Below are 56,675 nucleotides of genomic sequence, written 5' to 3'. Positions count from 1 at the left end.
TGACCGTTGGTGCACGTCTTGGCCAGCGCGGTGGTTGTGGTGCCGGTCGTGGTGTCGGTCAGGGTGGCGGTGGCCCAGTCGTACGTGACGGTGTCGGGGCAGGTGACGTTGTACCAGAACGACAGCTGGGTGGCGCCGGTCGGCGCGGTGAAGGTCTGGGCGATCGAGGAGTCGCCGTTGGTGGGTGAGGTGCCGCCGACGCGGGCGGCGTACGTACCGGTGTGGGCGCCGGAGCCGACCACGGACGTGGTCCCGGCGGAGGTCCAGCCGGTCAGGCTGCCGGATTCGAAGCCGCCGTTGGAGACGTCGGCCAGGGCCGGGTGAGATGCGAGAAGGAGGCCGCCTAAAGAGAGCAGGGCGGTGGTGGCGGTCGCCACGGATCTACGGACAGCAGTGCGCGACATGAGGAGACCCCTTGTCGTCGATGGGGGGGTGTGCCCTCAAGCGAGGGCGTTCGAGGTGGGGCGGACCACCGGCGCAGGTCCGCTGGTCCGCCCCGGGCACGACGTTTCAGGAACCGATCTCTGGCCCGACGCCGGTCAGGACAGGGTCACGTCGTCGTAGCGGGTGTAGGTGGCGTCACCCGTGTAGTTGTCGTCGTGGCTGATGAGCGTGAGCGTGTAGCTGTGCCCGGCCGTGACCGAGGCGGTCTTCTGGATCCAGCCGGAGGAGGACACACAGGTCTTGGCCAGAACGGTGGTCGTGGTGCCGGTGGTGTTGTCCTTGAGCGTGGCCGTGGCCCAGTCGTAGGTGAGCGTGTCCGGGCAGGTCACGTTGTAGTAGAAGCCGAGCTTGCTGGTCCCAGACGGGGCCGTGAACGTCTGGGCGATGGAGGAGTCGCCGTTGGTCGGCGACGTGCTGCCGACCCGGGCGGCGTAGGTGCCGCTGTGCGCCCCGGAACTGACCACGGACGTGGTCCCGGCCGAGGTCCAGCCGGACAGACTGCCAGTCTCGAAGCCGCCGTTGGTGATACCACCGCCGCCGCTGCCGGAGGTGACGGTCAGCGTGTAGGTCGCGGTGTGGGTGGCGGAGGCGCCGGTGCCGGTGACCGTGATGTTGTACGTCCCTGCCGGAGTCGACGACGACGTGGCCACCGTCAGCGTCGATGAACCGCCCGCGGTCACCGAGGTCGGGTTGAAGGTCGCGGTCGCCCCGCTCGGCAGCCCGGATGCCGACAGGCTCACCGACTGCGCCGAACCCGAAGTCACCGCGGTGGAGACCGTGGTGCTCGCCGACGAGCCGGCGGCGACAGTGGACGAGGCCGGGCTGACGCCGATGGAGAAGTCGTTGGTCGCGGTGGAGCCGCAGTTAGGCAGGGTGAACGAGGCAAGCCGGGTGTGCCAGTTGAAATTGCCGTTGGAGGGGATGTACTCGTTCGTGTACCAGAACGTGCAGTCGTCCGTCGGGTCCACGGACATCGAGGTGTAGTCGCCCCACCGGCTGTATGTCGTCTGGGAGCCGCCGCCGGTGATCGCGGTGACCTCGCCCTGCGTCATCGAGCCGAGCGTGTCCCCGGCCAGTCGGCCGGTGTAGCGGATCGACGGGTGCACCGAGGAGGAGGACTGGGAATAGCCGAGGGCGATGTTGCCCACCTTGTCCTCGGCGATCGAGCCCATCCACCGGTAGGTGGAGTCCGGGGCGTACGTCCCCTGCTGGTACACGGTCGGGTTGCCGCCGGACATGCGCAGCTCGTACCAGCGCACGCCCACGGAACTGCCTGCTGTCACTGCGTGATTGACCACGAGCGACTCGTGGTCGCCGAAGTTGCGGTAGGCCAGGCGGAACATCAGCCGGTCGGAGAGCGAGTCGAGTTGCTGGCTGGTCCCGGTCTGCGGGATGCAGGTGCCGGAGCTGCCGCAGGCGGTGGTGTACGACGCCACGGTCAGCGTCGACGGGCCGCTGAACGTCGAGTTGGAGGTCGTCGTCCAGTCGACGTGGAACTTCCAGTACGCCAGCGTCGTACTCGTCGTGCCCAGGCCCACCATCAGCTCCGGTTCCCCGGACGGAGGAGCGGTCGAGCCGTCCAGGTCCGCGCCGAGGAGGCCGCCGTAGGAGGACGAGGTGGTGAAGCACTGCTGGGCGGCGCTCGCGCCGGTGAGCATGGCCGACCGGTTCATGGCGCACGCCTCGGCGTTCAGGAAGCTGCCGGAGGCGGTGAACATGTTGTAGGTGACGTAGTACGCGTCCGGCCACACCGACAGCTTCGGGTAGTCCGGGAAGTTCGCGTACTGGAACGAGTAGCGGTAGTAGCTGCCCGTCGCGTCCGAACTGCTGGAGACGGCCACGCACTCGTAGTAGGGGCCGGAGGACGAGGACACGTTCGCGAACTGTGTCACCACCCAGCGACTGGCCAGGGTGTCCCAGCGGACCACCGCGTCACCGTCGTTGGTGGACTGACAGGATCCGCCGAAGCCGGACCACAGGGTGCTGGTGTCGGTCGGGGCGAGGACGGTGGCACCCGACTTGGAGTACACCGCGTAGGCGGTGTTCACGGTCTCGACGATCTGGCTGGAGCCGACGGCGGCGTTCGGGTCCGGCGGGACACCGGTGATCGAGTAGTTGCCGGCACCGATGCCCTCGAAGTTCGTACCCGTCGAGGGGGCGGACGGCCCGCCGGGGCTGGACTGGACGACCGGGTCGGGGATGTGGGACGCGGGCGGGTGCGGCAGGCGCGCCTCGCCGGGGTCGTCGTCCTGCTGCTTCTTGCCGTGGTGGCCGTGGTGAGCGTGGGCAGCCATGGAGCGCAGGGTGGGGGAGGTGTCGTGCCGGACGGCGGGACCGGTGTCGGCCGAGTGGCGGGCCGCCGGGGTGTGGGGTGCGGGGGCGGCCTGGGCCGCGGGGGCGGCGAGCCAGAGGGCAGGGACTGCGGTCAGGATCGCGGTGAGCGCGGCTATGCGGCCGCGTCTGCGTCTGGATCGGGACACGGAACATCCTTTCGGCCAGCCGGAGATCGCCCGGCATGCGGGGAGAAGAAGGACGTTCACGCCGATGGAGCGCGTGTTCGCAATCCGGGATGGTTGCACCGGACATGTCACGCAACAAGAGAGATGCAGCCTGCGTGGCGCGAAGCAACCGAGAATTTACAGACTTCAGTCAACTCACAGTAAAAACACAGGGTTTCCTCTGTGTCGGCACAAGGGATTTCCCTGTATCGCCCGTAGTTGGGAGCGCGAGTCCCCGCCGGATCACGGAACGGATCCAGCCTCAGCCGCGTCCCACCGTCGGACTGTCCCGACTCCACCTGGGGCCATCGTGAGACACCGCCGCACCGGCGCCCGTTCACTCGCCGTGCTCGCCCTCATTGTTTCAGCCGCCGCCTGCGCGTCCGGCACCGGGGCCACCGCGCCCGCCAAGAACAGCCCCTCGCCCCCCGCTTCGACCCGGTCGTCCCACGGGACCTCGGCCCCTGCAGGCTCGCCGGCCTCCGGCTCCACCCGACCGTGCCTCAGCGGCACCGTCACGGTCCTGTATCCGGCGGCCGACAATCCTCTGCGTACCGCCTGTCTGCAGGTCGGCACGACGATCCGTCTCACCCTCAAGTCGCCGGCCAACTACGGCTGGGCACCGGTCAGGAGTTCCAACCCGAACACCGTCACGTTGCTCGACGACCACACCGCATCCGACGGTACTCGGTCCGCCACCGCGCGCGCCGCCTCTGCGGGGACCGCGACGCTCAGCTCGGCCGACACCTACACGCCCGACCCGCACGGTCCGCCCTCGAGGGCCTGGCAACTGACCCTCACCGTGGTCCCGTGACAGTCGTACGCTACGCCGGTTCGACGTGGACCAGCAGCCGCCAGAGCCGCGTCTGCGGCCCGAACCGATCTCCGCGAAACGACGACGCCGATCGCAGCTCCGCCTCACCGACACCCACAGCCCTGACCGTGGCCCGTACGGTTCCGTCCGTTGTTTCCGCCGCGATCACCGCCAAGGGCCCTGTGACCACTTCGACCGACGTCCACCCATAGGCGGCCGATCCGTACAGGGTGATCGCGACCTCGTCGCCCACTTGTATATGCAGCGGCGGTGCCAGCGGATCCCCGGGACGGTGGACGACCTCCAGCTGCCTTGCCTCATCGTGCGCCACGTCCGAAACCTAGCGCGAAACCCCGTGACCTGACGGCGCCAGCCAGGAAGGCGCTCCGGCCCCGACGAAGCCCCGCAGGCACGGCCGGGTCACCCTGATCGCCGAACACCACCCCCGCGCCGTACGCCTCTCCATCCATCCCCAGCCCATCGACGCTCCGAAGTTCGGCATCCGCCTCCTCAACGCCCCCGACGCCTGGACGACTCCCTGGCACTCCGCCGCCTTGCGCCGTAGCGACGGTAGGTGGACTCTCATGCCCAGAGCCGAAGCCGCCCGGATGGGTCGACTGGTGCGGCAAGGCGGCAGAGACAGTCACTTCGACCAGAACTGGTCAGCTTGCCTGCCTGGAGCTCAGTGAGAGTGCACCAACGCGGTCCTGAAGAGGCGGGGCCCACCGCGTCCGAGTCCGTTCGTGCCGTGGTCGATGAAGGACTGCCGGTACGCAGGCCACAGGCTGTCCGCCAATTCCGGTCGCGAGGCAAGACTGGTTGCGTCCTGGGAAGTGGTGTACGGGTTCGACCTGATCCGGGGGTTTGCTCCCGCGTCGGGGTGACGCCCGCATAGATGAACGGCCACCGGCTGATCTTCGAGATGTCGAGTCACGAAGGAGATCAGCACGATGACCGCACCCGACAGTCTGCCCCTGCACGCCCTCGCGGAGGACAACCTCGCAGCGGCGAGTCCCGATCTGCTGCGCGCGATGGTCAAGACGTTCGCGGACGCGCTCATGTCCGCCGAGGCCGATGCCCTCTGCAATGCTGAATACGGGCAGGTCAGCGACGAGCGAGTCAACCATCGCAACGGGTATCGCCTTCGCGAGTGGGACACCCGCGCGGGCACCGTCGAACTCGCCGTTCCCAAGCTGCGTCAGGGCAGTTACTTCCCGCACTGGCTGCTGGAGCGTCGCCGCCGGGCTGAGCAGGCCCTCATCAGCGTGGTCGCCACCGCCTATCTGCTCGGCGTCTCCACCCGCCGAGTGGAGAAGCTCGCCGAGAGCCTGGGCGTCACCCAGCTGTCGAAGTCCCAGGTCAGCGCCATGGCCAAGCATCTCGACGAACAGGTCGCCGCGTTCCGCAACCGGCCCCTGGACGCCGGCCCCTACGCGTTCGTCTGGGTGGACGCGCTCACGCAGAAGGTTCGCGAGGGCGGCCGCATCATCAACGTCCACGCGCTGATCGCGGTCGGCGTCAACGCCGATGGGCACCGTGAGATTCTCGGCCTGGACGTGGCCACTGCCGAGGACGGCGCCGGCTGGCTGGCCTTCCTGCGCTCCCTGATCGCCCGCGGCCTATCGGGCGTCCAACTGGTCATCTCAGACGCGCACATGGGCCTGGTCAACGCGATCGGGGCCACCCTGCCCGGCGCGAGCTGGCAGCGATGTCGTACTCACTACGCCCGCGCGTTGCTGAGCCAGGTGCCCAAGTCGGCCCAGCCGTGGGTGGCCACGCTGCTGCGGACCGTCTTCGAACAACCCGACATCGATGCAGTCCAGTCCCAGATGCGGCACGTCCTGGACGCATTGGAGGCCAAGTTCCCCAAGGCGGCAGCCCACTTGGACGCCGCTCAGGGCGATGTGCTGGCGTTCACCGCGTTCCCGCGCGAGATCTGGCGGCAGATCTGGTCGAACAATCCGCAGGAACGGCTCAACAAGGAGATCCGCCGCCGCACCGACGTGGTCGGCATCTTCCCCGACCGCACCGCCCTGATCCGCCTGGTCGGCGCGGTGCTGGCCGAGCAGAACGACGAGTGGACCGAAGCCCGCCGCTACATGGGACTCGACCTGCTGGCCAAGGCCCGCCTCCACCCGATCGAGTCAGAAACCGACGACACAGTCATCCCGACGGAACTCACCGCATAGCCTCAAAGAAGAGATCACCGAGTGGCCGTCGATACACCACTCCCGCGGACGTGACCCGAAGACTCAACGCGTTGTCAGCCCGTCCAGGCCAGATTGAGCACCGGTTCGGACGAAGCCATCCGGCAGTGATCGAGTCATGCCGTTGCGCCGGGATCAATGGGACGGTTGCGCAGTGCTGTCCCGGACGCGGGTCTGACTCATGAGATCTATGACCGAAGTGTCCAGTCACAGGCGTGTCGACTGTCGTTGCGGGATGGCGCCTGCTGTCACCGAGCCACAGGGCGTGTCCCAATAGGGGCCTTGCCAACGATCAGGCGCCATCACGGTTCAGACCGCCCGAGCTGGCCGGTGCCACTCACCCAGTACGTCACCACGCGGGAGGCGGACCACCATGACGACCAGACAGCGCAGCACATACTCCAGTACCGATCCTCCCGTGCGGAGAGAGGTCGTACTGGGCGTGGACACGCACGGTGAGGTGCACGTCGCCGCCGTGGTGTCCCCGCTGGGCAAGATCCTGGGCACCGAGTCCTTTCCCGCGACGGTGGCCGGCTACCGGCGGCTGCTCATGTGGGCCCGCAAGCTGGGTACGGTGCGCCGTGCCGGTGTAGAGGGCACCGGCACCTTCGGCGCGGGCCTGTCCCGCTACCTGCTGGCACAGCAGATTCAGGTCTTCGAAGTGAACCGGCCCGACCGCTCGGCCCGCCGGCTGCTCGGGAAGTCGGACCCGCTCGACGCTCAGGCCGCCGCGCGAGCGGTGCTCAGCGGTCGCGCCCGGGCCCGGGCCAAGTCCGGCGACGGTCCGGTGCACAGCGCCCGGATCTTCAAGCTCGCCAAGGACTCCGCGGTCAAGGCCCGTACCCAGGCGATCAACCAGCTCAAAGCCGTCCTGGTCATCGCCGATCCCGCACTGCGGGAACGACTGTCCAGCCTGGGCAACCGCGAGCTGTTCCGCACCTGCGCACGCCTCGGGCCAGGCGACGGCGAGGACGGCGAGAACGCGGTGGCCCAGGCCACCCACATGACCCTGAGAATGCTCGCCGAGCGCATCGAACAGCTCACCGGGCAGATCGATGAGCTGAACCAACGCCTGACCCAGCTCGTCGAACACCACGCCCCGCAGCTACTCGTACCGGTGGGCATCGGCCCGGACAGCGCAGTCACCCTGCTGATCACCATGGGAGACAACCCCGAGCGACTGAACACTGAGGCGTCCTTTGCTGCCCTTTGCGGAGTCAGCCCCGTCGAGTACTCCTCTGGCCCTCGGAGCACGCGGCGGCTCAACCACGGCGGCGACCGACAGGCCAACGCCGCCCTGCACCGTATCGTCTTCACCCGGCTGCGCCACGACCCGCGCACCCAGGCGTACTTCGCACGCCGCACCCGGGAGGGCAAGACCCGACGCGAGATCATCCGATGCCTCAAGCGATATGCCGCCCGCGAGGTCTTCAACCTGGTCAGAACGGTACCCGGCGTTCCCCCGTCATAGGGGCGTCCGTGAGACGTGAGAGGGTCTGGGGCGTGAGTGAGACACCACCGAACACCCTGCAATACCGCTTTGACGGGCCAGAAGACGCTCCGGTCCTGATCTTGGGTCCCTCACTGGGTACCACATGGCACATGTGGGACCGGCAGGTGCCTGAGCTGAGCAAGCAGTGGCGGGTCTTCCGCTTCGATCTGCCCGGACACGGCGGCGCCCCCGCTCACCCGGCCGGTTCCGTCGCCGAGCTGGCCGGCCGGCTGCTGGCCACGCTGGACGCGGCCGGTGTACAGCGGTTCGGGTACGCGGGCTGCGCGCTGGGCGGGGCGATCGGGATCGAGCTGGCGCTGCGGCACCCGGAGCGGCTCGCCTCGCTGGCGCTGGTCGCGGCCTCGCCCCGGTTCGGGACCGCCGACGAGTTCCGCCAGCGCGGGGTGATCGTGCGGACCAACGGGCTCGACCCGATCGCCCGGACCTCCCCGGAGCGCTGGTTCACCGGCTCCTTCGCCGCCGCCCAGCCCGCGATCACCGAGTGGGCGGTGCAGATGGTGCGCACCACCGACCCCGGCTGCTACATCGCCGCCTGCGAGGCCCTCGCCGCCTTCGACGTACGCGCCGAGCTGGGCCGGGTCGGCGTACCGACGCTCGTGCTGGTCGGCTCCGACGACCAGGTCACCGGCCCCGCCGAGGCCCGCACCCTGGTGGCCGGCATACGGGACGCCCGGCTCGCGGTCGTCCCCGGCGCCTCCCACCTGGTGCCGGTCGAGCAGCCGGCCGCCGTCACCGACCTGCTGACCCATCACTTCGCGACCGCCTGGCAGCAGCCCTACGACACCGGCCAGACCGCCCTGCCGAGCCTGGCCGCCGTGCCGGTCCCGGTCCCGGCCGCGCCGCAGCCCGTGCCGGTCGCCGAGATCGCCCCGGCCGCCGTGCCGGCCGACGCTCCCGCGCCGGCCGACCGGTACGAGACCGGGCTGAAGATCCGCCGTGAGGTGCTCGGCGACGCGCACGTGGACCGGGCGCTGGCCGCGGCCGACGACTTCTCCGGGGACTTCCAGGACTTCCTCACCCGCTACGCCTGGGGCGAGATCTGGGACCGGCCGGGTCTGGACCGCCGTACCCGCAGCTGCATCACGCTGACCGCGCTGGTCGCCGGCGGCCATCTGCAGGAGCTGGCCTTCCACACCCGGGCGGCGCTGCGCAACGGTCTCACCCCGGACGAGATCAAGGAGGTGCTGCTGCAGGCGGCCGTGTACTGCGGGGTGCCGGCGGCGAACAGCGCTTTCCGGGTGGCCCAGGAGGTCATCCAGGAGGAGACCACGCCCGCCGAGTGAACACCGGGTGAGCGGGGTGGCAGCCGGGTGAGCCGGGGTGGCAGCGGGGTGCGGCTGGGTGAGCCGGGGTGCGGCTGGGTGAGCCGGGGTGCGGCTGGGCCAGGTGCGCTGCATGAGCCCGGTGAGCTCAATGGGCTGGGTGAGCCAGGTGGCGCCCCTCGGATTCCGGTGTGTCTCTCGGTGACTCCGGTGCCGCCGGGGTCGGCGGGGCCGGTGGGACTTCGGCAAGATGGGGCAGCATGAAGCTCACGAAGAAGTCCCACGCCTGCGTCCGCCTGGAGAAGGACGGGCGGACCCTCGTCATCGACCCCGGCGGCTTCAGCGAGCAGGACGCGGCCGTCGGCGCGGACGCGATCCTGGTCACGCACGAGCACCCGGACCACTTCGACGAGGGCCGGCTGCGGGCCGCCCTGGAGGCGAACCCGGGCGCCGCGGTCTGGACGCTGAAGTCCGTCGCCGAGCAGATCGCGGCCGCCTTCCCGGGGCGCGTGCACACCGTCGGCCACGGCGACACCTTCACCGCGGCCGGCTTCGACGTCCAGGTCCACGGCGAACTGCACGCCGTCATCCACCCGGACATCCCGCGCATCACCAACGTCGGCTACCTCGTCGACGGCGGCCGGGTCTTCCACCCCGGCGACGCCCTCACCGTCCCCGACCACCCCGTCGACACTCTGCTGCTCCCGGTCATGGCGCCCTGGAACAAGATCTCCGAGGTCATCGACTACGTCCGCGAGGTGCGCCCGCAGCGCGCCTACGACGTCCACGACGCCCTGCTCACCGACCTCGCCCGGCCGATCTACGACCGCCAGATCGGCGCCCTGGGCGGCACCGACCACCAGCGGCTGACCCCGGGAGCCTCCGCCGAGGTCTGAGCGGGGGCCGGTTTGTCACACCCTCCGGGTAGGTTGTGAGGCATGCGCATCGCCACCTGGAACGTGAACTCGATCACCGCCCGCCTCCCGAGGCTGCTGGCCTGGCTGGAGAGCAGCGGCACCGACGTGCTGTGCCTGCAGGAGGCCAAGGTCGCCGAGGAGCAGTTCCCGGTCGGGGAACTGCGCGAGCTGGGCTACGAGACGGCGGTCCACGCCACCGGCCGGTGGAACGGCGTGGCGGTGCTCTCCAGGGTGGGTCTTGAGGACGTGGTCAAGGGCCTGCCCGGCGACCCCGGCTACGACGGCGTGACCGAGCCGCGCGGCATCTCGGCGACCTGCGGCCCGGTCCGCGTCTGGTCGGTGTACGTCCCCAACGGCCGCGAGGTGGAGCACCCGCACTACGCCTACAAGCTCCAGTGGTTCGAGGCACTGAAGGCCGCCGTCGCCGGCGACGCGGGCGGCAGCCGCCCGTTCGCCGTGCTGGGGGACTACAACGTGGCGCCGACGGACGACGACGTCTACGACCCGGCCGTCTTCGAGGGCTCCACCCACGTCACCCCCGCCGAGCGCGCCGCCCTCGCCGCGCTGCGCGAGGCGGGCCTGAACGACGTCGTCCCCCGCCCCCTGAAGTACGACCACCCGTACACGTACTGGGACTACCGCCAGCTCTGCTTCCCGAAGAACCGAGGCATGCGCATCGACCTGGTGTACGGCAACGCGCCGTTCGCGAAGGCCGTCAAGGACGCCTACGTGGACCGCGAGGAGCGCAAGGGCAAGGGTGCCTCCGATCACGCGCCCGTGGTGGTCGACCTCGACGTGTGATGCCACGCTGGGTCCATGAACCTTCCGTTCCTGGGCCACGGGCACAAGAAGCACGGCGGCGCCGACCTCGCGGCCGACCCCGAGGCGGCCGCCGCGCTGCTGTCCGAGTGCGAGCTGCTGCGCGCGCAGGCGGCCGAGGAGGGCGTCCGGCTCGACGACACCCCGGCCTCCCTGGAGGCCCTGGACCAGCTCGTCCCGCGCTGGCGCGACGACGCCGAGACCCTGCCCTGGCTCGGCCATGACGCCGGGCTCTATCTGGGCACGGTCGTGGTGCGTACCGTGCCGGGTGCCGCCTGGCGGATCCGCTCCGACGGCGAGCCCGTCGTACTCCTCGCCTCCGGGCGGGAGTTCGAGGTCGCGGACGCCGGGCAGAGCTGGGCGGCGAGCGGTGTTCCCGAGCTGTCTCAGCTGTACGCGGAGATCGCCGAGCCCTGAACCCACCCCCGTAAACCCTGAACCCACCCCCGTAAATACGGCTAATGCCCGAAAAGTGCGTGTCGTCCGTCGACTCCACCGGTGTCTGGATAGGTTGCGGCAACCACGACACAGCTGAGAGTGGGTGGGGCTGCGTATGGCCGTCGATCCGCTGATCGAACTGCAGGGCGTCAACAAGTACTACGGGGAGCTGCATGTCCTCAGGGACATCGATCTCACCGTCGGCAAGGGGGAGGTGGTCGTGGTCATCGGCCCGTCGGGGTCGGGGAAGTCGACGCTGTGCAGGACGATCAACCGGCTGGAGACCGTCCAGTCCGGCACCATCACGCTCGACGGGCGGCCGCTGCCCGAGGAGGGCAGGGCCCTGGCCCGGCTCCGTGCCGAGGTCGGCATGGTCTTCCAGTCCTTCAACCTCTTCGCCCACAAGACGGTCCTGCAGAACGTCTCCCTCGCGCAGGTGAAGGTCCGCAGGCGCGGGAAGGACGACGCCGACCGCCGCTCCCGCGCCCTCCTCGACCGCGTCGGCCTGCTCGCCCAGGCGGACAAGTACCCGGCGCAGCTCTCCGGCGGCCAGCAGCAGCGCGTGGCCATCGCCCGCGCCCTCGCCATGGAACCCAAGGCGCTGCTCTTCGACGAGCCCACCTCCGCCCTCGACCCGGAGATGATCAACGAGGTGCTGGAGGTCATGCGGCAGCTCGCCCGCGACGGCATGACCATGGTCGTCGTCACCCACGAGATGGGCTTCGCCCGTGCCTCCGCCAACCGGGTCGTCTTCATGGCCGACGGCCGGATCGTCGAGGACCGCACCCCCGAGGAGTTCTTCACCAACCCGCGCAGCGAGCGCGCCAAGGACTTCCTCTCCAAGATCCTCAAGCACTGACCGGGGGAGCGCACACCATGATCCGCAGCACCCGTGTGCCCCGAGCTCTCGGCGCCGCGCTGTGCGGTGCGCTCGCGCTGCTCGCCGCCGCCTGCGGCAAGGAGGGCAGCCCGCCGAGCAAGGGCCCGGCGGCCGACCGGCTCCCGCACTACCAGGTGGCGCGGGACTTCGCCCTGCCCGCCTCCGGCACCTGGACCCGGGCGAAACGGCGCGGCTACTTCGTCGTCGGCGCCAAGGAGGACCAGCCCTACCTCGGCGAGAAGGACCCGGCGAGCGGCACCTACGCCGGCTTCGACATCGAGATCGCCAGGATGATGTCCGCCTCCCTCGGCCTCCCGCCGGAGTCGGTGCACTTCAGGACCGTCGCCTCCGCCAACCGCGAGACCGCCCTGCAGAACGGCCAGATCGACTACTACGTCGGCACCTACACGATCAACGCGGGCCGCAAGAAGCTGGTCGGCTTCGCGGGGCCCTACTACATGGCCGGCCAGTCCCTGCTGGTCCGCACGGACGAGAACGGCATCCACGGCCCCCAGGACCTCGACGGCAGACGGGTCTGCTCGGCCGCCGGCTCCACGCCGTACCAGCGCATCCAGGCCGACTATCCGAGGGCGGTCCTCGTCGCCTACGACACCTACTCGGCCTGTGTCGACAACCTGCTCACCTACCAGGTCGACGCGGTCACCACCGACGACGCCATCCTCATCGGCTACGCCGCCAAGGTCCCCGACGAACTGAAGGTCGTCGGCAAGCCGTTCTCGCGGGAGCCGTACGGCATCGGCGTCCCGCGCGGCGACAGCGCCCTGCGGTTCGCCCTCGACGACGCCCTGGCGGCCCGGGAGAAGGACGGCGACTGGAAGAAGGCGTACGAGGCCACGCTCGGTCTGTCCGGTGTGCCCGCGCCCAGCCCGCCCGCCATCGACCGCTATCCGGCTCCCGCCGCGAGGACGGCATGAACGTACTGACCGACAACTTCTCCACCTACGCCCGGGGATTCCTCGGCACCGTCGAACTCACCGTCTACGCCGGGCTGCTGGCGCTGGTGCTGGGCTTCGTGATGGCCTCCTTCCGGGTCGCCCCGGTCGCCTCCTTGCGGGTCTTCGGCACCGTGTGGGTCACCGTGCTGCGCAACACCCCGCTCACCCTGCTGTTCTTCGCGGTGGTGCTCGGACTGCCCCGGTTCGGACTCGTGCTGCCCTTCCAGCTGTTCGCCGTCCTCGCCCTCGGCTGCTACACCTCGGCGTTCATCTGCGAGGCGCTGCGCTCGGGCATCAACACCGTGCCCAGGGGACAGGGCGAGGCCGCCCGCAGCCTCGGCATGACCTTCGGCCAGACCCTGAACCTGGTCGTGCTGCCCCAGGCGTTCAGGTCGGTGATCCCGCCGGTCGGCTCCACGCTCATCGCACTCGCGAAGAACTCCGCGATCGCCGGCGCGTTCAGCGTCACCGAACTGCTCGGCACGTACAAGACGCTGAACGAGCTGGGCTACGACATCGTCTGGACCTTCGTCTGGATCGCCCTCGGCTACCTGATCATCACGCTCGCCATCAGCGCGCTGTTCCACGCGCTGGAGCGCACCTGGGGAGTCGCCCGATGACCGCCACCACCGCCCTCTACGACGTCCCGGGCCCGCGCACCCGGCGGCGGCACCGCCTCTACGGCACGCTGTCCACGGCCGTGCTCCTCGGCCTCGTCGCCTGGATCCTGTATCTGCTGTTCGACACCGGCCAGTTCACCCGCACGAAGTGGATGCCCTTCGCGTACAAGGGGATCCAGGAACTGCTGCTGCGCGGCCTCGGCAACACCCTGAAGGCCTTCGCGATCGCGGCCGCGCTCTCCCTCGTCCTCGGCGGGCTGCTCGCGGCCGGACGGCTGTCGGACCACCGGGCGGTGCGTCTGCCGGCCGCGGTGGTCGTGGAGTTCTTCCGCGCGATGCCGGTGCTGGTGATGATCTTCTTCATCTTCGTGGCGCTCAAGGTGCAGCCGCTGCCCGCACTGGTCGCCGGACTCGCCCTCTACAACGGCTCGGTGCTCGCCGAGGTCTTCCGGGCGGGTGTGGGTGCGGTCGAACGCGGCCAGCGGGAGGCCGCGTTCGCGCTCGGCATGCGCAAGACCCAGGTCATGGCGCACGTCCTCGTCCCGCAGGCCGTACGCGCCATGCTGCCGGCCATCATCAGCCAGTTGGTGGTCGCGCTGAAGGACACCTCCCTCGGCTATCTCATCACCTACGAGGAGTTCCTCCATGCCGGGAAACTGATCGCCTCCAACCTCGACTACGATTTGCCGTTCATCCCTGTGGTGATGGTGATCTCACCGATCTACATCGGGATGTGCATGCTGCTCTCGTGGTGCGCCGTCCGGGTGTCCCGCCGTGAGCAGCGCAGCCCCAAGACCCGGGCGGTGGCGGTCGCCACACCGGGTCCTGGGGCGCTGCTGCCGGGCAGGGAGCCCCCCTTGGCCCCGAAACCCTAGGAGGGGCGGCAGTTCACACGGGCCAGGCTCGTCCGGCGGCAGCCGGAGATCACTGCTCGCGCACCGGGACGGACACGTACGACGGGTCGTCCGAGGGCGAGGAGAAGGTCAGCTGCGCGCCGGACGGGTTGTGCTCGATGTACAGCGGGTCGACCGTGTCGACCACCAGCGCGAGGCGGTGCCCGGCGGGTACGTCGTAGGCCGTGGAGAACAGATCCAGGTCCACGTCGAACGGCGTGCCGGGCGTCCGCCCGTGCCAGGTGTACGGCGCGTGCGTGACCAGCTTGCCGAGGCCGAGAGGCCCCACGTCGTACAGGTAGGCGACAAGGGTGCCGCTCTCCGCCGTCGGGGTCAGCGTGGTGTGCAGGGTCGCCGTGCCGCGCACCTGTTGCGCGCTGCCGTACCTCGGTGACTGCCACACGGCCGCCCAGCGGCGCGGCAGCAGCGGTATCGAGGCCATCGGGGGCAGTTGGGCGACCTGGTCCAGGATGCTGGAGAGGAAGACGATCCCGCCGTCCGCGCCCGAGTCGACATTCGCGTGGATCGTCGTCGAGCCCGCGAGCGCGATCTTCTTCCGGGTCGCGCCGACCGACTTCCAGTCCGGGTAGCCCTCGTATCCCCCCGCGCTACGGGACTTCACCTGGACCGGCTGCTCACGGTCGATGCCGTTGTCGGCGCCCTTGAGGTAGTGGTCGAGCCAGCGCTCGGTGTCCGTCCAGACGTCGTTCGGCAGCCCGAACAGGCCGGTCAGCTCGGCGGTCGCGTGGTCGCCGGGGCGCAGCTCCAGCCGCTTGGGCACCTTCAGCTTCTGGTAGAAGTCGGCGTACTCGTTCGGGTTGAAGACGGTGTCGCCCCAGGCGTTGGCGAGCAGCACGGCGGCGCCGTTCCGGTTCAGCTGGTCGACATAGGCCGCGGGGGAGCGCTTGCGGCCCCACGCGATCATCTCCCGCTCCTTCGACAGGTTCGAGGAGTACAGGTTGTCGAACATCTCGCGCAGCTCGGGGCTCTCGCGGCCGGTGAGGGTGGCCGCGCCGTCCAGCACGGCGAGCGCCTGGACGTGCTGGGTGCGGCCCGAGTAGATCGAGTCGACCAGGTCCGCCCAGCCGCTGAGCGCGGCCACCGCCTTGATCCGCTTGTCGTGGGCGGCGGCGAGCAGACTGATCCCGGCGCCGTACGACACCCCCGCCATGCCGATGTGCCCCGGGTCGGCCGGGGTGTGCGCGAGGGCCCAGTCGATCACCTTGGAGGCGTCCGCCACGTCCGGCGGACCGGCCACTTCTATCTGCCCGCCGGACTGCCAGAACCCGCGCACGTTGTAGCTGAGCACCACATAGCCGGCATCGGCGAGCCTCTGCGCCTGGGCGAGGTACTCCACCTGGGGCAGCGCCCAGCTCGTGGGCAGCACGACCAGCGGGTAGCGGTGCGCGCCGTTCGCGTGCGCGGGTGCGACGACGTTCGCCTTCAGCACGGTGCCGCCGTCGCCGGTGATGTCCACGAAGCGCACGGCGGGGGCGGCGGCCTGTGCGGCCGGGGCCAGGCCGATGACACCGCCGGAGATCAGCGCCGCCGAGACGGCTGCGGCGGCGGTGCGCAGAGTGGTGCGACCTTGTCCCATGGGTCACTCCTTCACTCGTGTCAGTGCAAAGTGACCCGACGGTAACCGTGGCCGCTTACCGCAAGTAACCCGTCGGTAAGTTACGTGCCGGTAAAGATTGTTGAAGCCTCACGCGCCGGTGGCCGGCGCCGTCTCGGGCAGCGGGGTGCGCGCCGCCCGGGTGACGTCCGCGACCAGTTCGACCACGTCGGGGCCGTACGCCTGGGAGTTGAGCACCTTCAGCAGCAGGACGAAGGAGCCGGTGCCGTACTTGCGGTGCAGGCGTTCGTGGTGGCGGGCGAGATAGCGGGTCGCGGCCTGGTTGGTGATGGCCCGCTGGCCGCAGAAGAGGAACACCGGGCGGCCGGAGCCGTGCCCGTCCGCGCCGATCCGGGCGAGCAGCACGTACTCGCTGCGGCCGCCGTCCATGCGGTAGTGCTCCCCGCCGATCCGGAAGGCGCCCGTCTCCGGGCCGGCGTCGGTCTCCACGTTCATCCGCACGCCCGGCAGCAGCGAGGAGAGGTGGGCCGCCATCCGGCGGTTCGAGTAGGGCCCGCCGACGCAGAACTCGGTCCGCTCGCCGAAGCCCTGCTGGGTGGCGTCGTGCGCCACGACCTGCGCGTGCGCGTGGCAGTCCTTGATCAGGGCGGCGAGTTCCAGCAGGGCGAACACGTCGTACCGCATCACCGACAGGTCCGGACCGCCCGCGTTGCGGTTCACCACGAGCAGCGACTCGGAGTGGTCCGGCAGCCCGAAGAACGCCTGCTTGCGCCGCAGCTTGCGGCGCCACAGCGAGGTCCGGGCGATCCAGCCGAGGCAGGCCGAGATGCCGGTCGCCACCAGACCGAGGACGATGTTGCGCAGGTCGTCGTTCATGGCCGGGCATGGTAGCGGCCCCAGGCGTCCGGGAGCGTACCGGTGTTCGACGTGTGACGTTCGTGTGGCAGCCCTCCGAGGCCCACTGTCGAGGCCCCGGCATTCTCGTTACGCTGCGCTGACCGGTCCCGACGGGAGGTACGGATGGGTCGCCCTGGCAGACGGAAACTGGCGGTTCTGGCGGTCTCGGCCGCCATGGTGTCGGTGGGGGCGGCGGCGCCGCCCGCCGCGACGAGCAGCACACCCGCCAAGGTTCCCGTGGCCGTCGGTTACGGCGGCGCCGTCGCGAGCGTCGACGCGGACGCGACCGCGGCCGGCATCGAGGTCCTCAGACGCGGCGGCAACGCGGTCGACGCGGCCGTCGCCACCGCCGCCGCGCTCGGCGTCACCGAGCCCTACTCCGCCGGCATCGGCGGAGGCGGCTACTTCGTCTACTACGACGCCCGGACCCGCACCGTGCACACCATCGACGGCCGCGAGACGGCGCCCCTCAGCGCCGACTCCGACCTGTTCCTGGAGAACGGCAAGCCGCTCGCCTTTGCCGACGCCGTCAGCAGCGGGCTGAGCGTCGGCACCCCGGGCACGCCCGCCACCTGGCAGACGGCGCTGGACGAGTGGGGCACCAGGAGGCTGGGTACGGTCCTGAAGCCGGCCGAGCGGATCGCCCGCGACGGCTTCACCGTGGACGACACCTTCCGCTCGCAGACCGCGTCCAACGAGACGCGGTTCCGCTACTTCCCGGACACCGCGAAGCTGTTCCTGCCGAACGGGCAGCTCCCCGTGGTGGGTTCGACGTTCAAGAACCCCGAACTCGCCCGCACCTACGAGGAACTGGGGCGCAAGGGCATCGGTGCCGTCTACCGCGGGGACATCGGCGACGACATCGTCAGGACGGCCGAACACCCGCCGGTGGACCCCGCCTCCGGCTGGCACGCCCGCCCGGGCAAGCTGGAGGAGAAGGACCTCGCCGTCTACCGGGCCAAGCTCCAGGCGCCCACCAGGACGTCGTACCGCGGCCTGAACGTGTACTCCATCGCGCCCTCCTCCTCGGGCGGCACCACGGTCGGCGAGGCGCTCAACATCCTGGAGAAGACCGACCTTTCGAAGGCGAGCGAGGTGCAGTATCTGCACCACTTCATCGAGGCCAGCCGGATCGCCTTCGCCGACCGGGGGCGCTGGGTCGGCGACCCCGCCTTCGAGGACGTACCCACCAAGGAGCTGCTGTCGCAGCGGTACGCCGACTCGCGGGCCTGCCTGATCAAGGACGACGCCGTCCTCACCAGCCCGCTCGCGCCCGGTGACCCGCGCCACCCGGCGCCCTGCGGCCAGGGCGGTACGGCGGCCCCGACGACGTACGAGGGCGAGAACACCACCCACCTGACCGTGGCCGACAAGTGGGGCGACGTCGTCGCCTACACGCTCACCATCGAGCAGACCGGCGGCAGCGGCATCACCGTGCCCGGCCGGGGCTTCCTGCTCAACAACGAGCTGACCGACTTCTCCTTCGCCCCGGCCAACCCGGCGGTGCACGACCCGAATCTGCCGGGCCCGGGCAAGCGGCCGCGCTCGTCGATCTCCCCGACGATCGTCCTGGACAAGGCCGGCAGGCCGGTGGTGGCGCTCGGTTCACCGGGCGGGGCGACCATCATCACCACGGTGCTGCAGACCCTGACCGAGTTCCTCGACCGGCGCCTCCCGCTGGTCGACGCCATCGCCGCACCCCGCGCCAGCCAGCGCAACGCGGCGAAGACCGAACTCGAACCCGCCCTCTACAACGGTGACGTGAGGAAGCAGCTGGAGTCCATCGGGCACTCCTTCTCCCTCAACCCCGAGATCGGCGCGGCGACCGGCGTGCAACGCCTGCCGGGCGGCGAGTGGCTCGCCGCCGCCGAGAAGGTACGACGCGGAGGCGGCTCGGCGATGGTGGTCGACCCCGCCGCACCGTAGCGGACGAAACGTCGTCAAGCCCGCGGCGCCGGCACCCGTGCGGGGACCGGCGCCGCGGGACTCTTGCTTGCGGGCCCGGCCGGCCTACGGCTCCGGCGGTGGCCGCTGGGAGCGGTCCGTGCGGAAGTCCAGCCGGCCCTCCGCCACGTCCACCGTCACATGGCCGCCCTCGGTGATCGTGCCGTCGAGCAGCAGCCGGGAAAGCTGGTTGTCCACCTCCCGCTGGATGGTGCGGCGCAGCGGGCGGGCGCCGTACTCGGGCTGGTAGCCGCGCTCGGCGAGCCAGTCGACGGCCGCGTCCGTGAAGTGGACCGTGACGCCCTGCCCGTCCAGCAGCCGCCGGGTGCCCTCCAGCAACAGGCCGGTGATCTGCCGGAGTTGCTCGCCGGTCAGCTGCCGGAAGATCACGATCTCGTCGATGCGGTTGAGGAACTCCGGCCGGAAGTGCTCGCGCAGCGGCCGCAGGATCTGCTCGCGCCGCGCCTCCTCGTCCGCCTCCGCCCCGCCCGGCCCGAACCCGATCCCGGCGCCGCGCCGGGTGATCGCCTCGGAGCCGAGGTTGCTGGTCATCACGATGACGGTGTTGGTGAAGTCCACCGTCCGGCCCTGGGAGTCGGTCAGCCGGCCGTCGTCCAGGACCTGGAGCAGGATGTTGAACACGTCCGGGTGCGCCTTCTCCACCTCGTCGAGGAGGAGCAGCGAGTACGGGTACCGGCGCACCACCTCGGTGAGCTGGCCGGCCTCCTCGTGGCCGACGTACCCCGGCGGGGCGCCGACCAGCCGGGAGACGGTGTGCCGTTCCTGGTACTCGCTCATGTCCAGGCGGACCATGCGGTCCTCGCTGCTGAACAGCGCCTCGGCGAGCGCCCGTGCCAGCTCGGTCTTGCCGACGCCGGTCGGCCCGAGGAACAGGAAGCTGCCGATCGGCCGGCGCGGGCTCGCGAGGCCCGCGCGGGAGCGCAGCACGGCCTCCGAGACCACGGCGACGGCCTCCTCCTGGCCGACCACCCGCTGGTGCAGATGCTGCTCCAGATCGAGCAGCCGTTCCTTCTCCTCCTGGGTGAGCCGGCTGACCGGGATGCCGGTCTGCCGGGACACCACCTCGGCGATGGCCTCCGCCGTCACCTCCAGGTCCAGCCCCTCGTCGGCCTTGCCGCCGCCGCTCGCCTCCTCGATGCGCCGCTTCAGCTCGCCGATCCGGTCGCGCAGCTCCTTCGCCTCGTCGTAGTCCTCGTCCGCGACCGCCTGGTCCTTGTCCCGCACCAGCTGCTCGGCCTCGCGCTCCAGCGCGCGCACGTCCTGCCCCTTGGTCCCGGCGCCGAGCCGCACCCGGGCGCCCGCCTGGTCGATCAGGTCGATGGCCTTGTCCGGCAGCCGCCGGTCGGTGAGGTAGCGGTCCGACAGCTGTACGGCGGCGACCAGCGCCGCGTCGGTGTAGCGGACCTGGTGGTGGGCCTCGTAGCGGTCGCGCAGCCCGCGCAGGATCTCGATGGTGTCCGTGACGGTCGGCTCGGGCACCAGGACCGGCTGGAACCGGCGGGCCAGCGCCGCGTCCTTCTCGATCCGCCGGAACTCCTCCAGCGTGGTCGCGCCGACGATGTGCAGCTCGCCCCGGGCGAGCGCGGGCTTGAGGATGTTGCCGGCGTCCATCGCGCCGCCCTCGCCGCCGGAGCCCGCGCCCACGACGGTGTGCAGCTCGTCGATGAACACGACCAGCCGCTCGGAGTGGGCGCGGATCTCCTCGACTATGGTGTTGAGCCGCTCCTCGAAGTCGCCCCGGTAACGGGTGCCGGCGACGACCCCGGTGAGGTCCAGCGCGACGACCCGGCGCCCGGCCAGCCCGTCCGGTACGTCCCCGTCCGCGATGCGCTGCGCCAGCCCCTCCACGACGGCCGTCTTGCCGACACCGGCGTCGCCGATCAGCACGGGGTTGTTCTTGCCGCGCCGGGAGAGCACCTCGATGGTCTGCTCGATCTCGGTGTCCCGGCCGATCACCGGGTCGATCCGCCCCTGCCGGGCCAGGTCGGTCAGATCACGGCCGTACTTGTCCAGGGTGGGCGTACCGGTGGACCGCTGCCGCTCCACGCGGATCGGCGTGCTCTCCGGGGCCTCCGGCGGCAGGCTCCCGGCCGAGTACCGGGCCGCGTTCAGGATGTGCCCGGCCGCCGAGTCCGGGTTCGCGGCCAGGGCGCTCAGCACGTGCTCCGGGCCGATGTACCCGGCGCCGCTCGCCCGTGCCATGTCGTGCGCGTCCAGCAGGGCGCGCTTGACGGCCGGGGTGAGCGACAGCGAGGTCGGCGGCGGCACGTCGCCCGGCGGGTGCTGGACCGGACCGGCCCGGTCGTCGATCTCCGTGGCGAGCGAGTCCGGGTCCGCGCCGGCCCGGCTCAGCAGGCTCCGGGTGGGCTCCGCCGCCACGGCCGCGCGCAGCAGGTGCTGGGTGTCCAGGTTCCGGCTGCCGTGCTCGGCGGCGTACTGGGCGGCCCCTCTGACCAGCTCCCGGGCCGGCTGGCTGAGCAGGCGGCCGATGTCGATGTGGCGGGGCGCGGGGGCGCCGCCGGTGCCGCCGAAGAAGCGGGACAGGAATTCACCGAAGGGGTCGGGAGGGTAGCCGTTGGTCATGGCATTCCGTTCCTTTGGTGCTGGTTCATATCACCTTGTCACGGATGCTGCTGGCTGGCATGTGCGGGGTGCCTGTCGGGCCGTGAGGATCCTCGGGCCCTCCTCCGTGACCGCCACCGTGTGCTCCACGTGGGCGGCGCGGGAGCCGTCGCTCGTGCGCAGGGTCCAGCCGTCGCCCGCCTCGTAGTAGGTGTCCTTGCCGCTCGCGATCAGCATGGGCTCGATGGCCAGGACCATGCCGGGGCGCAGGGGAAGGCCTCGGCCGGGGCGGCCCTCGTTCGGGACGTCGGGATCCTCGTGCATCCGGCGGCCGATGCCGTGGCCGCCGAAGCCCTGCGGGATGCCGTACCCGGCGCCGCGGCAGACCTTGCCGACGGCGTGGGCGATGTCGCCGATGCGGTTGCCGGCGACGGCCGCCGCGATGCCGGCCGCCAGGGCGCGCTCGGCGGTGTCGATGAGGCGGCGGTCGGCCGGGCGCGGTCGGCCGACCGTGAGGCTGAGCGCCGAGTCGCCGGCCCAGCCGTCCAGCACCGCGCCGCAGTCGACGGAGAGCAGATCGCCGTCGCGCAGGCGGTAGCGGGTGGGGATGCCGTGGACGATCGCGTCGTTCACGGAGGCGCAGATCACCGCGGGGAAGGGGGTCGGGGCGAAGGACGGGCGGTAGCCGAGGAACGGCGAGGACGCCCCGGCCTCGCGCAGCACCTCCCGTGCCACCTCGTCCAGCTCCAGCAGTGAGACGCCGACGTCCGCGGCCTGCCGTACGGCCGTCAGGGCCCGCGCGACAACCTGGCCCGCCGCGTGCATCGCGTCGATCGACGTGTCTGTCTTCAGTTCCACCATGCCAATTACTATACCGGTATTTAAATGGGGGTCGTCGGGATGGCCGGTATTAGAATGGGGGAATGGTGCGCACCCCTCTCACCCCCGAAGAGCGCGAACGCGGCGAGCGGCTCGGGCAGTTGCTGCGCGAGGCGCGCGGTGGCCGGAGCATGACCGAGGTGGCCGCCGCGGCGGGCGTCTCCGCCGAGACCCTGCGCAAGATCGAGACGGGCCGGGCGCCGACACCGGCGTTCTTCACGGTGGCCGCGCTGGCCGGAGTCCTCGGACTGTCGATGGACGAACTGGTCACGCGCTGTGCGCCGGCCGCAGTGTGAGACGGGGTGTGCGGTGAGCGGTCCGCGCACTGCCGGAAAACCGTGCGTAGCAGCGCCGTAACACGACTGGTGTTGCCTGGCGGTCGGAGTGCTGACGGTCGGGTGGGAGCTGGGCGATGGCGGTGGATCAACTCCCTGGTGAGGTGCGGGAGTTCGCGGGCTACCTGAACGGTCTGCTGGCACGCCTGGACCAGGGGGAAGGCTGGAGCGGCGTCTTCTGGCAGCGTGACCCCGAGGGCATGCGGGCCTGCCTTCAGGGGCGCGAGGTGCCGCCGTGGGACGTGGTGGCGGCCCTGCTGGACGACCTCGCGGCGGCATACGGTGCGCCCGCGGCAGACACCGAGCGGGAGCGGGCCCGAGCTCTCTACCGGGCGGCCCTCGCGGCGTACGACGCCCGCCCCGGGGCGCGCGAGGCCCTGGCCGACCGCCTCGACGTCATGCTCCGCGAGCAGCGGTACGCCGCCGACCGCCAGACCGAACTGGCCCGCCTGCTCTCCACGGCGGCCTCCGGCCCGGAGACCGACGCCCTGCGCCTCGACCTCGCCTGGGCCCACGACGACCACGCCCGCGCGTCCGCCCGGTGCGAGGAACTCCAGCGCCGCCTCCGGGAGCTGGACCGCCGTGCGACGGGCAGTCGGGCGGGAGCGGTACGGGGGCAGTGGGCTGCGGATCCGGGGCACCTCTCGGCCGCGGATTCCGGGCGGGCGGAGATGCCGGTGCGTGGTGACGGCGGCGGGGGCCGGGTGGCCTTGGGCGGCGGCCGGGGTGGGGTGTCGGGGTCGTCGGGTGAGGGTGTGGGGCGTCCTGTGGCTGTCGATTCCGGGCGGGCGGAGATGCCCGTCCCCGCCCGGCCCGAACCTGACCAGGCCTTCGGAGCCTCCGGCTCCCTCCCTGCCCGGGCCTTCGGCCCCGCCGGATCCGGACCCGGCCAGGCCCTCCCGGCGCCCGACTTCCGCCCTGCCCCGGCCGCCGGCCCTGCCGCACCCGCCGCGCACTCGGCGCCGGCCCGCCCAACCCGCACATCCCGCATACACGCCACCGCGACCCCCTCCTCGCGCACCGCGCCCACTCCGAACCCCGCGCCTGCCACCGCTCCCACTCCGAACGCCGCGTCCGTCGCCGCGCCCATCCCGAATCCCGCGCCTGCCACCGCTCCCACTCCGACCCCTGCGTCCCTCACCCCGCGCACCCCGAACGCCGTGCCCGCCGCCGCATCCGCCCCGCCTCCACCCCCTGCCCCAGCCGCCCCCACCACCTCCCGCAAACGCCGCCGTGGCAGTGCCCGCTTCGCCGGGATGGCCGAGGACGCAGCGGCCCCCGTCGCCGTACCGCAGGTGCCCGTGCCGTCGGCCGCGCTGCCGCAGGCTGCCGCGCCGGGCAGGCCGCGGGGTGCGCGGTTCGCCGGGGGAGTGGAGCAGGCCGGGGAGGCGCAGGCGGAGGCGGTCGGCTTCGAGGAGGTGGACGGTGAAGCCGGCGCGGCCGTCGTCGGTGCCGTCGAGCGGCTCGCCCGGTTGCGCGCCGAGGGGCGCAGCGGGGAGGCGCATGTGCTGCTCGCCGAGGTCGCGCAGTGGCCGGCCGGCCGGTTTCCGCTGCTCGCCGACGCGCTGCGCGCCGCCGGGCTCGGGGCGGACTGGGCGACGTTGTTGTGGGAGGCCGCCTCGCTGCCTCCTGAGCGGCTGGTCGGCGTCGCCGACGCGCTGGCCGGCGCCGGGCGGGACGCCGACGGGCGGCAGTTGCTGCGGCAGGGGGTGGCCCGGCCGGCCGAGCAGGTCGGGGCCGCCGTGCTGCGCCTGGCGGACGAGGGGAGAGGGCGGGAGGCCCGGGCGTTGTTGGACGCCTGTGCGCGGGCGCGGACGGCGGAGGAGGCCGCCCGTGCCGTCCTTCCCGATCCCGGCCGGCTCGTGCCCCTGCTGCTGGAGGCCGCCCGCGCCGTATCCGAGGAGCGGTACTGGGACCTCGTGCACGCCCTGCGGGTCGCCGGACACAGTGCGTGAGCGAATCGCGGAAGGCTCGTCCCGGTGTGTCCCGCTTCGCTCCGCCGGCCGGATCGTCCGCACGCCCATCGGCGTGTGAAACGTGATCGACTCCGCGGGTTGACGACGATGGTCTTGGCAAGGGCCTCCAGGAGGCTTACTTTCATCCCTCTACCGCCTGCTCTACGGGCGTAGAGGCTCTGGCGTCCCGTCGAAGGAGCAGCTCATGGCCAACGTCGTACGCGCCGCACTGGTCCAGGCCACCTGGACCGGCGACACGGAGTCCATGGTGGCGAAACACGAGGAGCACGCCCGCGAGGCGGCCCGGCAGGGTGCCAAGGTCATCGGGTTCCAGGAAGTCTTCAACGCGCCCTACTTCTGCCAGGTCCAGGAGCCCGAGCACTACCGGTGGGCCGAGCCCGTTCCCGACGGACCGACCGTGCGCCGTATGCGGGATCTCGCGCGCGAGACCGGCATGGTGATCGTCGTCCCGGTCTTCGAGGTCGAGCAGTCCGGCTTCTACTACAACACCGCCGCCGTGATCGACGCCGACGGCACCTACCTCGGCAAGTACCGCAAGCACCACATCCCGCAGGTCAAGGGCTTCTGGGAGAAGTACTACTTCAGGCCCGGGAACGTCGGCTGGCCCGTCTTCGACACCGCCGTCGGGCGCATCGGCGTCTACATCTGCTACGACCGGCACTTCCCGGAGGGCTGGCGGCAACTCGGTCTCAACGGTGCCCAGTTGGTCTACAACCCCTCCGCCACCCACCGCGGCCTGTCGGCGTACCTGTGGCAGCTGGAGCAGCCCGCCGCGGCCGTCGCCAACGAGTACTTCGTCGCCGCCATCAACCGCGTGGGCCGGGAGGAGTACGGCGACAACGACTTCTACGGGACCAGTTACTTCGTTGATCCGCGTGGGCAGTTCGTGGGCGAGACCGCGAGCGACAAGTCCGAGGAACTCCTCGTCCGCGACCTCGACTTCGGCCTGATCGACGAAGTGCGGCAGCAGTGGGCCTTCTACCGCGACCGCCGCCCCGACGCCTACGAAGGACTGATCCAGCCGTGAACGACCTCTACTCCCGCCACCGCCAGGTCCTGCCCGACTGGCTGGCCCTGTACTACGACGAGCCGATCGAGATCACCCACGGCGAGGGACGCCACGTCTGGGACTCCGCCGGCAACAAGTACCTGGACTTCTTCGGCGGCATCCTGACCACGATGACCGCGCACGCGCTGCCCGAGGTCACCAAGGCCGTCAGCGAGCAGGCCGGGCGGATCATCCACTCCTCGACGCTCTATCTGAACCGGCCGATGGTCGAACTCGCCGAGCGCATCGCCCAGGTGAGCGGCATCCCGGACGCCCGGGTCTTCTTCACCACCTCCGGCACCGAGGCCAACGACACCGCCCTGCTCCTCGCCACCGCCCACCGGCGCAGCAACACCGTCCTGGCGATGCGCAACAGCTACCACGGGCGCTCCTTCAGCACGGTCGGCATCACCGGCAACCGCGGCTGGTCCCCGACCTCCCTGTCCCCGCTCCAGACCCACTACGTGCACGGCGCGGTGCGCGGCCGGGGCCCGTTCGCCGGGCTGGACGACCGCGCGTTCACCGACGCGTGCGTGGCCGACCTCAGGGACATCCTCGGGCACATCCGGCCGCCCGCCGCGCTGATCGCCGAACCCATTCAGGGCGTCGGCGGCTTCACCTCCCCGCCCGACGGCCTCTACGCCGCCTTCCGCGAGGTCCTGGACGAGCACGGCGTCCTGTGGATCGCCGACGAGGTGCAGACCGGCTGGGGCCGCACCGGCGAGCACTTCTGGGGCTGGCAGGCGCACGCCCGGAGCGGTCCGCCGGACATCGTCACCTTCGCCAAGGGCATCGGCAACGGCATGTCCATCGGCGGGGTCATCGCCCGCGCCGAGATCATGAACTGCCTGGACGCCAACAGCATCTCCACGTTCGGCGGCACCCAGATCACCATGGCCGCCGGCCTCGCCAACCTCACCTACCTGCTGGAGCACGACCTCCAGGGCAACGCCCGCCGGGTCGGCGGGCTGCTCATCGAGCGGCTGCGGGCCGCCGCCGCCCAGCTGCCCGGCGTACGCGAGGTGCGCGGGCGCGGGCTGATGATCGGCATCGAGCTGACCAGGCCGGGCACGGACGAGGCCGATCCGCGGGCGGCCTCCGCCGTCCTGGAGGCGGCCCGCGCCGGCGGCCTGCTCATCGGCAAGGGCGGCGGCCACGACACCAGCGCCCTGCGCATCGCACCCCCGCTGTCCCTGACGGTGGCGGAGGCGGAGGAGGGCGCGGCGATCCTCGAACAGGCGCTTCGCAGCGCGTACTAGAGAAACAGGTGTACGGCCATGACCACCACCTCCGAGACCCGGTACGGCTGGGAACCCGTGCTCTCCGTCCGCCAGGTGCTGTCCCTGGAACGGGTCCTGGCCGGGGAGCCCGAGGTGGTGGCCGGGGCCGGGCAGCTGGACCGGCCGGTGCGCTGGGTACATGTCGCCGAGGCCGCCGACGTCGGCGTGATGCTCAGCGGCGGCGAGATGGTCCTCACCACCGGCGTGCTGCTCGCCGGTGACGAGAGCAAACAGGCCGAGTACATCCAGTCCCTGTACCGGGCCGAGGCGGCCGCCGTCGTCCTCGGTCTCGGGCGGGCGTTCCCCGCGCCGCCGGACGCGATGCGCCGCGCGGCGGACCGCTGCGGGCTGCCCATGGTGGTGCTGCACCGGCCCTTCCCCTTCGCCGAGCTGACGGAGGAGGTTCAGTCCCGGCTGGTACGGCGCAAGTTCGCCGCCGTCAGCCTCTCGGAGTCGGTCCGCAGCGCGCTCACCGGCCTCATCACGGCCGGCGTCCCCCTCGGGCGGCTTCTCGACGAGGTCGCCGTGCACAGCGGCTGCCCCGTCGTCGTCACCAACCTCGCCCACCGCGTCCTCGCCACGGCGGGGGAGCGGTCCGCCGTGGACGACGTGCTGCGCGACTGGGAACGGATCGCCCGGCAGGCCGGCGGCGCCGACGGCGAGGGCTGGTTCAGCGCCGAGCTGGGCGGCCGCGGGGAGCGCTGGGGCCGGCTGCTGCTGTGCGGCTTCCGGGGCGAGCCGGCCACCGGACGGCTGCTCGCCGACCGGGCCGCCGAGGCGCTCGTGCTGCACCGCATGCTCGACGGCGGCTCCGCGCGCAGCTGGGAGGAGCAGTCCGCGCAGAGCCTGCTGACCGACCTCGTCTCCGGCGTCGTACCGGCCCGGCAGCTGCTGCCCCGGGCCCGCGCCGCCGGACTGCCGGTCAACCGGCGCACCTTCGTGCCGCTCGTCGTCCTCGGCCGGAGCCCCGGGCAACTCGACCGGGTGCTCCGGCTGCTGGGGCTGTCCGGGCTCGTCGCCGAACTCGCCGACGGGGCGAGCGCCGTCCTGCTCAGCCTCGCCCGGGACCAGGACGCCGAGGCCCTCACCGGGCACTTCGCGGCCCGGCTGCGCACCGGGTCCGACGTCGTGGTGGCCGCGGCGGATCCCCGTACCGCCTGGGACGACGTACCGGCCGGACTGCGGGAGTCCCGGCACGTCGCCGACGCCGTCGCCGACTCCCCCCACGCCCTGGACCTCCCGGCCGTCGTACGCCTCAAGGACGTGCATCTGCGCGGCCTGATCCGGCTGCTGCGCGACGACCCGCAGGTGCAGTCCTTCGCCGAACGGGAGCTGGACGGGCTGCTGTGCGCCGCCGAACCCGAGCTGCTGAACGTGCTGCGGACCTATCTCGCGACCGGCCGCAACAAGTCCCGCACCGCCCAGCTCCACCACGTCTCCCGGCCCGCCCTCTACCGCCGCCTGGAGGCGATACAGGCCCGCCTCGGCGTCGACCTCGACGACTTCGAACAGGCGGCCTCGGTCCACATCGCGCTCCTCGCGCACGATGCGCAACAGCGGTGAAACATGCGACGACCTGCGAAAACGGCGGTGAAACATGGGTCAGCGAACGCGTGACACGGTGGCACGCCCACGCCCCGCAGACGTGACACGCTGCCAATCCAACGGCCTGCTCCGGCTTTCTAGGCTCACCGCACACCGAGCTACCGGAGGTCCCGATGAGCCGAGTGATCCGCGCCGCCCTGTTCCAGACCGCCTGGACCGGCGACAAGGAATCCATGATCCAGGTCCACGAGCAGGCGGCCCGCGACGCCGCCGCCCAGGGCGCCCAAGTCCTCTGCTTCCAGGAGCTGTTCTACGGCCCCTACTTCTGCCAGGTCCAGGACAAGGCCTTCTACGAGTACGCCGAGCGGATCCCCGAGGGTCCGACCGTGCAGCGCTTCCAGGCGCTCGCCCGGGAACTGGGCATCGTCCTCGTCCTGCCGATGTACGAGGAGGAGCAGCCCGGCGTCCTCTACAACACCGCCGCCGTGATCGACGCGGACGGCTCCTACCTCGGCAAGTACCGCAAGACCCACATCCCCCAGGTCCAGGGATTCTGGGAGAAGTTCTACTTCCGTCCCGGCAACAGCGGCTGGCCCGTCTTCGACACGGCCGTCGGCAGGATCGGCGTCTACATCTGCTACGACCGCCACTTCCCCGAGGGCTGGCGGGCGCTGGGCCTCGCCGGCGCCGAGATCGTCTTCAACCCCTCGGCCACCTCGCGCGGCCTGTCCCGCTACCTCTGGCAGCTGGAGCAGCCCGCGGCCGCCGTCGCCAACGAGTACTTCGTCGGCGCGATCAACCGGGTCGGCGTGGAGGACCTCGGCGACAACGACTTCTACGGCACGACCTACTTCGTGGACCCCGAGGCCCAGTTCGTCGGCGAGGTCGCCAGCGACAAGGAGACCGAACTCGTCGTCCGCGACCTGGACCTGGCGAAGCTCCGCGAGGTCCGGGACCGCTGGCAGTTCTACCGGGACCGGGCGCCGGGGGCGTACACGCCGCTGACCGCACCCTGACCGTAACCGAGTTGACCGAGGGAGCAGCATGACCGGCCGTACAGTCATCCGCGGAGGACTCGTCATCACCGCCTCCGACGAGATCCACGCCGACGTCCTGATCGAGGACGGCCGCATCGCCGCCCTCGCCGCCTCCGGCACCCCCGCCGCCGGGGCGTTCACCGCCGAGCGGGTCGTCGACGCCACCGGGAAGTACGTCATCCCGGGCGGTGTCGACGCGCACACCCACATGGAGCTGCCGTTCGGCGGGACCTTCGCCTCCGACACCTTCGAGACCGGCACCCGCGCCGCCGCCTGGGGCGGTACGACGACGATCGTGGACTTCGCGGTGCAGAGCGTCGGACACACCCTGCGCGAGGGCCTGGACGCCTGGCACGCCAAGGCCGAGGGCAACTGCGCGATCGACTACGCCTTCCACATGATCGTCTCCGACGTCCACGACGAGACGCTGAAGGAGATGGACCTGCTGGTGGAGGAGGGGGTGACCTCCTTCAAGCAGTTCATGGCGTACCCCGGGGTCTTCTACAGCGACGACGGGCAGATCCTGCGCGCCATGCAGCGCTCCGCCGACAACGGCGGCCTGATCATGATGCACGCCGAGAACGGCATCGCCATCGACGTGCTGGTGCAGCAGGCCCTCGACCGCGGTGAGACCGACCCCCGGTATCACGGGGAAGTCCGCAAGGCCCTGCTCGAAGCCGAGGCCACCCACCGCGCCATCCGGCTCGCGCAGGTGGCCGGCGCCCCCCTGTACGTCGTGCACGTCTCGGCGATGGAGGCGGTGGCCGAGCTGGCGCGGGCGCGGGACGAGGGGCTCCCCGTCTTCGGCGAGACCTGCCCGCAGTATCTGTTCCTGTCCACCGACAACCTCGCCGAGCCGGACTTCGAGGGCGCGAAGTATGTGTGCAGCACCCCGCTGAGGCCGCGCGAACACCAGGCCAAGCTGTGGCAGGGGCTGCGGACGAACGACCTCCAGGTGGTCTCCACCGACCACTGCCCGTTCTGCTTCACCGGCCAGAAGGAGCTGGGCCGCGGCGACTTCTCCAAGATCCCCAACGGCCTGCCCGGCGTCGAGAACCGCATGGACCTGCTGCACCAGGCCGTCGTCGACGGGCACATCTCCCGCCGCCGCTGGATCGAGATCGCCTGCGCCACCCCGGCCCGCATGTTCGGCCTGTACCCGAAGAAGGGCACCATCGCCCCGGGCGCCGACGCCGACATCGTCATCTACGACCCGCACGCCGAGCAGATCATGTCGGCCCAGACCCACCACATGAACGTCGACTACTCGGCCTACGAGGGCAAGCGGACCACAGGCCGGGTCGAGACCGTGCTCTCGCGCGGTGTGCCCGTCATCACCGAGCGGGAGTACACCGGACACGCCGGCCACGGCGTCTACACCCCGCGCTCCACCTGTCAGTACCTCAACTAATCGAAAGCTATTCGAACGAGGAGTGGCGCCCATGGACTTCGGACTCGTCCTGCAGACCGACCCGCCGGCCTCCCGCGTCATCAGCCTGATGAAACGGGCCGAGCGCAACGGCTTCCGGTACGGCTGGACCTTCGACTCCGCCGTGCTCTGGCAGGAACCGTTCGTGATCTACAGTCAGATCCTCGCCAACACCCAGAAGCTGACGGTCGGCCCGATGGTCACCAACCCGGGCACCCGCACCTGGGAGGTCACCGCCTCCACCTTCGCCACCCTCAACGACATGTTCGGCAACCGCACCGTGTGCGGCATCGGCCGCGGCGACTCCGCGATGCGCGTGGCGGGCCGCAAACCCAACACCCTGGCCCGCATCAGCGAGGCGATGAAGGTCATCCGCGCCCTCGGCAGCGGCGAGGAGGCCGACCTCGGCGGCACGAAGATCCGCTTCCCGTGGATCAAGGCGGGCGCCGAACTGCCCGTATGGATGGCCGCGTACGGCCCGAAGGCGCTGAAGATGACCGGTGAGGAGGCCGACGGCTTCATCCTCCAGCTCTCCGACCTCTACCTCACCGAGTACATGGTCAAGGCGGTCAAGGACGCGGCCGTGGCCGCCGGACGCGACCCGTCCGAGGTGACGATCTGCGTCGCCGCCCCCGCCTACGTCACGGCCGACGACTCGCCCGAGGCGCTCGCCCACGCACGCGAGCAGTGCCGCTGGTTCGGCGGCATGGTCGGCAACCACGTCGCCGACCTCGTCGCCAAGTACGGCGAGCACTCCGCCCAGGTCCCCGACGAACTCACCGACTACATCAAGGCCCGCGAGGGTTACGACTACTCCCACCACGGACGCGCCGACAACCCCGACACCGCGTTCGTGCCCGACGAGATCGTGGACCGCTTCTGCGTCATCGGCCCCGCCGAGAAGCACATCGAGAAACTGAAGGCGCTGCGCGCGCTGGGCGTCGACCAGTTCGCCGTGTACGACATGCACGACGCCCAGGAGGCCACCATCGACGCCTACGGCACGAAGGTGATCCCGGCCCTCAACGCCTGACACCCTCCCCTTGGTTCACATCCCCCGAGTCCCCCCACGCCCCTCATGGTCTCCCCTCCCCGCCGTCCCGGGGAGGGGGCTGGTGCCCGCACGGCCACTCCCCGACCCACCTCACCCCGATTGGCCAGCCCATGACCGACACCGCTCCCCCGGCGATACCCCCGTCCGGCCAGGTCACCCTCCCCGACGGGCGCGTGGAACTCGCTCCCGGCACCCCGCCGCCCAGTGGTCCGTACGCCAACGAGGACCTGCTGCCGGTCCCGGCCGGCAAGCGCACCTGGACCACGTACAACTTCTCCGCGCTGTGGGTCGGCATGGCCCACAACACGGCCTCCTGGACGCTCGCCTCCGGCCTGATCGCCGTCGGGATGGACTGGAAGCAGGCGGTGTTCACCATCGCCCTGGCCAACCTGATCGTCCTCGTCCCGATGCTGCTCACCGGGCACGCGGGCCCCAAGTACGGCATCCCCTTCCCGGTCTTCGCCCGCGCCTCCTTCGGGGTGCGCGGCGCCAACCTGCCCGCCGTCGTACGGGCGTTGGTGGCCTGCGGCTGGTTCGGCATCCAGACCTGGATCGGCGGCGAGGCCATCTACTTCCTCGCCGGCAAGCTGATCGGCGACAGCTGGTCGAACGCGGCGCACGTGGGCGGCTACGCCTGGACCATGTGGCTGTCGTTCGCGATCTTCTGGCTGATCCAGGTCGCCATCATCTACCGGGGCATGGAGACCATCCGCCGCTTCGAGAACTGGGCGGCGCCGTTCGTGATCGTCGGCGCCGTGGTGATGCTGGCCTGGATGAGCGGCAAGGCCGGCGGCGTCGGCCCGCTGTTCGACCAGCCGTCGAAGCTCGGCTGGGGCGGCCACTTCTGGAAGCTGTTCTGGCCCTCCCTGATGGGCATGATCGGCTTCTGGTCCACGCTGTCGCTGAACATCCCCGACTTCACCCGCTACGGCAGGAGCCAGAAGGCCCAGACCTGGGGCCAGGCACTCGGCCTGCCGACGACCATGACGCTGTTCGCTTTCCTGTCGGTGCTGGTGACGTCCGGCTCGCAGGCGGTCTACGGCCAGCCGGTCTGGGACCCGGTGCAGCTCGCCGCGAAGACGGACAACGTGGTCGGCCTGCTCTACGCCCTGGTCACCGTCCTGGTGGCGACCCTCTCCGTGAACATCGCGGCCAACCTCGTCTCCCCGGCCTTCGACTTCTCCAACGTGGCGCCCAGGAAGGTGAGTTTCCGCACGGGAGCGCTCATCACGGCGGTCCTCGCGGTCCTGATCTTCCCGTGGAAGCTGTACTCCGACCCGCAGGGCTACATCTTCACCTGGCTCGGCCTGGTCGGCGGGCTGCTCGGCACGGTCGCGGGCATCCTCGTCGCCGACTACTGGCTGGTCCGCCGCACCCGCCTGGACCTCGCCGATCTGTACCGCGCGGGCGGCCGCTACTGGTACGCGGCCGGCTGGAACTGGCGGGCCGTCGTCGCCTTCCTCGTGGGCGGCGTCCTCGCGATCGGCGGCGCCAGCTTCAAGCCCCTGCTCGACGGCCGCCCCATCCCGGCCCTGTCCCCGCTGGCCGACTACGGCTGGGCGGTCGGGCTCGGCACGTCACTGGTGCTGTACCTGGTCCTGACGGCGGTCTCGGGGCGGGAGCGGGCGACCGGCTGATCGGTGCCCGTCGGCGGGACGCGCCGGTGTCACGCGGTGCGTCCCCGCCGGGCCCGGCCCTCCTGCGCGGCCGGCACCCCCGGGCAGTGGTCGACCGCGGCCAGGGCCCCGGCGCGGTCGAGCCGTACCGTGATCTCGCCGGTGTCCGTCCTGACGAGCAGCAGCCCGTCCGCCGTCCGCACCGGCTCGCCGCACACCACCCCCGACGGGGTGCGCACCAGGATCCGGGGCCCGTCCTTCGCGGGGCCGTACCAGGTCAGGGCCACCCCCGTGACGAGCAGCGCCCCGCAGGCGATCGTGAGGGCCACGCCGCGGGTGAGGGCCCGTACCGTACGGCGGGCCTCCAGCCGGTCGCCGAGGCGCAGCGCCGTGGCGGAGGCGGGCATGCCGGTGGGCAGCCGGACGGCGGTGGGCGCGCCGTGCGCCGCCCGGAGCAGCAGCAGCGCGCCGAGCGTGCCGCACAGCAGGCACAGCAGCAGCGCACCGCCCGCCAACGCGTCGTACGGGGAGGCCAGTTCACCCACGTCGGTGCGGCCCTTGACCAGGCCGAAGCCGAGCAGCCCCACGAAGAGGGCCGCGAGACCGCCACGGCAGGCGAGCGCCGCCTCCCGGGCGCGGGCCAGTTCACCGGCGCGCACCTCCCGTGTCCGCCGGGCGGCTTGGCGGTCCACCGGGGTCGCGGCGGGTCCGGGCCGGACCTGCCAGGACGGGGTCACCGCCGCTCCAGTACAACGTTCCAGTAGGCACCGCAGCCCGTCTCCCCCGGCGGGCGGCCCGGATGGTCCGCCGCGCACGAGCAGAGCACCGGGACGTGTGCCGGCCGGGGTCCGCGGCGTGGCGCGCGGAAGACACGGTCCGTGTGCGTGTACGTGAACGCGCAGCCGCACCGGGGACACCACCCGTACAGCACGGCCATGCCGTGCGCGGCCTCGACGCGCAGACCGGCCGTGTAGCGGGCCGCGTAGGCGTCGTGGGTGACCTCCCGGTACGGCGCGCGGGGGCGGCCGGACGTGCCAGGTGCCGGTACCGGGTGCGTCACCGGGCTCTCCCTCCCTCATTCGCGCGTGCGGGACCCTCAACCGCGCTCCCAGCATGCCGACTTCGCCCTGCACGGGCCACGCGCGGACCGGGCGGAAACCGGACGGGAGCCGGGCGTCCTCCGGCGGGAGGCCGGCGAGGTGCGCCGTAACCCGGCTGCGGGGCCGGGAGAAGGGGCACCATGGCAGCGGAGGGGTGGACGCATGAGTGAAGCCGGGGCCGCATCCGTACCCGACCGCGCCGCCGCCGCGCTCGCGCGCGCGGACAGGTTCCCCGTACCGCTCGATCCGGAGGAGTACGAAGGGCCACGGGGGTCCGAGCTCGACTTCCTGATCGGTGAACTGGGAGCCATTCTGGGCGAGTTGGAGCAGTCGGGGGATGGCGGGGGAGTGACGGCCGCCGCCGTGGCGGCATGGCTCGGCCGCTGTCACGCCGTACGGTTCGTGCTGGGGGGCGGACCGGCCGACCGGGAGTCGGCGCTGACCCTGCTTCAGCAGGCCCGTACGTCTGCCCGGCTCGGCGAGGCGGACCGGGAGGCGGCGCGGCGGGACCTGGTGGCCCTGGCCGGGTTCCGGCTGGTGCGTCTCCACCGTGAGACGGCGGCGGGACCCCCGGGCCAGTCGATCACCGACCGGGTCGTGTTCCTCTCCAGGCTCGGCACCCCCCCCCGCGCAAGGGAGTTCGGGCCTCGTGGAGGACAGCGAGCTGCTCGTCCGGCTGCTGCTGGAACGCGAGCACCCGCAGCTGACGCCCCAAGTCCATGAGTAGTTCCGGTTGTTCGGCGCGATGACCGAAGCCATGCCGGCCCGTGACACGGCCGCGTTCTTCCGCACGGGCCGGCAACTCCTCGACGGGGCGGACACGGCGCTGCCGCAGCCGCTGGCCGCCCTGGCGCCGTTGCTGTTCGGCCCGGCGGAGGCAACTCCTCGCCGCGCTCCCGTCCGAGCCGGAGGGAACCGGCGACGCGCCGGACGACGGCACCGACACGTCGGCGGAGGAGCGGGACTTCCTGACCCAGCTGCTCGCCCTCGCCGAGGTGATGGCACCCGGGAGCGTCGAGCCGCAGGACATGTCCGGCATCCTCGCCGAACTGTCGGGAGCGCAGGGCGCCGGAGCGCGGGAGCCCGGCCAGGCGCCCCTGCCGTCCAGGATGATCGCCGCCCTCTTCCACTTCACGCTCGCCACCCGCAGCGGCGACATGGAGGGGTTCCGGGCGGCCCTCCGGCTGATGCACGAGGCGGCGGCCAAGGGTGAACTCGACAGCCGCGTGTACGACGAGTGGCTCCGGAGCGTCGTGCCGGACAACGTAAAGAAGCACTTCGAGCTGGTCATCGGCCGGCCCGAGCTGATGAACCGCATCGGCGGCAACGTCGTCGTCTTCGACTTCATCTCCGACGAGGTCGCCGAGCAGATCTTCGACCTCCAGGTCCGCAACATCCAGCGGCAGTTGGCCCAGGGCCACCGACTGGTGCTGAAGATCGAGGACAAGGCCCGCAGCGCGCTCCTGGACCACTGCACCCGCGACAAGTGGAACGGCGGCCGCGGCAGTGGTACGGGGGCCGCCGGGCCGTCGGCCCGCTCGGGCTCAGCCCTGTCCGCCCCCGAGTGCGCCAGCCGCGGCTCGGGCCGCCTTGATGGCGCCCTGGTTGATCTCGTCCGTACCGGGGGCCTTCTTGGTGTCGAAGTCGCTGCCGTTGTAGGTGACGATCACCAGGGCGTTGGCGACCCGCACCATGACCACGCCCTCACGGGTCTGCTGCTTGTCCTCGGTGGTGAGGTTCACGACGGAGTAGGCGCTGTCGCCGAGCCCCGGCACGGCCCCGCCGCCGCTCTTCTCGGTCACCCGCTGCTGGTACTCCTGCCTCGCCGCCTGCTCCGACTCACCGATCTCGAACGACACGTCGAGCCACCGGTAGGAGTACCCCTTCAGCGCGTTCCAGGAGCACGTGCGCCGCAGCGTGGTGTCCGTCGACGGGATCTCCTTGCCCGCCGTGTTCGCCCCGGGCACCAGCGCCGTGACCGTGGCCGCGGGCACGCTCGTGCAGGGCGCGGGCGCGGTGGTGTACCTCTTCGGTCCGGCGGTGGACGACGGGTCGGAGGTGGCGGCGGAGGACTGGGCCGGCGCCTTCTGGCCCGCCGGGGAACCGTCGGCGGCGGTCGGCGCGGCCGGTCCGGACGTCAGCGCCCAGCCGGCGCAGGCGAGGACGGCGACCGGTGAGATCCGCGCGGTGAGGGCGAGCGGCAGAGGAAGAGAACGCACGGCGCACTTCTCGTGGGGGAGGGGGTGCGGAGGGAGTCCGCATGGTGGACGGGGGACGTCAGTGTCACACGACTGTCTGTGGGGCGGAAGTGCCAACGCGCTCTGTACCCGGGCGGTCACGGCAGCGCGTTCATCCCGTACGGATCTGCCCGTTATGCGTGTCCAGCCAGCGTCGGGCCCCGACTTCGCTGGGGTACTCGCGGACGGCGAGCCCGGCCAGGAGCCGGCCCACGCACCACGCGGCGACCGCGGGCAGGACCGGCGCCGCGAGCAGCAACGGGATGAGGCCCGCGCGAGACCAGTACCGGGCACGGCCCGCCTCGGCGCGCTTGGCCGCCCGGAACGCGTGGGGCGTGGGCGGATCCAGCAACTGCCTGCGCAGCGCCCGGCGTTGTCCGACCCACCCCCAGACGAATGTCACACAGGAGGCGATCACCATCGTCACGTCCCAGACCCGGCGCACACCCGGCGGCATGTCGCTGCGCGGGGCGCCCTGATAGAGCCTCAGCGCGATGTAGCAGAAGAAGGCCAGCACGGCGAGCAGGAACAGGGCGCTGAAAGCACGGCGCAGCCAGTAGCGTGCCCCGCGCTCGTACCAGGTGGTGCCGAGCCCCTGCAGGGACGGGATGCCGGTGGGGGTGTCGGTCCGGGTCATGTTCCGCTGGTGTGCTCCTGGAGCCAGCGGCGGGCGCCGACCTCGCTCGGGTATTCCCGGACGGTGGTCCAGGCGGCCAGCCAGCCGACGATGTACGCGGCGAACGCCGGCATGACCGGAGCGGCGAGCACCACAAGTCCGCGGCCCAGGGCGATGCGGCCCGGGACCCGCCTGTCGTGGTCGCGTTTGGCCTGGCGGGTCTGTTCGGGAGTGGGCGGATCCAGCAGCGCCTCGCGGTGGCCCCGGCGCTGCGTCACCCAGCCCCACACCAGGGTCACGACGGACGCGGCGACCTGCACGCCGTCCCACACGACGCGCGCGGTGGAGGGCAGCAGGTCACGGACCCCCGCGTACAGGCTCAGCGCGAAGAAGCAGAACATGGCCATGACGAGGACGAGGAAGACCGTCGTACGGGCGCGGCACAGCCAGTAGAGCGCCCCGCGCCGGTACCACGTCCGGCCCAGCTTCGGCAGAGCGGGGATGGGGACGGAGAACCCGGGGGCGGGCGCCTCAGAAGATGCTCGTGATGCCATGCCAGACGTCCTTCACCAGTCGCTTTCCGTCGTCGTAGGTCTCGGAGGCGACGTGCCCCGTCCCGGTCAGCACGCCACCGACCACCCCGTGGTCGTGAATGTCCTCGCTCCAGTGCTCGTGGAAGGCGTGATCGAGGACGGACGTCGAGACGATCACCGCACCGACCCCGACCGCGGCGACCGCGACGGCACCCTCGACGGGCAGGGCCGCGGTGATCGCCGCACCGGCGGCCAGGCCGCCGAGCGCGACACCGCCGTCCACGACGACGGAGTGCTGCCAGGACCAGCCCTTGTCGTGGTCGTCCTTCGCCTCGATCAGACCGCAGGCCGCCGCCGCGGCGACGTCCAGGACCGGCAGCTCCCGCAGGGCGTCCGGCAGCGCCTCCAGCCCCTTGCCCAGACGCAGCGCGTCCGCCGCATCGGCCAGCTTGACGTTCAGGGCGCGGTCGTACGGCAGCGCGGTGCTGCCGTTGTCGGCGCGGGCGATGTCCTCCTCCAGCGCGTCGACCTTGGTGACCGCGTCGCGGTACGCGCTCTTGGCGGGCGCGTCCTTGGGCAGCGCCTCGCCCGCCTTCTGGTACGCCTTGCGCTCGGCGCGCATCGCCTTCTTGGCGTCCTGTGCCTCGGCCTTGGCGGCATCGAGGTGCTTGCGGGCCTCGATGCCGCCCGCCCGGGCGTCCTCGGCGTCGTACGCGTACAGGCCGCGCAGCGCGTCGTACAGGGTGACCTTGTCGCCCTGCGACACCGAGTCGTCCTTCGCCGTCACCTTGTCGTACAGCCCCTGCAGCTGCTGCGCCGCCACCAGACGCGCGTGCTGGGCGGTGTGCAGGATCTCGTTGCGCGCCGTGGCGTAGTCGTTCATCGCGGAGATGGCCTTCTGGTCGGCCGCGCTCGGGGGACTCGCCGTCATGATCGGCACCGGCGCGCCCGTGGGGTCCGTCGCCACCCCCTTGCCGGCCGCGGTGTGCTGCGCGTTCTGCAGGGACGACTCGCACGTGGACAGCGCGTTCGCGAGCGTTTCGATGATCTCGCCGGCCGCGTGCACCAGCTCGGCGAAGCCGCCGGCGGCAAGCGCGTCCTCGCTCCACCTTGCGCGGAAGGACTCGGCCGCGTCGCCCTGCCAGCTCGCGTCGCCGACCAGCTTCTCGACGGCGCCGCTGAGCGGTTTCACCACGCCGTCCAGTTTGTCCTTGGCGTTCTTGTACGTCTGAGCCATCGTGTGCAGCCCGCCGATGTCGCCGCCGACCCAGCTGTCCCCCATCAGCCCTCGCCCTTCATCAGGTCCTCGAAGACACCGTGGACGTCCACGTCGTGCCGGTGGAAGGAGTCGCGCGCGTACGCGACCTTGTCCCCGTGGTCGTCCATCCGGTCGGCCATGCCGATGTGCAGGGCGACGATGAGGTCGGCGACTTCCTTGATCGCAGCGTCCAGGCCGGGATCGCCGCCGCTGACCACGGGCGGTGCCACGTCCGGGTGCAGCTTGCGGTAGTCGCCGGCCTGGTCGTGGAACGTCTTCGCCATCGTGGCGAGATCGTCGTAGACCGCCTTGAAGTCGGCCATTATCCGCGCACCTCCCGTGCGTAGGCGGCCAGGTCCGCGGGGTGCCAGTGGGAGGCCTCGGGTGTCAGCCGCGGGTCCAGCAGCACGGTGACGCCCTGCTCGGCCACCCCCTCTGTCAGCGGGCCGAGCGATGCGGCGACCCAGGGCTGGGCCTCGCCGAGGGCCTCCACCAGCTTCCGCGGGGTGCTGAAGGCGAAGGCCACGGTGCCGTGCGCGGGGTGGTCGAAGAGCTCGACGACGACGAAGGGGACGCGCGCGGGGCGGCCGTCCCTGCCCGTCCCGGCGACGGACCTCGGATGCGCCGGCACGCACACCGGCGTGTGGTATGCGGGCACGCCGGGCTTCGGGCCCGGGCGGTCGTCCGTGGCCGACCGGGGCGGCGGCGCGGCGTCCACCAAATCCAGCAACGCGGAACGGCGCGGCTCGGGAGCCTGCTGCGGAAGGCCGCCCCCCGCCGGATCCGGTTCCAGGAAGTCGTGCAGCCGTGAACGTATCGGCGCCCCCACCGCCGTCACCTCTTCCCCGTGGACTCGCATGGCTGTTGGGCTCGACCACGTTAGCCAGCGGTCAACGGGGCAAATCCGGCTATGTCGGGGTGCCGGGGCCGACGTACACGGAACTCATACGACCGTTTGGTCCAGGGGAGGGCAGTTCTTGACCCGCTGCTGAACCGGTGCCTCCGGTCGGGCCGCCGCTACGGCACCCGGGCCGTCCACTCCCCGGTGGAGAACTTGGTCCGCGCCAGCTCCTCGGCCCGCGCCAGCTCCTCGTCCGTGATCTTGCCCTGCGCCAGGCCGTACCGCGCGCGGAACGACTCGATCATCCGGTCGATGACCTCCTCACGCGGCAGCCCGGTCTGCCGGCGCAGCGGATCGACCCGCTTCTTCGCGCTCCGCGTCCCCTTGTCCGACAGCTTCTCCCGGCCGATGCGCAGCACGTCGAGCATCTTGTCGGCGTCGATGTCGTACGCCATGGTCACGTGGTGCAGCACGGCCCCCGGGCCGCCGTCCGGGCCGACCATCCGCTTCTGCGCCGCGCCCGCGATCTTGCCCTGGTCGGTCGCGATGTCGTTCAGCGGCTGGTACCAGGCCCGGATGCCCATGTCGCCGAGGGCACCGAGCACCCAGTCGTCCAGATAGGCGTAGCTGTCCTGGAAGGACAGGCCCTGTACGAGGGAGTCGGGCACCGACAGCGAGTAGGTGATCGTGTTGCCCGGTTCGACGAACATCGCGCCGCCGCCGGAGATCCGCCGCACCACCTCGATGCCGTGCCGCGCGGCGCCCTCGGGGTCCACCTCGTTGCGCAGCGACTGGAAGCTGCCGATGATCACCGCGGGGGCGCCCCACTCCCACACTCTGAGAGTCGGCGGGCGGCGGCCCGCGGCGACCTCGGCGGTCAGCACCTCGTCCAGCGCCATGTGCAGTGCGGGCGGCTGCGGGCGCTCGTGGATCAGCTGCCAGTCGTAGTCCGTCCAGTCCGTGGCGTGCGCGAGCGCCCGGCGCACCGCGATGCCGACGCCCTCCGAGGTCAGGCCGTACATGACGGTCCCCTCGGGCAGCGCGGCGTCGATCCGGGCGGCCAGCCCCGCCGCGTCGGTGTCGGCCGGGGCGCCCTCCAGCGCGCGGTTCACGGCGTCCAGCGCTTCGTCCGGCTCCAGGAAGAAGTCGCCCGCCACGCGCACGTGCCGCAGCACTCCGTCCTCGGCCGCCACGTCCACGACGACGAGCTTGCCGCCGGGCACCTTGTACTCACCGTGCACCGTCACCGTCCGGGCCTCCGTCCTCCCGCTTCCCGCCGCCGCTTCCCCCGCGAGATCAACGGCCCGGCCCACCGCCGTGTTCCCCGGACGGTGATCATGCTCCTACGATCACCCGGGAGACGTACCCGAACCGAGGAGGCGGCCCCCGTGTTCACCACCAGGCCCACCCTGCAGGGCACCTTCGGCATGGTGTCCTCCACCCACTGGCTGGCCTCGCAGTCGGCGATGGCGGTCCTGGAGGACGGCGGCAACGCCTTCGACGCCGCCGTGGCCGGGGCGTTCGTGCTGCACGTGGTGGAGCCGCACCTGAACGGGCCGGCCGGTGAGGTGCCGATCCTGCTCGCTCCGGCGGGCGGCGACGTGCGCGTGCTGTGCGGGCAGGGCGTGGCCCCGGCCGGCGCCACCGTCACCCACTACCGGGGGCTCGGACTGGACCTCGTCCCCGGCACCGGACCGCTCGCCGCCGCCGTGCCCGGCGCCTTCGACGCCTGGATGCTGCTGTTGCGCGACCACGGCACCAAGTCCCTCGACGACGTCCTGAAGTACGCCGTCGGATACGCCGAACACGGGCACGCGCCCGTGGAGAAGCTCGGTGCGACCGTGGAGAGCGTACGGCGGCTGTTCGAGACGGAGTGGACGTCGTCGGCCGAGGTGTATCTGCCCGGCGGCGCGTCCCCCCGGCCGGGTGAACTCTTCCGCAACCCCGCCCTCGCCGCCACCTGGAAGCGGCTGCTCGCCGAGACCGCCGGCGCGGGGGACCGGGAGGCGCGGATCGACGCCGCGCGCGCGGTGTGGCGCTCCGGCTTCATCGCCGAGGCCCTGCTGCGCCAGTCCCGGCGGCCCGCCCTGGACACCAGCGGCGCACACCACACCGGCACGCTCACCGAGGCCGACCTCGCCGGCTGGTCGGCGAGCTACGAGACCCCGGTGACGTACGACTGGCACGGCTGGACCGTGTGCAAGGCCGGCCCGTGGAGCCAGGGCCCGGTCCTCCTTCAACAACTCGCCCTGCTCCCCGACGAGTTGCCGCCGTACGGCTCCGCCGAATACGTCCATCTGCTGATCGAGAACTGCAAGCTCGCCATGGCCGACCGCGAGGCCTGGTACGGCGACGCCGCCGACGTACCGCTCGCCGAGCTGCTGTCGGACGACTACAACACCGGCCGGCGCGCCCTGGTCGGCGCCGAGGCTTCCCGCGAGCTGCGGCCCGGCAGCCCCGGCGGACGCACCCCGCGGCTGCCCGCGCAGGCACGCGCGCGCGTGGAGACCGGTGAGCGCGGGTTCGACCCGATGGGCGCGGGGGAGCCGACCGTCGCCGTGTTCCCCGGGGAGCCGCAGGTCGCCGCCGACGGCACGACCCGCGGCGACACCTGCCACCTGGACGTCGTCGACCGCTGGGGCAACATGATCGCGGCCACGCCGAGCGGCGGCTGGCTGCAGTCCAACCCGGTCGTGCCCGAGCTCGGCTTCCCGCTCGGCACGCGCCTGCAGATGGCCTGGCTGGAGGAGGGCCTGCCGAACTCGCTCACCCCGGGCCGGCGCCCCCGCACCACCCTCACCCCGTCCCTCGCGCTGCGCGACGGCGTGCCGGTCATGGCGTTCGGCACCCCGGGCGGCGACCAGCAGGACCAGTGGCAGCTGCACTTCCTCCTCGCCGCCACGCTGCGCGCCCCCGTCCGCGGCGGCCTCGACCTGCAGGGCGCCGTCGACGCCCCGAACTGGCACAACGACAGCTTCCCCAGCTCCTTCCACCCGCGCGGGCGGCGCCCCGGCAGTGTGACCGTGGAGTCCGGCACGGACGCCGGGGTGATCGAGGAACTGCGGCGCCGCGGCCACGACGTCACCGTCGGCCCCGCCTGGTCCGAGGGCCGGTTGTGCGCGGTGGCCCGCGACCCGGAGACCGGCGTGCTGTCGGCGGCGGCGAACCCACGCGGGATGCAGGGGTACGCGGTGGGCCGCTGACCATGCGCAGCCCCTGCTCTTCATCCCGATTCCACCCGGTGTGCACCGGGCAGGCGGGGATTGTCAGTGGGGCATGTTCTCATGGACGCATGCTCGAAGAGACGGAAACCATCGAAGAGTTTCTCACCCGCCGCTCGGCCGACGTGGAGGAGGCGGTGCGCGACGCCGCCGCGGCCGAGATCCTGCCCCGCTTCCGCCGCCTCGCCGAGGACGAGGTCGACCAGAAGAGCGGCCCGCACGACCTGGTGACGGACGCCGACCGGCTCGCCGAGAAGCGGCTCACCGAGGCGCTCGGCGCCCTGCTGCCCGGCTCGGTCGTGGTCGGCGAGGAGGCCGTGCACGCCGACCCGGCGACGTACGAGGCGCTCCAGGGCGACGCGCCGGTCTGGATCGTCGACCCGGTCGACGGCACCCGCCAGTTCGTGCACGGCGACGACGGGTTCTGCACGCTGGTCGCGCTCGCCCACCGGGGTGTCGTCATCGCCTCCTGGACCTATGCCGCGGCGCGCGGCCGGATGGCCACCGCGGTCCGCGGCCGGGGTGCCTTCCTCGACGGCGAGCGGCTCTTCGCGGGCACGCCCGAGCCCGGCCGGGACCTCGTCGTCGCCACGTCCCACCCGGACTACACCACCGACGAGCAGAAGCGCGCCCTGCGCGGCCTGTGGACCGAGGGGATCGCGCCCCGCCCGTGCGGCTCGGCGGGCCTGGAGTATCTCGCCATCGCCCGGGGCGAGTTGGACGCCGTCGCGTTCTCCTGGGAGGCCGCCTGGGACCACGCGGCCGGACTGCTCCTCGTCGAGGAGGCGGGCGGCACCCACCTCACCCGCACCGGCATCCCGTTCCGCGTCACCGGCGCCAATGCCCTGCCCTTCACCGCGGCCCGCGACACGGCGACGGCCGAACGGATCGCCGGCCTGCTGCGCACACCGGCCTGATTCCGGCGCAGGGGCCCGGCCCGGCCGGCCTCCGCCCCGGCGCCCCGGCCTCCGCCCCGGCGCCCCGGCCTCCGCCCCGGCGCCCCGGCCTCCGCCCCGGCGCCCCGGCCTCCGCCGGCCCCCGCCCCCAGGGAATGCCGGTCCCCCGGCATATCCTGATCCTCAGTGGCCATCGGCTGACGAAGGGGTCCGAAGGTGCCGTCGATGCTCGATGCGGTCGTGGTGGGTGCGGGGCCGAACGGGCTGACCGCTGCCGTGGAGCTGGCCCGCCGGGGCTTCTCCGTGGCCCTGTTCGAGGCGAAGTCCACCGTCGGCGGCGGCGCCCGCACCGAGGAGCTGACCCTCCCGGGCTTCCGGCACGACCCGTGCTCGGCGGCCCACCCCCTCGGGATCAACTCACCGGCGTTCCGCGCCCTTCCCCTGGAGCGCTACGGACTGCAGTGGCTGCACTCCGAGCTGCCGATGGCGCATCCCTTCCCCGACGGCAGCGCGGCCGTGCTGTCGAGGTCGGTGGCCGAGACGGCCGCCTCCTTCGGACCGCGCGACGCGGGGGCGTACCGCAGACTGGTCGAGCCGTTCCTCGCTCACTGGGACACCCTCGTACGGGACTTCATGTCCCTGCCCCTGACCGCGCTCCCGCGCGACCCCCTCACGCTGGCCCGCTTCGGCCTGGCCGGCCTGCCCCCGTCCACGTGGCTGATGCGCCGCTTCAAGGACGAGCGGGCCAAGGCCCTGTTCGCGGGCCTGGTCGCGCATGTGATGTCACCGCTGGACGGTCTGGCCACCGGCGCCATCGGCCTGGTCTTCGCGCTGGCCGCACACGCCCGCGGCTGGCCGGTGCCACGCGGCGGCTCCCAGGCGATCTCCGACGCCCTCGCCGCGTATCTCACCGACCTCGGCGGCGCGGTGCACACCGACTACGAGGTCAAGCGCCTGGACGACCTGCCCCCCGCGCGCGCGTACGTCTTCGACACCTCGCCCACCGCGCTCGCCCGCATCGCCGGCTTCGGTGACACGTATGCGCGCTACCGGTACGGCCCCAGCGTCTTCAAGATCGACTACGCGCTGGACGGCCCGGTGCCCTGGACCGCGCCCGAGGCCCGCGTCGCCACCACCGTGCAGCTCGGCGCGAGCCAGGCCGAGATCGGCACCGCCCTGCGCGCCGCCTCGCGCGAGGGCCGCGCCCCCGACCGGCCGTTCATGATCACCGTGCAGCCCGGCATCGTCGACCCCACCCGCGCGCCCGAGGGCAAGCAGGTCTTCTGGGCGTACGGCCATGTCCCGGGCGGCTGGTCCGGTGACCTCACCGACGCCATGGAACGCCAACTGGAGCGCTTCGCCCCCGGATTCCGCGACCGCGTGCTCGCCCGCGCCACCGCCGGCCCCGCCGAGCTGGCCGCCCACAACGCCAACTACGTCGGCGGCGACATCGCCTGCGGCGCGGCCTCCGGGCTCCAGCTGCTGCTGCGCCCCAGACTGTCCCTGTACCCGTACCACACGCCTCATCCGGCCGTCTTCATCTGCTCCTCGGCCACCCCGCCGGGACCCGGTGTGCACGGCATGTCGGGGCACAACGCGGCCAAGGCCGTATGGCGGAGACTGAGACAGACATGACCACCATCACCCTCGTCCAGGGCGACATCACCCGGCAGAGCGCCGACGCGATCGTCAACGCCGCCAATTCCTCGCTGCTCGGCGGCGGCGGAGTGGACGGCGCCATCCACCGCAGCGGCGGTCCCGCGATCCTCGCGGAGTGCCAGGCCCTGCGCGCCTCCCGGTACGGCAAGGGCCTGCCCACGGGCCAGGCGGTCGCCACCACGGCCGGCGACCTCGACGCCCGCTGGGTCATCCACACGGTGGGCCCGGTGTACCAGGCCTCGGGAAGCGATCCGTCGCTGCTCGCCTCCTGCTACCGGGAGTCGCTGCGCGTGGCCGACGAGCTGGGTGCCCGCACGGTCGCGTTCCCGGCGATCTCCACCGGCGTGTACCGGTGGCCGATGGACGATGCGGCCCGGATCGCGGTGGAGACGGTGCGCAGCACACCGACAGCCGTCGAAGAGGTGCGGTTCGTCCTCTTCGACGAGCGCGCGTACGAGGCGTTCGCCGCGCAGCTTCGCTGACCCTGTCAACGGCAGATTTCCGGAACGGATTCCCGGCCGTCATCCGCACGTCACAATCCGCCTGTGGAGCAGGGCTGTTGGGGTGTCTCCGCGGTGCACAGGTTCACCTAAGTGAGTGATAGCATCCCCGCGTCTGTGACCTTGGTCCCCTCGGCTCAGGCGCCGCGGAAAACGCTCTCAGTCCGGTTTCTTCGCAACCGCGGCCGAGTCGTGCCCGGTTGGTCGTGCCACCGGCTCCCCGGTGTCCGTCCGCCAACGGCCGCAGGCTACCCGCCAGGAAAGGTTTCCATGATTCGAGACGTACTTGTGTGGTGCCTGGTTGCCGTGACGGCGATCACGCTCGTCGCGGCCGTGGCCCTCAGTCGTCGCAACAAGGCCATCGCGGCGAAGAAGGCCCGCTCCGAGGCTGCCCTCACCCAGAGACTGAGCGAGGCCGATGCCCAAGTCGCCGCTTTACGAGCAGAGTTGCACCAGCACCGGACCGAGCATGCCAAGACCATCCAGGAGGCCGAGGAGGCGGCCGAGGACAGCACCAAGGCCGTCCTCAAGGGCTCCGCGCGCTTCCTGCAGAGCCTCGCGGCCGAGCAGTTGGCGCTGCTGGAGGAGATCCAGCGCAAGTACGGCGGCCACTCGGTGCTGGGCGACCTGCTCGAAGTCAGCCACGCCAACGCGCAGATGGCGCGCAAGGCGCAGGGCATCGCGGTGATGTGCGGTGCGCCGCTGGGCCGTCGTAACCGTCCCGCGAGCGTGTACGACGTGGTGCGCAGCGCGCAGGGGCAGATCCGTAACTTCCGGCGCGTCGAGATCATGCAGCAGACGGGCTTCGCGCTGAAGGCGTCCACCGTCTCGCCGGTGGCGCTCGCCGTGGCCGAACTGCTGGACAACGCCGCGAGTTTCTCGCAGACGGGCTCGCCGATCGAGGTGACGTTCCAACGGGTGCAGAAGAACCTGTGCATCGTCATCGACGACGCCGGTGTCGGCATGAACGACGAGGAGCGGCAGAAGGCCACCGACCTGCTCTCCGGTGACTACCGCCCCCGGCTGTCGCAGCTGGGCAACCAGCCGAAGTTCGGCTTCCCGGTGATCGGCCTGCTCGCGCAGCAGTACGGCTTCCGGGTGGACGTCACCGGTGTCTCCCGCTACGGCGGCGTGCGCGCGGTCGTCCTGCTGCCGGAAGAGCTGTGGACCGAGGAGGAGGCCGCTCCGGTCGTGGATGCGCAGGAGACCGGTGTCCGCGGCACCGTCGGCCGGCCCGAACCCGTCACGCGCACCAAGCACGGTCTGCCCCGGCGCGGCGCCCGCCAGGTGCCCATCGCCAGCGTCCCCGACCACGACGAGACCACCACCTCGCTCACCGTGCCGCCCGCCGCGGCGGAGGAGGCCGGGCGTGCGGCCGGGCGCAGCCTGGGTGCCTTCCAGCGCGGCACGCTCTCGGGCCGTAACCTCGCCGGGGCCCCGTCCGAAGGGTCCGATGAGGCATGATCGAGGACCTGTCGTGGATGCTTGAGGACATCGTGGCCAATGTGCCCAGGGCACGCCACGCGGTCCTGCTGTCCGCGGACGGCCTGCCGCGCGGTTCGACCGAGGGCATGGACGCCAAGGACGTACGGACGATCTCCGCCGCCATGGCGGGCATGCAGTCGCTCAGCCGGGCCACGTCCCACTTCGCCGGTCCCGGCGAGGACCGGGAGTGGAACCAGACGATCATCGAGTTCTCGCACGGCTGGATCTTCCTCATCGGCGCCGGGCAGGGGGCCTATCTGGCGGCGGCCGCCGCGCCCGACGTCGACATGCAGCAGATCTCCTTCCGGATGCACCGCCTCGTCGCCCGGCTCGGCAACAACCTCACCTCGCCGCCCCGGGTGCACGCCGAGGACGCCGGGGAGCGCACCGGACAGCCCCGCGCGCAGGCGCAGGCGGGGCGGGGCACCGGGATCCCGATCGCCGACCTCGACGAGGTGATCGGCCAGGTGCGCGGCGCCCGGCACGCCGTACTGCTGGGCGCCGACGGCCTGCCGCGCGGCGCGACCACGGGCATGAGCCAGGACCTCGCGGACACCATCTCGGCTGCGATGACCGGCATCCATGCCTACAGCCGCGCCACCGCGCAGTTCGCCGGGCCGCTCAAGGAGGCGCACTGGCGGCAGACGGTCATCGAGTTCCAGCACGGCTGGATCTTCCTGATCTCGGCCGGTCACGGCGCCTTCCTGGCCGCCGCGGCCGAGCACGACGCCGACATCGAGGAGTTCACCACGCGTCTCCATCAGGTCGTACCGCACCTGAGCCGGGACCTGGCACCGCGTGGGGAGGCGAGCCGCGCATGACCGGCGAGCCGGACGAGGAACTGGAGCTGACCTCGGCGTTAGTCCCGCTCTTCGTCATCACCAACGGCCGTTCCCTGCCCCCGGAGCACGCCTACGAGCGGACGGCCCTGGTCTCCGCGAGCGAGGACGCCGTCGCCTCGGCGCGCACCCTCTCCCCGGAGGCCCGGCAGGTCCTGGACCTGGTCAAGGACGGTTTTCTCTCGGTGGCCGAGGTCGCCGCCCACACCCGTCTGCCGCTGGGGATCGTCCGGATCCTCCTCGCGCAGATGGAGGACAACGGTCTGATCGTCGCGCGCAAGCCCGTTCCCCGCGCCGAGCGTGTCGACCGAGAAGTGCTCAGCGCCGTGCTCGACGGCCTCAAAGCCCGATTCGGAGCGTGATTCGTGTACCTGGATTCAGGTGTCCGCACCGCGGTGAAAGTCCTCGTGGTGGGGCACTTCGGGGTCGGGAAGACCACGTGCATCGGAAGCATCTCCGAGATCGAGCCGCTGCGGACCGAGGAGGAGATCACCGAGGCCAGCGAGGGCTTCGACGATCTGTCGGGCACCCCCGACAAGACCACCACCACGGTCGCCATGGACTTCGGCCGCCTCACCATCTCCGACGAAGTGGTCCTGTACCTGTTCGGCACGCCCGGACAGGAACGCTTCAAGGAGATGTGGGAGGAGCTGTCCCGGGGCGCCCTCGGCGCGCTGGTCCTCGTCGACCCCGAGCGGCTCGACGAGTCCTTCCCCATCCTCGACCTGGTCGAGCGGTTCGGACTGACGTACGCCATCGGCGTCAACCACTTCGACGGGACGCCCGGTTACCCGCTCGCGGAGGTACGGGAGGCGCTCAACCTGTCCGCGGACACGCCCGTCGTCCCCTGCGACGTACGCGACGAGCAGTCCTCGGCGCACGCCCTCATCACCCTCGTGCGCCACCTTCTGTCCCTCATCGACTAGGAGCCACCCTCCATGCACCAGCGACCCGGCATACAAGGGCCACCCCCCGGCTGCCCCGCGCACGGCAACACCCAGCTCTACGGCCCGCAGTTCGGCTCCGATCCCGACGCGGTGTACGCCTATCTGCGCACGCTCGGCCCGAGCGCCCCCGTCGACATCGCGCCGGGGGTGGAGGTCGAGCTGGTCACCAGCTACGACGCCGCCCTGTACATCCTGCAGAACCCGGCGTCGTTCGTCCGGGACTCGCGGCGCTGGAACGCGCTGAACGAGGGCCGGGTCCCCGAGGACAGTCCGGCGCTGCCGATGCTGGGCTACCGGCCCAACGCCCTGTTCAGCGACGGCGCCGCGCACGCCCGGCTGCGCCAGGCCGTCACCGACAGCCTGGCCACCGTCAACGAGCTGCAGCTGGTACGGCAGACACAGGCGTCCGCCGACTATCTGATCAGCCGGTTCAGCACCGAACGGCTCGGCCAGGCCGAGCTGATGGCCGAGTACGCCCAGCCGCTGCCGCTGCTGGTCTTCAGCGACCTGTTCGGCTGCCCGCCCGAGATCGGCGACCGGGTCATCACCGGCATCAGCGGTATCTTCTCCGGTACGCCGGGTGCCGACCAGGTGCTGGCCGAGGCGTTGGGCGAGCTGATCGCCCGCAAACGGCGCCAGCCCGGCGAGGACCTGACGACGCGTCTGATGCAGCACTCGGCACAGCTGACCGACGAGGAGGTGCTGCACCAGCTCGTGACGCTGCTGTCCGGCGGCACCACCCCGCTGTCCGCGGTCATCGGCACGACCAGCGCGCTCATGCTGGGCGAGGACTGGCAGGCGGACCTGCCGGTCGAGGACGCGGTCAACCAGGTGCTGTGGAACTACGCGCCGATCGCCAACTACGCGGCTCACTACGCGACGCACGACGTGGAGCTCGGCGGACGCGTCGTCAAGGCCAACGATCCGGTGGTCATCTCCTTCGCCGCCGCGAACACCGATCCCCGGCTGGCCGAGCATCGCGAGCAGCTCAGTGCCAAGGCCCATCTGGCCTTCGGGGCCGGGCCGCACGCCTGCCCTGCCAAGGACCCGGCGTTCGTGATCGCCGTGACGGCCGTCGAATCCCTGCTCAACCGGCTTCCCGACATCGAGGTCCGGGCCCCCTTCAAGGACCTGAGCTGGGTGCCGGCGCCGTGGAGCCGCTCCCTGGTGGCGCTGCCGGTCCGGTTCACCCCGCGCACCGTCGCGCCGGCACAGGCGCAGCAAACGGAACCGCAGCCGGCCGCCCCCGCCGTCCCGGTCGCGGCCGCGTCCCGGTCGATGGCGCACAGCGCGCCGGGCGCGTCGAAGCCCAAGCCCGGCCTGTTCAGCCGGTTCCTGGCATGGACCAGGGGAGAGTGACGAAGGCAACTCTCGTTCAATCGTCAAGCTTGTATGTACGCGTCAAGCGGAGGGTATGCATGGCGGCTGATGCCTAGATCAAGAAAGGGCCGTCGTGGAGACTGCGATAACCTCGCCAGCCGGAACCTCGCCAGCCGACAGACGCTTCGCCGTCTCGCTCTTCTCCCGTCTGCGGACGGCGAAGGGCCAGGCCAACCCGTTCCCGATCTACGCCGAGCTGCGCTCGCGGGGCGAGGTGGCCGCCGCACCCTGGGGCGGGCACCTCGTCACCGGCTTCGACGTCTGTGACCAGGTGCTGCGCAGCCGGGAGTGGCTGGAGCCGGACAGCGGCTGGCGCGAGCGGCAGGGCGACGGCACCCGCTGGACGGCGCCCTCCTCGCGGGAGATGAGCCGGACCCTGCCCGCGCTCAACCCCCCGGAGCACACCTGGGTGCGCCGCTCGGCCGGCATGTTCGACCGCGGCTCCCTGGAACAACTGCGGGACCCCGTGGGCCGGTTCACCGGCCGTTTACTCGACGCCCTGGCGGAGCGGCTGCGCGACGGCGAGACCGCCGACTTCAACGAGCTGGTGAGCGAGGAACTGCCGGTCGCCACCATCGGGCACTGGCTCGGGCTGCCCACCGCCGACTTCCCGCGGCTGCGCGAGCTGACCCACGACCAGGTCTTCACCCAGGAACTCCTCCCCTCCGCCTCCCAGTTGGCGCTCTCCGACGCGGCCACCGCGGAACTGCGCACGTATTTCATGGACGTGGTCCGCGCACGCCGTGCGGCGCCGGGCGACGACCCGGTCTCCCGCTGGATCGAGGTCTGGGACACCATGGAGCCCGACCGTGACAAGGCCGACGAAGCCGTCTACTTCCTCGCCCTGTTCGTGCTGCTGGCCGCCCTGGAGACCACCTCCACGCTGCTGTCCACCATGACCCTGCTGCTCCTGGAACACCCCCGGCAGTGGTACCGGCTGCTGGTCCAGCCCGACCTGGTTCCCGCCGCCGTCGAAGAAACGTTGCGCTACGACCCGCCCACCCATGTGATCAGCCGTGTCGCCTCCTGCGACGGCGTCCTCGGCGACGTCGAGGTGCGCGAGGGCGAGATGGTCCACCTCCTGGTCGGCGCCGCCCACCGCGACCCGGCCAGGCACGAGGACCCCGAGCTGTTCAACCTGCACCGCAAACCGGCCCACCTCGCCTTCAGCGGTGGCATCCACTACTGCCTCGGCGCGCCCTTGGCCCGCCTGGAGGCCCAGACCCTCCTCCGCCAGCTGGTCATGCGCTTCCCGCGTCTCACCCTCGTACGACGGCCGACCTGGGCCCCGCGCGTGGCCTTCCGTCGTCTGCTCGACCTGGATGTCGCCCTGTCATGACCGAGACCACCAGCCTCTTCGAGCCCCTGCCCGCCACCGCGCTGCGCACCGACTCGGCCGGCCCCGTCGTGACGGTCCGGCTCGGCGCGACCGCGGAGGACAGCACACTCACGGTCGCCGCCCTGGACGAACTCCTCGCCCTCCTCGACGGACTGCACGAACGCCCGGACGTCCGGGTTCTGCTCCTGACGGCGGACGGAGAGGACTTCTGCCTCGGCGCGGACCGCACCGAGTACCAGGCGGCCCTGGCCGGCGACCCCACCGGCGCCGCCCTGCGCCGCATCGCCGACAAGGCCCACCGGGTGTGCGAGGCACTGGAGAACACCCATGCCGTCACCATCGCGCGGCTGCACGGCAAGGTCATCGGCGCCGGACTCGCCCTCGCCTCCTACTGCGACCTGCGCGCCGGGGCGGACGACTGCCGCTTCCGCATGCCCGAGATCGGCATCGGCCTGCCGCCCGCCTGGGGCGGCGCCATGGGCCGGCTGATCGCCGAGGCGGGCGCGGCACGGATCCGTGAACTCATGCTCACCTGCGACACGTTCGACGCGGCCACCGCGCACCGGCTCGGCCTGCTGCACAAGGCCGTGCCGCGCGAGGAGCTGGACACGGTCATCGACGCCTGGGTACGGCCGCTGGTGCGCCGCCCGGCGGAAGCGGTCACGCTCACCAAGCGCATGCTGGCCGGATACGCGCGCGCGGCCCGCACCGCCGACGTCGGCCTGCTCGACGCCCACCTCCTCACCGCCCAGCTCACCCGGCCCCGCCGCTGAGCACACCGCCGCCCTTGCCCCGGCGGGCGGCCTTGCCTCCTGGCCTACGCCCCAGCCCTGGCCGATGGCCCTGTCCCGGCGGACGCCCCTGTCCCGGCGGGCGCCTCCGTTCCGGTGGGGTGTCTCGTCCGGGCGGGCGGTCCTGTCCCGGCCGATGGCGCTGTCCCGGCCGATGACCCCGCCCCGGTGGGGTGCCTCGCTCCGGCCGACGGCTCTGCCCCCCCGCCGACCGTTCCGCCCGCGGCCGGATCAGCTCGTCGCCGGTGCCGGCTGGCGCCGGGTGCGCAGGGTGAGGACGCGTTCCGCGTGGTGCTCCTCGTGCAGGTCGATGCGGCGGGCCGTCAGCAGGTGGCGCAGGCTGACGATGCCCTCCAGGCGGGGACGTGGCTCGCGGGTGATCACCAGCAGCCGGGTCACCTCGTGCTCGGCCATGCGGTTGGCGAGCGCGCGCAGCGTCTCGTCGGGGTGCGCGGTGACCGCCGGCCGGGCCAGCTCGCCGAGCGGCGTGGCGTCGGCCGGGTCGGCGTGGACCAGCGCGCCGCGCGTGACGACCCCGGCCAGTTCGCCGTCGGTGTCCAGCACCGGATACAGCCGCTGGGCCAGCAGCCCCTCCGGATCGCCCGCCTCGTGCGCGGCGCGCAGCAGGGCGGTGACCTCGCCGGCGGGGCGGGCGGCGGCGAAGGTGACCCCGACGGGCGTCTCCAACTGCCGTACGAGGTGCACCTCCAGCGGGTCCACGGAGTACTCGCGGGTCAAGTGCATACCGCGCCGGGCCAGCTTCTCGGTGAGCACCGAGCGCTTCAGCAGCACCACCGACAGCAGATAGGCGGCCGACGCGGTGATCACCATCGGGATCAGGGCATTGATCTCGTGGGTGAGCTCCAGGCAGAAGACGATGCCGGTGAGCGGGGAGCGCATGACGCCGCCGAGTACCCCGGCCAGCGAGACCAGGGCCCAGAAGCCGGGGCTGACGTGCGGGAAGACCAGCGCCTCGGCCGCGCCCAGCGCGCCGCCGACCATGAACATCGGCGCGAGCACGCCACCGGAGGTGCCCGAGCCCAGCGACAGCCCCCAGATCAGGGTCTTCACCACGAGGACACCGACGATCAGCCCGGTCCCGGCATGCCCCGTCAGCAGCGCTCCGATGACGTCGTACCCGACCCCCAGGGCGCGCGGCTCCACGAGCCCGCCCAGGCCGATGATCGCGCCGCCGATCGCCGGCCACCACATCCAGTGGACGCGCAGCTTGGCGAACAGGTCCTCGGAGAAGTAGACGAGGGCGGTGGCGCCCAGGGCGAGCAGTCCGGCCATGATCCCGGCGATCACGCACAGGCCGTAGGCGGGCAGGCCGATGTGGTCGGGCACGTGCGCGCCGGCGAACAGCGGGCGGGTGCCGAGCAGGGGTCCGCGTACCAGGGTGGCGGTCACGGCGGCGACGGCGACGGGCAGGTAGGAGCGGGGCCGCCACTCGAAGAGCAGCAACTCGACCGCGAGCAGGATGGAGGCGAGCGGGGCGTTGAAGGTCGCGGCCATGCCGGCGGCGGAACCGGCCACCAGCAGCGCCTTGCGCTCGTCGGTGGTGACCTTGAGGAACTGGGCCAGCAGGGAACCGACGGCTCCGCCGGTCATGATGATCGGGCCCTCGGCGCCGAACGGCCCGCCGGTGCCGATGGACACGGCGGCCGACGTGGGCTTCAGCACGGCGACGCGCGGCTGCACCCGGCTGCCGCCCACGAGGATCGACTCGATCGCCTCCGGCATGCCGTGGCCGCGTATCTTCTCCGAGCCGTAGCGGGCCATGAGCCCGATGACCAGACCGCCCACCACGGGCATCACAGCCAGCAGCCAGCGGTGCGGGGTGTCCGCGGGCACCGCGGTGCCGAAACCGAGGCGGCCGTGGAAGCAGAGGTTGGTGATCAGCGCGATCAGCTTCAGCAGCCCGGCCGCCACCAGCGCGGCGGCGGCGCCCACGGGGATGGCCAGCGCCGTGATCAGCACGACGCGCGGGGGGACGTGGAAGTCGCCCAGGTGAGGGATCTTCAGGGCGGGTCGATGGCGTGCGGCGGAGGAGGACATGGCGGCTCCGGGTCGCGGTGGATGGCAGGGGCTGGCAGTGGGCGAGGCGGGGCGGTCGGGGCAGCAGGAGGGCACGGGCGACGCTGCCCGTGGGAGAAGGCGGGGAAGAGGCCTTGGAAGAGGCGGGGATGAGGCCGCCGAGGGACTCGTTACCGGTGTCCGCCGCCCACATGGCAGGTGTTCACGTAGGAATACGCTTCGTGGATCGGCTCGGATCTCATCGTCATCACCTTCGGTACCGGCTCCGTCGCGCCCGCTCGGTCCGGCTGACCGGAGCTTATCATTGCATTCTGCAATGGTCACCATGGGTGACGTCCGATGTCCGGATCGTGGACAACGACAGAAGGACGAGGAGTCCATGCCCCAGCAACACCACGGCCCGCGGCAGACCCCGGTCGAGGGGCGTCCCGCGCAGGACGAGCAGGACGCGCTGGATCGGGAGGCGGAGGAGGTCACCGTCGCCGTGATGGCGGCCTCCCGGCTGATCGTCGCCCTCTCCGCCCGCGCCCTCGCCTCCGTCGACGTGCCGCTGACCCTGCCCCAGCTGCGCTCCCTGGTCGCCCTGCACACGTGCGGCCCGATCAAACTGGCGGAGATGGCGGCGACCCTGGGCGTCACCCCGTCCACCGCCCTGCGCATGGCCGAGCGCCTGGAGGGCCTCGGCCTCACCGACCGGCGGGTCAACCCGGACAACCGCCGCGAGGTCGTCCTGCGGCTGACCCCGGCCGGCGAGGAACTGGTGGACCGGGTGCTGAGCCACCGCCGCGCGGAGATCCGCTCCCTGGTCGAGCGCCTGCCCGCGGCCCAGCGCGCCGGTCTGGTCCCGGCCCTCACCGCCCTCACGACCGCCGCCGCCGGCCTCGACCCCGCCCTCGCCCCGGCCGCCGAGGCGGGCCGCGTGGCGGGCGTGGTCGACGATCCACTGAACCCGGCGCCGTGACCGCCCGGGACACCCGGGCCCCGGCGGTGGCCGGGGAAGCCTGCCCGGCAGTACGGCCGCGAGGGGCCGCAGCCTCCCAGTGAGCGCTGCGGCTGTCGTGGCGGGGCCGTAGCTGCCCCGGCCCACAGACCCACAGGCTCATCGGCTCACAAGCACATCCAGCAGTACAGCCGCTCCTCGGCCTCGTGGGCCCGCCGGGCGAGCTGGATCAGTTCCTCGGCCAGCGGCCGTATGTCCTCGGCCTCGGTTCCGCGCAGCTCCTCGCACTCGACCCACCGCGCTACCGCGGCGGGCACCTCCGCGTCGGGCACGGCCGCGAGGATGTCCCGGACGCCGGTGCCGAGCTCGGTCACCCACGGCCCGGTCGCCCAGGGATCGTCGTCGCTCGCCGGTCCGTCCGGGCCCGGAGCCGGGGTGGCCGGCCACACACATGTCTCCGAGACGATGTCCACCGACCAGGGAACCTCGCGGATCGCGGCGATCAGCTCTCCCAGGACGAGGACCGGATCCAGGCGCTTGGCCTCGACCCCGTCGAAGACGCCCGGCCGGGGGAGGACAGGCGAACCGCCGTCCGT

The 56,675-nt window shown here is 71.8% G+C and carries 52 protein-coding genes and 1 pseudogene (2 of these 53 cut by a window edge); 35 read left to right on the top strand and 18 right to left on the bottom strand.

What is annotated here, in order from left to right; all coding sequences use genetic code 11:
- Together O1G22_RS08490 and O1G22_RS08485 are read right to left on the bottom strand one after the other, a co-directional pair.
- Positions 1-404: the start of an exo-alpha-sialidase gene (locus O1G22_RS08490; protein ID WP_270080757.1), read on the bottom strand. Its footprint begins 1,501 nt before the window's first position; only the first 404 of its 1,905 coding nucleotides appear in the window; its start codon is at positions 402-404; its stop codon lies off the left edge, out of view.
- A gap of 135 nt (positions 405-539) precedes the next feature.
- Positions 540-2,924, bottom strand: a complete 2,385-nt coding sequence (locus tag O1G22_RS08485) for a hypothetical protein (protein ID WP_270080756.1) — start codon at positions 2,922-2,924, stop codon at positions 540-542.
- A gap of 328 nt (positions 2,925-3,252) precedes the next feature.
- On the opposite strand from O1G22_RS08485, the gene O1G22_RS08480 reads away from it, so the two are divergent.
- The gene (locus O1G22_RS08480) at positions 3,253-3,756 is read left to right on the top strand and encodes a hypothetical protein (RefSeq protein ID WP_270080755.1); all 504 of its coding nucleotides are present in this window, start codon (positions 3,253-3,255) and stop codon (positions 3,754-3,756) included.
- Positions 3,757-3,766: 10 nt separating this feature from the next.
- Here O1G22_RS08480 and O1G22_RS08475 read toward each other — a convergent pair whose 3' ends face one another.
- Complete coding sequence (locus tag O1G22_RS08475; protein WP_270080754.1) at positions 3,767-4,087, bottom strand: hypothetical protein; 321 nt, start codon at positions 4,085-4,087, stop codon at positions 3,767-3,769.
- 94 nt (positions 4,088-4,181) lie between these two features.
- Between O1G22_RS08475 and O1G22_RS08470 the strand changes: the two are divergent.
- The 11 genes and pseudogenes from O1G22_RS08470 to O1G22_RS08420 form a co-directional block, all read left to right on the top strand.
- Positions 4,182-4,445 (top strand): annotated as a pseudogene (locus O1G22_RS08470) (L-tyrosine/L-tryptophan isonitrile synthase family protein); the annotation flags it as partial.
- Positions 4,446-4,706: 261 nt separating this feature from the next.
- Entirely contained in the window at positions 4,707-5,945 is a 1,239-nt protein-coding gene (locus O1G22_RS08465; RefSeq protein WP_270079380.1) for an IS256 family transposase, read from the top strand.
- A gap of 391 nt (positions 5,946-6,336) precedes the next feature.
- Complete coding sequence (locus O1G22_RS08460) at positions 6,337-7,434, top strand: IS110 family RNA-guided transposase (protein ID WP_270080753.1); 1,098 nt, start codon at positions 6,337-6,339, stop codon at positions 7,432-7,434.
- Positions 7,435-7,466: 32 nt separating this feature from the next.
- Entirely contained in the window at positions 7,467-8,759 is a 1,293-nt protein-coding gene (pcaDC, locus tag O1G22_RS08455; RefSeq protein ID WP_270080752.1) for a bifunctional 3-oxoadipate enol-lactonase/4-carboxymuconolactone decarboxylase PcaDC, read from the top strand.
- 239 nt (positions 8,760-8,998) lie between these two features.
- Entirely contained in the window at positions 8,999-9,634 is a 636-nt protein-coding gene (locus tag O1G22_RS08450) for an MBL fold metallo-hydrolase (RefSeq protein WP_270080751.1), read from the top strand.
- A 42-nt stretch (positions 9,635-9,676) separates the two neighbouring features.
- Positions 9,677-10,456, top strand: coding sequence for an exodeoxyribonuclease III (locus O1G22_RS08445; protein ID WP_270080750.1), 780 nt, complete (start codon positions 9,677-9,679; stop codon positions 10,454-10,456).
- A 15-nt stretch (positions 10,457-10,471) separates the two neighbouring features.
- Positions 10,472-10,891, top strand: a complete 420-nt coding sequence (locus O1G22_RS08440; protein WP_270080749.1) for a DUF6278 family protein — start codon at positions 10,472-10,474, stop codon at positions 10,889-10,891.
- Between the two features lie 136 nt (positions 10,892-11,027).
- Complete coding sequence (locus O1G22_RS08435; protein WP_225101573.1) at positions 11,028-11,771, top strand: amino acid ABC transporter ATP-binding protein; 744 nt, start codon at positions 11,028-11,030, stop codon at positions 11,769-11,771.
- A 17-nt stretch (positions 11,772-11,788) separates the two neighbouring features.
- Positions 11,789-12,727: a glutamate ABC transporter substrate-binding protein gene (locus O1G22_RS08430; RefSeq protein WP_270080748.1), complete on the top strand. Its 939-nt coding sequence runs from the start codon at positions 11,789-11,791 to the stop codon at positions 12,725-12,727.
- On the top strand, positions 12,724-13,368 hold the full coding sequence (locus tag O1G22_RS08425) for an amino acid ABC transporter permease (RefSeq protein WP_270080747.1): 645 nt from the start codon (positions 12,724-12,726) through the stop codon (positions 13,366-13,368). Before O1G22_RS08430 ends, O1G22_RS08425 begins: the two co-directional genes overlap by 4 nt.
- Entirely contained in the window at positions 13,365-14,243 is an 879-nt protein-coding gene (locus tag O1G22_RS08420) for an amino acid ABC transporter permease (RefSeq protein WP_270080746.1), read from the top strand. Before O1G22_RS08425 ends, O1G22_RS08420 begins: the two co-directional genes overlap by 4 nt.
- 49 nt (positions 14,244-14,292) lie before the next feature.
- Here the strand turns inward: O1G22_RS08420 and O1G22_RS08415 are convergent, their stop codons facing one another.
- The gene (locus O1G22_RS08415) at positions 14,293-15,858 is read right to left on the bottom strand and encodes a CocE/NonD family hydrolase (RefSeq protein WP_270080745.1); all 1,566 of its coding nucleotides are present in this window, start codon (positions 15,856-15,858) and stop codon (positions 14,293-14,295) included.
- A gap of 108 nt (positions 15,859-15,966) precedes the next feature.
- Positions 15,967-16,713 (bottom strand): hypothetical protein, encoded by a 747-nt coding sequence (locus O1G22_RS08410; RefSeq protein WP_270080744.1) that lies wholly within the window; start codon positions 16,711-16,713, stop codon positions 15,967-15,969.
- A gap of 144 nt (positions 16,714-16,857) precedes the next feature.
- Between O1G22_RS08410 and ggt the strand changes: the two genes are divergently transcribed.
- Complete coding sequence (ggt, locus tag O1G22_RS08405; RefSeq protein WP_270080743.1) at positions 16,858-18,660, top strand: gamma-glutamyltransferase; 1,803 nt, start codon at positions 16,858-16,860, stop codon at positions 18,658-18,660.
- An 84-nt stretch (positions 18,661-18,744) separates the two neighbouring features.
- On the opposite strand, the gene O1G22_RS08400 is transcribed toward ggt, so the two are convergent.
- Both O1G22_RS08400 and map read right to left on the bottom strand, forming a co-directional pair.
- Positions 18,745-21,282, bottom strand: a complete 2,538-nt coding sequence (locus tag O1G22_RS08400) for an ATP-dependent Clp protease ATP-binding subunit (RefSeq protein ID WP_270080742.1) — start codon at positions 21,280-21,282, stop codon at positions 18,745-18,747.
- Positions 21,283-21,312: 30 nt separating this feature from the next.
- Positions 21,313-22,122, bottom strand: a complete 810-nt coding sequence (map, locus tag O1G22_RS08395; protein WP_270080741.1) for a type I methionyl aminopeptidase — start codon at positions 22,120-22,122, stop codon at positions 21,313-21,315.
- Between the two features lie 62 nt (positions 22,123-22,184).
- Between map and O1G22_RS08390 the strand changes: the two genes are divergently transcribed.
- From O1G22_RS08390 to O1G22_RS08350, 9 genes are all read left to right on the top strand, one after another.
- Positions 22,185-22,436, top strand: a complete 252-nt coding sequence (locus O1G22_RS08390; RefSeq protein WP_270080740.1) for a helix-turn-helix domain-containing protein — start codon at positions 22,185-22,187, stop codon at positions 22,434-22,436.
- A 116-nt stretch (positions 22,437-22,552) separates the two neighbouring features.
- Positions 22,553-24,430 carry a hypothetical protein gene (locus tag O1G22_RS08385; protein ID WP_270080739.1) on the top strand — a complete coding sequence of 626 codons (1,878 nt, stop codon included), beginning with the start codon at positions 22,553-22,555 and terminating at the stop codon, positions 24,428-24,430.
- Positions 24,431-24,635: 205 nt separating this feature from the next.
- Entirely contained in the window at positions 24,636-25,478 is an 843-nt protein-coding gene (locus O1G22_RS08380) for a nitrilase-related carbon-nitrogen hydrolase (protein ID WP_225101584.1), read from the top strand.
- The gene (locus tag O1G22_RS08375) at positions 25,475-26,758 is read left to right on the top strand and encodes an aspartate aminotransferase family protein (RefSeq protein ID WP_270080738.1); all 1,284 of its coding nucleotides are present in this window, start codon (positions 25,475-25,477) and stop codon (positions 26,756-26,758) included. The genes O1G22_RS08380 and O1G22_RS08375 overlap by 4 nt, the downstream gene beginning before the upstream one ends.
- Positions 26,759-26,776: 18 nt before the next feature.
- Positions 26,777-28,342: a PucR family transcriptional regulator gene (locus tag O1G22_RS08370; RefSeq protein WP_270080737.1), complete on the top strand. Its 1,566-nt coding sequence runs from the start codon at positions 26,777-26,779 to the stop codon at positions 28,340-28,342.
- A 155-nt stretch (positions 28,343-28,497) separates the two neighbouring features.
- On the top strand, positions 28,498-29,340 hold the full coding sequence (locus tag O1G22_RS08365; protein ID WP_270080736.1) for a nitrilase-related carbon-nitrogen hydrolase: 843 nt from the start codon (positions 28,498-28,500) through the stop codon (positions 29,338-29,340).
- Between the two features lie 28 nt (positions 29,341-29,368).
- On the top strand, positions 29,369-30,772 hold the full coding sequence (hydA, locus tag O1G22_RS08360) for a dihydropyrimidinase (RefSeq protein ID WP_270080735.1): 1,404 nt from the start codon (positions 29,369-29,371) through the stop codon (positions 30,770-30,772).
- A gap of 31 nt (positions 30,773-30,803) precedes the next feature.
- Complete coding sequence (locus O1G22_RS08355) at positions 30,804-31,823, top strand: TIGR03842 family LLM class F420-dependent oxidoreductase (protein ID WP_270080734.1); 1,020 nt, start codon at positions 30,804-30,806, stop codon at positions 31,821-31,823.
- Between the two features lie 131 nt (positions 31,824-31,954).
- A complete protein-coding gene (locus O1G22_RS08350) occupies positions 31,955-33,481 on the top strand; it encodes an NCS1 family nucleobase:cation symporter-1 (RefSeq protein WP_270080733.1) in 1,527 nt (508 codons plus the stop codon).
- A 29-nt stretch (positions 33,482-33,510) separates the two neighbouring features.
- Here O1G22_RS08350 and O1G22_RS08345 read toward each other — a convergent pair whose 3' ends face one another.
- Positions 33,511-34,197, bottom strand: coding sequence for a hypothetical protein (locus O1G22_RS08345; RefSeq protein WP_270080732.1), 687 nt, complete (start codon positions 34,195-34,197; stop codon positions 33,511-33,513).
- Positions 34,194-34,520: a hypothetical protein gene (locus O1G22_RS08340; protein WP_270080731.1), complete on the bottom strand. Its 327-nt coding sequence runs from the start codon at positions 34,518-34,520 to the stop codon at positions 34,194-34,196. The genes O1G22_RS08345 and O1G22_RS08340 overlap by 4 nt, the downstream gene beginning before the upstream one ends.
- 202 nt (positions 34,521-34,722) lie before the next feature.
- Here O1G22_RS08340 and O1G22_RS08335 point away from each other — a divergent pair, with 202 nt between their 5' ends.
- Complete coding sequence (locus O1G22_RS08335; RefSeq protein ID WP_270080730.1) at positions 34,723-35,283, top strand: hypothetical protein; 561 nt, start codon at positions 34,723-34,725, stop codon at positions 35,281-35,283.
- Positions 35,284-36,104: 821 nt separating this feature from the next.
- Here O1G22_RS08335 and O1G22_RS08330 read toward each other — a convergent pair.
- The 7 genes from O1G22_RS08330 to lplAB all read right to left on the bottom strand — a co-directional run bounded on the left by O1G22_RS08330 (position 36,105) and on the right by lplAB (position 41,286).
- Entirely contained in the window at positions 36,105-36,779 is a 675-nt protein-coding gene (locus O1G22_RS08330; RefSeq protein WP_270080729.1) for a hypothetical protein, read from the bottom strand.
- 130 nt (positions 36,780-36,909) lie between these two features.
- Positions 36,910-37,434: a hypothetical protein gene (locus O1G22_RS08325; RefSeq protein WP_270080728.1), complete on the bottom strand. Its 525-nt coding sequence runs from the start codon at positions 37,432-37,434 to the stop codon at positions 36,910-36,912.
- Positions 37,431-37,967, bottom strand: a complete 537-nt coding sequence (locus O1G22_RS08320) for a hypothetical protein (protein ID WP_270080727.1) — start codon at positions 37,965-37,967, stop codon at positions 37,431-37,433. Before O1G22_RS08320 ends, O1G22_RS08325 begins: the two co-directional genes overlap by 4 nt.
- On the bottom strand, positions 37,945-39,228 hold the full coding sequence (locus O1G22_RS08315; protein WP_270080726.1) for a WXG100 family type VII secretion target: 1,284 nt from the start codon (positions 39,226-39,228) through the stop codon (positions 37,945-37,947). The genes O1G22_RS08320 and O1G22_RS08315 overlap by 23 nt, the downstream gene beginning before the upstream one ends.
- Entirely contained in the window at positions 39,228-39,527 is a 300-nt protein-coding gene (locus O1G22_RS08310; protein WP_225101608.1) for a DUF6317 family protein, read from the bottom strand. The genes O1G22_RS08315 and O1G22_RS08310 overlap by 1 nt, the downstream gene beginning before the upstream one ends.
- Entirely contained in the window at positions 39,527-40,033 is a 507-nt protein-coding gene (locus O1G22_RS08305; protein ID WP_270080725.1) for an SAV_915 family protein, read from the bottom strand. The genes O1G22_RS08310 and O1G22_RS08305 overlap by 1 nt, the downstream gene beginning before the upstream one ends.
- Before the next feature lie 188 nt (positions 40,034-40,221).
- Positions 40,222-41,286 carry a lipoate-protein ligase LplAB gene (lplAB, locus tag O1G22_RS08300; protein ID WP_270086368.1) on the bottom strand — a complete coding sequence of 355 codons (1,065 nt, stop codon included), beginning with the start codon at positions 41,284-41,286 and terminating at the stop codon, positions 40,222-40,224.
- 147 nt (positions 41,287-41,433) lie between these two features.
- Here lplAB and O1G22_RS08295 point away from each other — a divergent pair, with 147 nt between their 5' ends.
- The 11 genes from O1G22_RS08295 to O1G22_RS08245 all read left to right on the top strand — a co-directional run bounded on the left by O1G22_RS08295 (position 41,434) and on the right by O1G22_RS08245 (position 53,084).
- Entirely contained in the window at positions 41,434-43,248 is a 1,815-nt protein-coding gene (locus O1G22_RS08295; protein WP_270080724.1) for a gamma-glutamyltransferase family protein, read from the top strand.
- Positions 43,249-43,337: 89 nt separating this feature from the next.
- Complete coding sequence (locus tag O1G22_RS08290; protein ID WP_225101611.1) at positions 43,338-44,183, top strand: inositol monophosphatase family protein; 846 nt, start codon at positions 43,338-43,340, stop codon at positions 44,181-44,183.
- A gap of 195 nt (positions 44,184-44,378) precedes the next feature.
- The gene (locus tag O1G22_RS08285; protein ID WP_225101612.1) at positions 44,379-45,797 is read left to right on the top strand and encodes a phytoene desaturase family protein; all 1,419 of its coding nucleotides are present in this window, start codon (positions 44,379-44,381) and stop codon (positions 45,795-45,797) included.
- Entirely contained in the window at positions 45,794-46,303 is a 510-nt protein-coding gene (locus O1G22_RS08280) for an O-acetyl-ADP-ribose deacetylase (RefSeq protein WP_270080723.1), read from the top strand. The genes O1G22_RS08285 and O1G22_RS08280 overlap by 4 nt, the downstream gene beginning before the upstream one ends.
- A gap of 288 nt (positions 46,304-46,591) precedes the next feature.
- Positions 46,592-47,785, top strand: coding sequence for a sensor histidine kinase (locus O1G22_RS08275; protein WP_270080722.1), 1,194 nt, complete (start codon positions 46,592-46,594; stop codon positions 47,783-47,785).
- Between the two features lie 17 nt (positions 47,786-47,802).
- Positions 47,803-48,627, top strand: coding sequence for a roadblock/LC7 domain-containing protein (locus O1G22_RS08270; protein WP_428986483.1), 825 nt, complete (start codon positions 47,803-47,805; stop codon positions 48,625-48,627).
- Complete coding sequence (locus O1G22_RS08265) at positions 48,624-49,007, top strand: DUF742 domain-containing protein (protein ID WP_225101616.1); 384 nt, start codon at positions 48,624-48,626, stop codon at positions 49,005-49,007. The genes O1G22_RS08270 and O1G22_RS08265 overlap by 4 nt, the downstream gene beginning before the upstream one ends.
- Before the next feature lie 3 nt (positions 49,008-49,010).
- The gene (locus O1G22_RS08260) at positions 49,011-49,571 is read left to right on the top strand and encodes a GTP-binding protein (protein WP_270080720.1); all 561 of its coding nucleotides are present in this window, start codon (positions 49,011-49,013) and stop codon (positions 49,569-49,571) included.
- A 12-nt stretch (positions 49,572-49,583) separates the two neighbouring features.
- Entirely contained in the window at positions 49,584-50,951 is a 1,368-nt protein-coding gene (locus tag O1G22_RS08255) for a cytochrome P450 family protein (protein WP_270080719.1), read from the top strand.
- Between the two features lie 94 nt (positions 50,952-51,045).
- A complete protein-coding gene (locus O1G22_RS08250; RefSeq protein WP_270080718.1) occupies positions 51,046-52,311 on the top strand; it encodes a cytochrome P450 in 1,266 nt (421 codons plus the stop codon).
- Positions 52,308-53,084 (top strand): enoyl-CoA hydratase/isomerase family protein, encoded by a 777-nt coding sequence (locus O1G22_RS08245; protein ID WP_270080717.1) that lies wholly within the window; start codon positions 52,308-52,310, stop codon positions 53,082-53,084. The genes O1G22_RS08250 and O1G22_RS08245 overlap by 4 nt, the downstream gene beginning before the upstream one ends.
- 249 nt (positions 53,085-53,333) lie before the next feature.
- Here the strand turns inward: O1G22_RS08245 and O1G22_RS08240 are convergent, their stop codons facing one another.
- Entirely contained in the window at positions 53,334-55,160 is a 1,827-nt protein-coding gene (locus O1G22_RS08240) for a chloride channel protein (protein ID WP_270080716.1), read from the bottom strand.
- 358 nt (positions 55,161-55,518) lie between these two features.
- On the opposite strand from O1G22_RS08240, the gene O1G22_RS08235 reads away from it, so the two are divergent.
- Complete coding sequence (locus tag O1G22_RS08235; protein ID WP_270080715.1) at positions 55,519-56,100, top strand: MarR family winged helix-turn-helix transcriptional regulator; 582 nt, start codon at positions 55,519-55,521, stop codon at positions 56,098-56,100.
- 146 nt (positions 56,101-56,246) lie between these two features.
- On the opposite strand, the gene O1G22_RS08230 is transcribed toward O1G22_RS08235, so the two are convergent.
- Positions 56,247-56,675 carry the 3' portion of a hypothetical protein gene (locus O1G22_RS08230; RefSeq protein ID WP_270080714.1) on the bottom strand. The gene runs 90 nt beyond the window's last position, so only the last 429 of its 519 coding nucleotides appear in the window; the start codon falls outside the window, past its right edge — the gene reads right to left on this strand; the stop codon is at positions 56,247-56,249.

Origin of the sequence: Streptomyces camelliae (assembly GCF_027625935.1) — a bacterium.
Taxonomy (GTDB): domain Bacteria; phylum Actinomycetota; class Actinomycetes; order Streptomycetales; family Streptomycetaceae; genus Streptomyces; species Streptomyces camelliae.
The sequence above is the reverse complement of the archived record's forward strand: the minus strand, read 5'-3'. Positions and strand labels throughout refer to the sequence as shown.

Excerpts from the sequence above, each read along its gene's own strand:
- O1G22_RS08465 (WP_270079380.1), top strand. The coding sequence starts at position 4,707 with ATGACCGCACCCGACAGTCTGCCCCTGCACGCCCTCGCGGAGGACAAC.
- O1G22_RS08460 (WP_270080753.1), top strand. The coding sequence starts at position 6,337 with ATGACGACCAGACAGCGCAGCACATACTCCAGTACCGATCCTCCCGTG.
- O1G22_RS08450 (WP_270080751.1), top strand. The coding sequence starts at position 8,999 with ATGAAGCTCACGAAGAAGTCCCACGCCTGCGTCCGCCTGGAGAAGGAC.
- O1G22_RS08445 (WP_270080750.1), top strand. The coding sequence starts at position 9,677 with ATGCGCATCGCCACCTGGAACGTGAACTCGATCACCGCCCGCCTCCCG.
- O1G22_RS08440 (WP_270080749.1), top strand. The coding sequence starts at position 10,472 with ATGAACCTTCCGTTCCTGGGCCACGGGCACAAGAAGCACGGCGGCGCC.
- O1G22_RS08435 (WP_225101573.1), top strand. The coding sequence starts at position 11,028 with ATGGCCGTCGATCCGCTGATCGAACTGCAGGGCGTCAACAAGTACTAC.
- O1G22_RS08430 (WP_270080748.1), top strand. The coding sequence starts at position 11,789 with ATGATCCGCAGCACCCGTGTGCCCCGAGCTCTCGGCGCCGCGCTGTGC.
- O1G22_RS08425 (WP_270080747.1), top strand. The coding sequence starts at position 12,724 with ATGAACGTACTGACCGACAACTTCTCCACCTACGCCCGGGGATTCCTC.
- O1G22_RS08420 (WP_270080746.1), top strand. The coding sequence starts at position 13,365 with ATGACCGCCACCACCGCCCTCTACGACGTCCCGGGCCCGCGCACCCGG.
- O1G22_RS08415 (WP_270080745.1), bottom strand. The coding sequence starts at position 15,858 with ATGGGACAAGGTCGCACCACTCTGCGCACCGCCGCCGCAGCCGTCTCG.
- O1G22_RS08410 (WP_270080744.1), bottom strand. The coding sequence starts at position 16,713 with ATGAACGACGACCTGCGCAACATCGTCCTCGGTCTGGTGGCGACCGGC.
- ggt (WP_270080743.1), top strand. The coding sequence starts at position 16,858 with ATGGGTCGCCCTGGCAGACGGAAACTGGCGGTTCTGGCGGTCTCGGCC.
- O1G22_RS08400 (WP_270080742.1), bottom strand. The coding sequence starts at position 21,282 with ATGACCAACGGCTACCCTCCCGACCCCTTCGGTGAATTCCTGTCCCGC.
- map (WP_270080741.1), bottom strand. The coding sequence starts at position 22,122 with ATGGTGGAACTGAAGACAGACACGTCGATCGACGCGATGCACGCGGCG.
- O1G22_RS08390 (WP_270080740.1), top strand. The coding sequence starts at position 22,185 with ATGGTGCGCACCCCTCTCACCCCCGAAGAGCGCGAACGCGGCGAGCGG.
- O1G22_RS08385 (WP_270080739.1), top strand. The coding sequence starts at position 22,553 with ATGGCGGTGGATCAACTCCCTGGTGAGGTGCGGGAGTTCGCGGGCTAC.
- O1G22_RS08380 (WP_225101584.1), top strand. The coding sequence starts at position 24,636 with ATGGCCAACGTCGTACGCGCCGCACTGGTCCAGGCCACCTGGACCGGC.
- O1G22_RS08370 (WP_270080737.1), top strand. The coding sequence starts at position 26,777 with ATGACCACCACCTCCGAGACCCGGTACGGCTGGGAACCCGTGCTCTCC.
- O1G22_RS08365 (WP_270080736.1), top strand. The coding sequence starts at position 28,498 with ATGAGCCGAGTGATCCGCGCCGCCCTGTTCCAGACCGCCTGGACCGGC.
- hydA (WP_270080735.1), top strand. The coding sequence starts at position 29,369 with ATGACCGGCCGTACAGTCATCCGCGGAGGACTCGTCATCACCGCCTCC.
- O1G22_RS08355 (WP_270080734.1), top strand. The coding sequence starts at position 30,804 with ATGGACTTCGGACTCGTCCTGCAGACCGACCCGCCGGCCTCCCGCGTC.
- O1G22_RS08350 (WP_270080733.1), top strand. The coding sequence starts at position 31,955 with ATGACCGACACCGCTCCCCCGGCGATACCCCCGTCCGGCCAGGTCACC.
- O1G22_RS08335 (WP_270080730.1), top strand. The coding sequence starts at position 34,723 with ATGAGTGAAGCCGGGGCCGCATCCGTACCCGACCGCGCCGCCGCCGCG.
- O1G22_RS08325 (WP_270080728.1), bottom strand. The coding sequence starts at position 37,434 with ATGACCCGGACCGACACCCCCACCGGCATCCCGTCCCTGCAGGGGCTC.
- O1G22_RS08320 (WP_270080727.1), bottom strand. The coding sequence starts at position 37,967 with ATGGCATCACGAGCATCTTCTGAGGCGCCCGCCCCCGGGTTCTCCGTC.
- O1G22_RS08315 (WP_270080726.1), bottom strand. The coding sequence starts at position 39,228 with ATGGGGGACAGCTGGGTCGGCGGCGACATCGGCGGGCTGCACACGATG.
- O1G22_RS08310 (WP_225101608.1), bottom strand. The coding sequence starts at position 39,527 with ATGGCCGACTTCAAGGCGGTCTACGACGATCTCGCCACGATGGCGAAG.
- O1G22_RS08290 (WP_225101611.1), top strand. The coding sequence starts at position 43,338 with ATGCTCGAAGAGACGGAAACCATCGAAGAGTTTCTCACCCGCCGCTCG.
- O1G22_RS08280 (WP_270080723.1), top strand. The coding sequence starts at position 45,794 with ATGACCACCATCACCCTCGTCCAGGGCGACATCACCCGGCAGAGCGCC.
- O1G22_RS08275 (WP_270080722.1), top strand. The coding sequence starts at position 46,592 with ATGATTCGAGACGTACTTGTGTGGTGCCTGGTTGCCGTGACGGCGATC.
- O1G22_RS08270 (WP_428986483.1), top strand. The coding sequence starts at position 47,803 with ATGCTTGAGGACATCGTGGCCAATGTGCCCAGGGCACGCCACGCGGTC.
- O1G22_RS08265 (WP_225101616.1), top strand. The coding sequence starts at position 48,624 with ATGACCGGCGAGCCGGACGAGGAACTGGAGCTGACCTCGGCGTTAGTC.
- O1G22_RS08255 (WP_270080719.1), top strand. The coding sequence starts at position 49,584 with ATGCACCAGCGACCCGGCATACAAGGGCCACCCCCCGGCTGCCCCGCG.
- O1G22_RS08245 (WP_270080717.1), top strand. The coding sequence starts at position 52,308 with ATGACCGAGACCACCAGCCTCTTCGAGCCCCTGCCCGCCACCGCGCTG.
- O1G22_RS08240 (WP_270080716.1), bottom strand. The coding sequence starts at position 55,160 with ATGTCCTCCTCCGCCGCACGCCATCGACCCGCCCTGAAGATCCCTCAC.
- O1G22_RS08235 (WP_270080715.1), top strand. The coding sequence starts at position 55,519 with ATGCCCCAGCAACACCACGGCCCGCGGCAGACCCCGGTCGAGGGGCGT.